Genomic DNA, 57,671 nt, shown 5'->3' on the forward strand with positions numbered 1-57,671 from the left:
AAATCAACCCCGATCATCATATCCTTTGTCACGGTTGCCGTCCTTTCCGCTCAGTGGCCTTTCAACACCACTATCTTGGCACATTGCGATGCCGTCTGGGGAGGGCGGCAACCACCCCATCTGTTTGGAAAAGCCGGTTCCGGCCCGCTCCCTCGGCCAACCACCCGATCCAGTATCATCTTGTCGGGTGGTTGGCCGAGGGAGCGGGCCGGAACCGGACTTGAAAAGCGCCCGTTCGCGCTTTTCCAAACAGGCTCTAAGACATATTTGTAAAACAGCCAAATCCAAGGGTCGCTCGTCCATGTTCAACCGCCGCCAGTTCCTGACCGCCGCCACCATAGTGCCTGCCATCGGGACGCCCGCCATCCTGAAGGCGCAGAGTTGGTTCGCCGGCTATCCCTTTTCCCTCGGTGTGACGTCGGGCGATCCGGCGTCGGACGGCTTTGTCATCTGGACCAAATTGGCGCCCAAGCCTTTCGACCCCCATGGCGGGATGCCGATGGTCCCGCTGCCGGTAAAATGGGAGGTCGCCAGCGACGATCGGTTCAAGACCATCGTCGCCAGCGGCGAAGCGCAAGCGCGGCCGGAATTGGGTCACAGCGTCCATGTCGAGGTCGCCGGACTGCAACCCGACCGGCCTTATTGGTATCGCTTTTTCCTGGGGAGCGACCGGTCGTCGCAAGGCCGCGCGCGCACGCTGCCGCTGGCCTCGTCTAGCCCGACCGCACTGAAATTCGGTGTTGCGGGCTGCCAGAATTACGAGGACGGCCTGTTCACCGCTTTCCGCCATCTGGCGCGCGAAGACGATTTGGCCTTCGTCTATCATTATGGCGACTTCATCTACGAATATCAGCAGCGCGCACCGGACTATGACAAGGATGGTCTGCCTGTCGATCAGGTCCGTCACCATATCGGCCAGGACTGTTTCGATCTGGCCGACTATCGCCTGCGCTACGCCCAATATCTGAGCGACTACGACCTGCAGGCGGCGCGCGCGAAGCATACATGGTTTCCGACCTTCGACGACCATGAAATTGAGAATAATTGGGTAGGCGATATCTCCGGCAAGGGGCTGGCCCCGAACGAGATATTCCGCCTGCGCCGCCAGGCGGGATTGCAGGCCTGGTATGAATATATGCCGGTCCGCGCAGCGATGCTGCCCCGCGACGGGATCATCACCAACGCCTATCGCGAAGCGCGCTTCGGCGATCTTCTGTCGATCGACTTCCTGGACACCCGGTCCTTCCGCACCGACCAGCCCTGCGACGACGGGTTTAAGCCCTATTGCACCGACATCGACAGCAACAAGGCGCAGGTCATTTCGGCGGAAGAGGAAAGCTGGCTCGTGCGCAACCTGACGCGCGGGCACACCCGTTGGAACTGCGTGGCGCAGCAGGTGATGATGATGTCGCTCGACCGGCGGCGTTATGCCGACGAAAAGCAGAAAATCTACAATATCGATAGCTGGGCTGCCTATGCCAAGCCGCGCGAGCGACTGCTGGCCAAGATGCGCGGGCTGGACAATGTGGTCGTACTGACCGGGGACGAGCATCAGAATTTCGCAGGCCTGCTGAACGATGGCGACAAGACGGTGGCGGTCGAGTTCGTCTCCACGTCCATCTCGTCGGGTGGCGATGGATCGGACCTGCGCACCGGCAGCGATGTGATGTTGCGCAACAACCCGGAACTGAAGTTCATTAACGACCAGCGCGGCTATCTCGTGTGCGAAGTGACCCCTGAAGCTTGGACCACAAGGATGCGGGTGATGGACCAGGTATCGACGCCCGGCGGCGCGATCAGCACCCGCGCAACGCTGACCGTGCCACATGGCAGGCCGTCGATCAACATCGCCTGACATTGACGTAAACGGAAACGCGCTCTACATCGCCATCGGTTGCAGTAGGAGACCGATGGCGATGGAAGAAATTGTCTATTTCGAGGATATCGCGATCGGCGACGGCTTCGACTTCGGCCCGCTGACCGTCTCGCGCGAAGAGACGGTCGCCTTCGCCGCCGAGTTCGACCCCCAGCCCTTCCATCTGTCCGACGAAGCAGCGGCGCAGACGCATTTCGGCACGCTGTCCGCCAGCGGATGGCACACCACCGCCCTGTTCATGAAGATGTTCGTCGCGGAAATGCAGCGCCAGCCCGGTCGCCAGGCCGCCAGCCTGGGCGCGATGGGCGTGGACGAACTGCGCTGGCTACGTCCTCTCCGCCCCGGCGACACGCTGCATGGGCGCAGCGAAGTGATCGACAAGAAAGCGTCGCAAAGCCGCCCGGAAATGGGCATCGTCCGCAGCAAAGTGGCGATCTTAAACCAGGACGACAAGCCCGTCCTGACCATGATCCCGATCGCCATGTGGCGCACGCGGCCCGTTTGATTATGATATTCCCACCATCCGTTCGCCCTGAGCCTGTCGAAGGGCCGTCCTTTCTCAACGAAAGAAGTGCAGGGCTTCGACAGGCTCAGCCCGAACGGGTTTAGGGTTCAATGCGCGGGCTGGTTCGCCTGCGCATCCGCCGCCATCACGCGGACAGAAGCCGCCTTCGATCCCGCAATCTGGACCAGATGCCGCCCGGCAGGCAGGTCGAACCAGACGATCTTGCGGATATCCGAACAATCCGGCCCATGGCCATGCTCGACCGAGCCGAGCGATACGTCGCCCGTCACCACATCCACCCAGGCTGGCCCAGACAGCGCGATACCGACTCGCGCCGCCTGCTTGAGCGACAGGCTAAACAGCCCGCCATAGCCATCCTTCGCCCCTTTGCCCGGCGCAACGGGAAACTGGACCTGCGCAGCCGGGGTCAGCGTGGCGGTCAGCGGCTTGCCCAGGATCAACGCAGGCGCGCCCTGCGCCAACACGCCGGCCTTCGCCTGCCCGCTCTGGGTCCAACTAGTCCAGGGTTCGTTCAGCACCGCCGGCACAGCGCAGACGGGATCGGCGGCAGCCAGCAACAAGGTGGCTAGGATCATCATCGGCTCATTTCCTCCCAAATAGCTTCTCTATGTCGCCATGGCCCAGCTTCACCCAAGTTGGCCGCCCATGGTTGCACTGGCCCGACCGCGGCGTGACTTCCATCTCGCGCAGCAGGGCGTTCATTTCCGCCACGCTGAGCACCCGCCCCGCGCGCACCGATCCGTGGCAGGCCATGGTCGCGGCTACCAGATCGAGCCGTTCCTTAAGCGACAACGCGCTGTCATAGGCTGCCAGATCGTCGGCCAGGTCCGTCACCAAACCCTGTACATCCGATTGCCCCAGCATCGCCGGGACCGATCGGACCAGCATGGCAGACGGGCCGAACCGCTCCAGGTCCAGACCAAAATCCTTGAGCTCAGCGATCCGCGCCTCCAGCCGGTCGCAGGCCGGTTCGTCCAGTTCGACAACTTCTGGCAGCAGCAGCGCCTGGGAGGCGACGCCCTGCCCCTCCATCGCGTGGCGCATCCGCTCCAGCGTCAGCCGCTCATGCGCGGCATGTTGGTCGACGATGACCAGGCCGTCCTCCGCTTCCGCCACGATGTAGGTGCGCGCTACCTGACCGCGCGCCACGCCCAGCGGAAAGCTGTTGCCTTCCGGCGCCGGTGCGGCCGCCGGTTCGGCGCGCGCCTGGGGTGGCGGCGTGATGAAGGACGTGCGACGATCGGCGAAGGAGGATGGCGCGAACTGGTTGTAGCTCCCCGGTGAGAGCGCCGCCGCCTCGAAGATCGGCATCGCCCCGATGGAGGTGGGCGACACCGGTTCGGGCTTCCAGGCCGACAAGGCGGAAGAGTCTGCATGTTGCACCGCACGAAACCCCTCCGCATCCAGGGCGCGGCGCAGGCCGGACACGATCATGCCGCGGATCAGCGCGGGATCGCGAAAGCGCACCTCAGTCTTGGCGGGATGGACATTTACATCGACTTCCAGCGGCGGCACGTCGAGGAACAGCGCGACGACCGGATGCCGGTCGCGCGCCAGCATGTCGGCATAGGCACCGCGCAATGCCCCGATCAGCAGCCGGTCCTTCACCGGCCGCCCATTGACGAACAAATATTGATGATCACCCACGCCGCGATTGTAGGTCGGGATGGATGCGACGCCTGACAGGCGGATGCCTTCGCGTTCCAGGGACACGATGACATGGTTTTCCGCCAACGCCCGGTCAGTCAGCGCAGCGACCCGCTCCTCCCGCGCCTCGTCGGCCTGCACGCCCAACACTCGACGACCGTCATGTTCCACCGAAAAAGCGACGGCCGGATGTGCCATTGCGAGACGACGGACAATGTCGAGGCAAGCGGCATATTCGGCCTTGGGCGAGCGCAGGAACTTGCGCCGCGCCGGCACCTTGCCGAACAGCTGCTCCACGATGACCCGCGTGCCCGGCGGCAGGGCGGCTGGCCCTTCCACCACCAGTTGTCCGTTATCGACCGTGCGGTTCCACCCATCGGCCCCGCGCGGCCGACTGTCGATCGACAGGCGCGCAACGCTGGCGATCGAGGGCAGCGCCTCCCCCCGGAAACCCAATGTGGCTACATTTTCAATGGCATCGTCGGGCAGCTTTGACGTGGCATGGCGTTCCAGCGCCAGCGCCATATCGGCCGAATCCATGCCGCAACCATCGTCGCTGACCTCGATCCGGTCTAGCCCGCCATTGGACAGGCGAATGGCGATGCGAGTCGCCCCCGCGTCCAAAGCGTTTTCGACAATTTCCTTGAGCGCGCTGGCGGGTCTTTCGACCACTTCACCGGCAGCGATACGATTGACCAGATGTTCGGGCAGACGGCGTATTGACATTGATTAGGGACTAGCCCAATCGAGCGCTTTCCGCGAGCCGCGAACCTCATATTTTTTGCACTGCAAGGCGCAAGAAAGACAAGGTGGACGGCAACAGCAGAACAGCTTTCCGACCGGCACCCCAATCGCGTCGCGGGGACGGCGGGCGATACAGGATAAGGCATGTCGATCTTTTCGCGTCTCTTCAAATTCACCTCGCAGGATATGGCCATTGACCTGGGCACCGCCAACACGGTGGTCTATGTGCGCGGTCGCGGCATCGTGCTCAATGAGCCTTCGGTGGTGGCCGTCGAGACGATCAACGGCGTCAAGCGGGTGAAGGCGGTCGGCGTGGACGCCAAGCTGATGATGGGCAAGACTCCGGATTCGATCGAAGCCATCCGCCCGCTGCGCGACGGGGTGATCGCCGACATCGACGTCGCCGAACAGATGATCAAACATTTCATCACCAAGGTTCATGGCGGCAAGCACAGCCCCTGGCGCGCGCCTGAAATCGTGATCTGCGTGCCGTCCGGTTCGACCAGTGTCGAGCGCCGCGCGATCCGCGACGCCGCCAGCAATGCCGGCGCCAGCCAGGTGTTCCTGATCGAAGAGCCGATGGCCGCCGCGATCGGTGCCGACATGCCGGTTACCGAACCGATCGGATCGATGGTGGTGGACATTGGCGGCGGTACGACCGAAGTCGCCGTGCTTTCGCTCCGTGGCCTGGCCTACACCACCTCGGTCCGCGTCGGCGGCGACAAGATGGACGAAGCGATCGTGTCGTTCGTTCGTCGCCATCACAATCTGCTGATTGGCGAAGCCACGGCAGAGCGGATCAAGAAGCAATATGGTGTCGCCCAGCCGCCCGAAGACGGCGTGGGCGAGACGATCCACATCAAGGGCCGCGATCTGGTAAACGGGGTTCCCAAGGAAATCTCGATCAACCAGGGCCAGATCGCCGATGCGCTGGCGGAACCGATCAGCACCATCGTCGAAGGTGTCCGCATCGCGCTGGAAAACACCGCGCCCGAACTGGCCGCCGATATCGTTGACCAGGGCATCGTCCTGACCGGCGGCGGGGCGTTGCTCAAGGGGCTGGATGACGAACTGCGCGACGAAACCGGCCTGCCGGTAACCATCGCCGAAGACCCGTTGACCTGTGTCGCCATCGGCACGGGCCGCGCGATGGAAGATCCGATCTTCCGGGGCGTGCTGCAAACCGCCTGATCGAGAAGGACGATTAAATGGCGCGGCCACCCAGCCGACGCCCCGGTATCAACCGGAAGGCGCAATATAGCCTGTTCGCCAGCTATGTCGTGGCGGTTACCGGTGCAGCCATAGGCCTGTTGCTGGTCGTAGTCGCGATCTTCGATCCCACCGGTTTCTCTGCGATCCGCATTGGGACGGCAGAGATCGGTCGCCCCGTCTCCATGGCGCTCAAGGGCATGGTGAGCGGAGTGAGTTCGGTAGACGAGATTCTGGCCGCCTATTGGCGCGCCGGGACGCAGAATGTCGCGCTGCGCCGACAGGTAGAGGCAGACCGTAACCGCATCATAGAAGCCAAGGGTGTCGCCCAGGAAAATCTGCGCCTGAAAAAGCTGCTCAAGCTGGTCGATGCTGACGCCAGTCAGGTTTTGACGGCGCGCCTGATAGCCTCCTCCGCAAGCAGCGCGCGACGCTTCGCGCGTCTCAATGCCGGACGCTGGCAAGGCGTGCGCCCCGGCATGCCAGTGCGGGCGCCCGAAGGCTTGATCGGCCGTATCCACATCGTCACGCCCAACAGTTCGGACGTGCTGCTGCTGACCGATACCGCCAACATCGTGCCGGTGCGCCGCGCGAACGACAATATCCCGGCCATCTCCACGGGCCTTGGCGATGGATCGGTGGAAATCCGCGCGCTGACGGCTGGACGCAACCCGTTCAGGCCCGGCGACCTGCTGGTGACGTCGGGGATCGGCGGCGTCTATCAGCCCAATATACCTGTCGCAGTCGTTGTCCGCGCGCAGGGCGAGATCGCCTATGCCGTACCGCTCGCGAACCCCGCCAGGGTCGATGCCGTCGTGGTCGAACGCGCTTTCGAACAAGCCGTCACCCGCCCCGGCCCCGCTGCGCCACCGGTGTCCGAAGAGGGCGCGGCCGACAACGCCGTCACGCCATGATCGACCGGCATCTAAACCATGTGCCACGGCTGGGACGGCATCCGTCGCGCTTTCGCCTGGCCGGTACGCCGGTCTTTACCGTCATGCTGGGCTCGTGCCTGACGGCGCTGCCGGTCATCGCGCAATCCCCTGTCATGCCGCCCTTCGGCCTGCTCGTGCTGCTGTCATGGCGGCTGCTGCGGCCGGACCTTTGGCGCACATGGATCGGCCTGCCGCTCGGCCTGTTCGACGACATGATGAGCGGTCAGCCCATCGGGTCGGGGATGTTCCTGTGGACCGTGGCGTTGATCGGCATCGACATGATCGAGCATCGCATGGTTTGGCGCAGCTATCGTCAGGACTGGCTAATCGCGGCGCTCGCCATTATCTTCTGCATCGCCGGTGGCTTGTTCTTCGCAAGGATCACCGGTGGAGGTAATGTGCGCTTCTTGCTGGTCGCCCCACAGATAGTCTGGACGATATTGCTGTTTCCCTTCGTCGTCCGGCAATGTGCGCGGATCGACCGCTGGCGTGTGATGGCATGAAATTCCTCACCCCCAAGCGCAAGATCATCACAGAAGCGGCCCAATCCTTCACCTTCACCCGGCGCGCAATGGTGGTCGGCGGCATTCAGGGTGCGATCGGCGCCTTGCTGGTCGGGCGGATGGCCTGGATCAGCGTGGCGGAAAATGAGAAATACAGCCTCCTGTCCGAAAGCAATCGCGTCAACCTGACGCTGATTCCGCCGCGACGGGGCTGGATCGTGGATCGCAACGGCCGGCCGCTGGCCAATAACCGCACCGATTTCCGCGTCGACTTGATCCCGCAGCGTATCGTGGATGCCGACGCGACCATCCGGCATCTGGCGCAGTTGCTTAATCTGCAACCGGACGATGTCGATCGCATCCGCGACGACCTGGAAAAATCCGCCGGTTTTCAGCCGGTGCAGGTTGCCGACAAGCTGACCTACGACCAATATGCCGCCATCAGCGTACGCCTGCCCGACCTGCCGGGTGTGGCGCCCAGCCAGGGCTTTTCGCGCCATTATCCGGCCGGTGCCACGGTGGGCCATCTGCTTGGCTATGTCGGCGCGGCGACGGCAGAAGATTATAAGGCGAACAAAGATCCACTGCTGATCACGCCCGGTTTCAAGCTGGGCAAGGACGGGCTGGAAAAGGCGTTCGACCGGCATCTAACAGGCAAGGCCGGCGCCAAGCGGGTCGAGGTGACGGCGCGCGGCAAGATCGTGCGGGAACTGACGACGCGCCAGGATACACCGGGCAACTCGATCAAGCTGACCATCGACGCAGGGCTTCAGGAATATGCCGGCCGCCGCCTTGCCACGCAAAGCGGGTCGGTGGTGGTGATTGACTGCCAAAATGGCGATGTTCTGGCCCTCGCGTCGATGCCCAGCTTCGACCCCAATAGTTTTTCCGACGGCATCAGCCATCTGGAATATGAAATGCTGTCGAAGGACGATCATGTCCCGCTGCGCAACAAGACGCTTCAGGGCCTTTATCCGCCCGGCTCGACGGTCAAGCCGATGGTCGCATTGGCGCTGCTGGAGGCCGGCATTGGCCCGCAGGAGACGGTCAGTTGCGGCGGCGCGATCCGGGTCGGCAACACGCTGTTCCATTGCCACAAGCGCCGCGGCCATGGCTCGCTCAACATGCGCGGCGCGATCGCCCAAAGTTGCGACATCTATTTCTACCAGATGGCGCAGCGCATCGGCATGGACCGGATCGCCAGCATGGCGCGCCGTGTCGGCATGGGCCAGAAATTCGACCTGCCCTTCCCCAGCCAAAGCTATGGCACGGTGCCGGACCCGGCGTGGAAGGAAAAGAAATATGACCAGAAATGGCAGGTTTACGACACGGTGAACGCCACCATCGGCCAGGGCTATATGCTGATCAACCCGCTGCAAATGGCGGTGATGGCAGCGCGCCTGGCGACCGGCAAGCAATTGATGCCCAATTTCATCCATAACGCCAGGCGGCCCGAACCCGCGACGGTCGGCGCGACCGAAGAGCATCTGGTCGTCATCCGCGACGCCATGAACGCCGTGGTCAATGGCGGCGGCACCGGCGGCGCGGCACGCAGTTCCATCCCCGGCGTCATGATCGCGGGCAAGACCGGCACCGCACAGGTCCGGCGCATTACCATGGCGGAACGCGCCGGGGGCGTGCGCGGCAATAGTTCGCTGGCTTTCAAATTGCGCGACCATGCGTTGTTTCAGGGCTTCGCTCCATTCGACAATCCGCGTTACGCGATCGCCTGCATCATCGAACATGGCGGTCATATGATCCGCAACGAAGATGCGCCAATGATCGCCAGCGATACCTTGTCCTATCTGTTCGACCCGGCCAAGGCGATGGAGAAGCTGGAAACGCTGGAAAAGGGTTGGGGCGGCACGCCCTCGGAACGACAGGCGCGTGAAATGGCCGCGTTCCGCCTCGCCAAGGCGATAGAAAAGGGCGAGGTTGCACCGCCTTCGGATAATGCAGCTGACAATGCCAGCAATGCAGCGACGCCCTCCCCGGCCCCGCCGCCGCCCGCGCGTGATGAGAGCGACAATGATGTTCCGCCCCCGCCCGGCGCCAATATGACCGACGCGCCATGAGCATCATTCCGCAACCGCTGACCGAATTTCCCTGGCGCATCCTTGCGCTGTTGCTGGCGATCGCCGGCTTCGGAACGATCGTGCTCTACAGCGCGGCGAGCGGAAACATATTTCCCTGGGCGGCCATGCAAGCGGTGCGCTTCTGCATATTTTCGGCGATGGCGCTGACGCTCAGCCGCATTCCGGTGGAGGTCTTCGCTCGCTTCGCCTTCCCCGCCTATGGCGCGGTTCTGGCCGCGCTGTTCCTGGTGGAACTGATCGGCGGCGTTGCGGGGGGTAGCCAGCGCTGGATCAATCTGGGCTTCATGCAGCTCCAGCCGTCCGAATTTATGAAGCCGATCATCGTCCTCACGGTAGCCCGCTTCTATGCGATGCTGCCGGTAGGCGAAATCCGGCGCTGGAATGCGATCTGGCCGGCGCTGGTGCTGATCGGGGTGCCTTGGGCACTGGTGTTGATCCAGCCGGACCTTGGCACGGCGACGATGATTGCGGCCGGCGGCGTGACCGTCATGTTTCTCGCTGGCCTGCCGTTGCGACTGTTCATCGGCACCGGAATCGTCGGTGCCTGCGCCATCCCGATCGCCTTCAGTTTCCTGCACGAATATCAGCAGAACCGCGTGCTTATCTTCATGGACCCGGAAAGCGATCCGCTGGGCGCGGGCTATCATATCAGCCAGTCGAAGATCGCGATCGGATCGGGCGGCTTCTGGGGCAAGGGGTTTCTGCAAGGCACGCAGAGCCATCTCGACTATCTGCCCGAAGGCCATACCGACTTCGTCTTCGCTACCATGGCGGAGGAATGGGGATTGCTGGGCGGCGCGCTGCTGATCCTCGCTTTCATGCTGCTGTTCCGCTGGGGCATCCGGGTGGCGATGCGCACGCAGGACAAGTTCGCGCGGCTCGCCGCGGCTGGGCTCACCACCACCATCTTTTTCTACGTCGCGATCAACCTGATGATGGTGATGGGGCTGGCCCCGGTGGTCGGCATACCCCTGCCCTTCATGTCCTATGGCGGTTCTTCGATGCTGACGGTAATGCTGTGCGTTGGCATCATCATGGCCATCGACCGCGCGGGCAAGCGTCGCACTGGGACGGGAAACTGGGCTTAGGGCGCTTCAACCGTAAAATTTCCGGCATATGGGCGATTTATGGTTTGCAAACAGCCAGGCGGCTGCTAACAGCCCGCCCACACCGGAGCGCGTCCCGCACCGGAATGGACGCATAGCTCAGTTGGTAGAGCAGCTGACTCTTAATCAGCGGGTCCTTGGTTCGAGCCCAAGTGCGTCCACCATATTTTTCAACAACTTATCATTCATTTGAGACAAGATAGAGCCGCGGACGGCTCTGACTGTGTCCATTTTTGTGTCCAGTGTCGGTCACGCTTTCTCTAGGCTTTTCGATCTTCCCGGATGTGTCCGGAAAAATCAGCTGGTCAGCATAGGGTGCCAGATGCTTCACCGACATGTGGGCGTAGCGCCGTACCATCGATTCTGACTTCCAGCCACCGAGCTCCTGAAGCACCCAGGTGGGCACGTCATTCTGCCGAAGCCAGCTGGCCCAGGTGTGCCGCAGATCGTGCCAGCGGAAATTCTCGATCCCGCAGGCCTTCAAGGCGGCGCGCCAGGCCCTGTTGTTCGCGCACCGCAGCGGATTGCCGCGATAGGTAAACACATAGGTATCATGCTTGCCTTGCTGCCGTCCCAGAACGCCAAGAGCGATCGCGTTGAGCGGCACACCGAGCGCTGCACCATTCTTCGTATCTCCATGCTCAATCGTCGCTATGGCCCGGTTCATATCGACCCGGTCCCAGGTCAGGTTGAGTATGTTTCCCTGGCGAAGGCCCGTCGACAAAGCGAACCGGACAACCTCGCGCTGATGAGCAGGTAGCTTATCCATGAGTGCCCTGGCCTGATCGTGGGTAAGGCATCTCACCCTGACCTTGCCGCTCTTCTCATAGGTCTTGAACGCCGGTATCTGATCGACCCATTCCCACTCGCGCTGCGCCTTCCGGAAGATGGCGCGGATAAGCGCCACATAGAGATCCTTCGTGCGATTGCTCGATCGGGCATGGTGTCGGGTGATGATCGCGTCGATCATGTCCCTGCTCACCTGTTCCATTGTCTTGCCACGCAGGTGCTTGGTAAACCATCGGATCCGGCTCACATCGTCCCTATAGGACTTCTTGTGCGTCATTTCCTTCAGCCACCGCAAAGCCGCCTCGTCCCATGTGCGCTTCGGCTTCTGCTTCAACCTGGCAAGATCCCACAGCTGGGCCTTCAGCTTGTCGTGATATTCCTCGGCCTTTTTCCTATCGGAGGTTCCAGTAGAGCGTCTAACTGTCGTTCCGTCAGGTGCTGTGCATTTGACATAATAGGTGCTTGCACGCTTGTAGAGTGCCATGTTGCCTGCCTTTCGTCGGCACTCGACTGCATCCGCGCATGCCCAGAATATCGAGCGCGCAGGGAGGCGACAAGGTCCGCTTCCAGAAAGCGCCAGTCACGACCGAATTTCGCGCCAGGAACGACCCCGGCTTTCGCGTAACTGCGCAGCGTATTTGCGTGAATTCCCAGAAAAACGGCGGCTTCCTGAAGGCTCAGGATGCGAGCCGGAGCGGCATCTGGGGCACCGCCGGCCGCGCCAGGGCTGTCGTGAGAATATTGCATGCACCGATGTTCCCGAATCGAACCCGGCGCGTGATGAAGCTCTTTCAAGATACCCTAATTTGCGTCGGAGAAAAGAGCTTCCTCCACTCGACACCCCGCAGATGCCCCGTTGCGTCACGGCACTTGCTGGATCTTTGAGGCCTGCCGTGCAAAACTATGCTCGCCGAAACGTCGACGCAGATGCTCTGACACACTAAGCGCATAACGGCGCTGCCGCCAGTCGATCGGGCTATGATAGATGCCGACGGCCTTCCAGTAATTGCCGGTGACCGTCAGCCCCGACAAGAATATCCAGCGCGCCGCCTCGACATTGAAACAGGCATCGAATTGCAACCAGATACGAACCTGCGCATCATCGCGCCCGATCGCTTTGGCAATCCTGGGCACCCACCAGCTATTGATCTGTAGTGGTCCCAGATCATGCGTTCCATTGGTGTTTGACACCGCGGCTCCGATCCAGCCGCCCTCCTGATCGCGCAGGGCCCACAAAGTGCGTTCAAGCCACAGAGCGCCTCGCGATGCTGATTTGATGCAAGCGCCAATCCGGACGGCTTCGTCGGGAAAGTGGGATCGTGAATGGGCGGGCGCGACGGTAGCTAAAATCGTAAACAGCAGGCCCGCAGAGTTGAGCCAGTTTCTAGCGATCGATCCCATGACGACCTCCCTGAGGCAGCTTGGCCTCGCTGCGATCCGCTTGCCGTTCGGCAGGCCCCGTGCGATCCAGCAAGCTGTTAAGGTGCCGGTCCAGCGCCTCCGCCAGGCTTCTGGCGTTTGTGGCGAGCCGAACCCCAAGCCCTCTCCTGCCGCTCGCTCGCCTGTGCAGCCTCGCGCTCAGCAAGCGATCGCTATTCTGCCGTCGCTCTTGCTGTTGCGCCCGTCGCATCTCCTCGATCCGCGCCGGTTCCCGTTCAGTGAACCGGTCCGCCCTGTCGCGATCGATCCGGCCCAGTCCTTCCAGCGCAGAGGTCTTCTCGCCAGACGACCGCTCGAGTTTTTCAACGAGCCTGTCCTTGTCCTGGGTCCACAATTTGACGCCCAGCCGCGCACGGGTGATTGCCGTATAATAGTTCTGGCCGGTAACCAGTGGTGACCCGAGCGGGGCCAGAACATAGACCCGCGCATAGGTTCTGGACTGCGCCGCATAGATTGTTTCGGCGTAACCATGGTCCCAACTCTTGTGCCGCGAGAGATCGATCGTTTGGGCGCGATCACCTTTGTCCCACCGGATGGTGGCCAAACTTCCATCGAGTGCTTCGACCGTACCGCGTTGGGCGTTCTTGATGCCCAGTTCATGGGAGACAAGCCGCCATTGAATGCGATCGCCTTGGGCAAGGCTTCGCGTTTCGGAGACGAAGATGTTGACCTGTCCTCCCTTGGTGAGCCGCGGATCCCAGCGAACGATGCGACCCTGTTCATCGACGAGACGGACCTGCGGTCGGCCGCGCTCATCGCGCACGATGACCAGCACCCGATATTCGGTGTCGCGGGCGAGCCCGGCCTCGGCCTGATCGCGACTGAATGTGACAACCTGACCGGATGTGTAGAAGCGGGCGAGATGCTTCTCCTGCTCGGTGAGGCCGGCAGGCGAAAGGATATTGAGCCGGGCATCCTGCGCAGCCACCACCCCCTCACGCTGCAACGTCTCGCGTACCTGCGTATTGACGATCAGCCTGGTCGCATTGTCCAGAACGAGGATGTTGGTGCTGGCTCGGGTCTCTGGCCGCAGGCGCGTCCACTCGGCCACCAAGCCCTTAGCGAGCGATTCCGCGTCTCCGCCAGACACTACTTTGTCGAGCTGTTCGAGCGAGCCAGCATAGTCGCCCGCCCGTGCTCTTGTGACGGCATCTTTCATCCGCGCCGTTTCCTGACGCCGCGATTCGGTGAGCTGCGCCGTTGGCATGCCGAGCTGCTGCATCAACCAGAAGGCTTTGCCCTGCTCGATGGCGCCGGTCTGTTTGTTGTCACCCAGGAGGATGAGCCGGGCGCCAGTTCTGCGGCTGATCTCCAGAACCCGCAGCGCCTGTCGGTTACCGAGCTGCCCCGCTTCGTCCAGCACCAGGACGTCGCGCCCAGACAGGCCATAGCCGCCCTCGGCAAGAAGGCTCGCAACGGTCCGGGATTTGATGCCGGCCGTGTCGCCAAGGTTCGCCGCAGCTGATGAGGTGGGCGCCAGGGCATGGAGCGTTGCCCCCGGCTCGGCACCCCGATGCAGTGTGGCGATCAGCATCGATTTACCCGCACCCGCTACGCCGTGAAGGCCTGTGACCCGGTCGCGGCTCAACGCCAGGTTCACGAGCGCTCGCTCCTGCAGGGGCGACAATCCGGCCGATTCGAGCACGCCGAGCAGGCGATCGGAAGATGCGATTGGTTGGCCATCTTCGATCGAGAGAGCGAGATGCTGCGCCAGGGCCTGCTCGAAGCGGACCGAGCGGCGCGTCGTCCGTCCGCGGTTCAGGATCTGATCGCCGGTCTGCTCCCGGGTCGCGAGCAATTTGCGGCCCGCCTCATGCCCTTCGAGGAGCGGGCGAACGTCGCCAAAGCGGACCTCGCCGACATGAGGCGCAAGAGCCCTTGTGATCAACCGGCCAAGCGGATTGACCGCCTCTCGGCCTTCGGTCTGTCGAAGGCCGAACAGGGCTGCGCGTGCCGCTTCTGCAGGTGCGAGAGGGAAGATGCGTTCGCCACCCTTTTCCGCTTCCGCCCGCAGGCTGTCGAGCGCGGGCGCATGTTCGCCCAGCCGCGTTCGCCACTGGAGATGCAGCGTCTCAAGGCCGATCTTCTCCTTTGGGCCACGTGTCGCATAGAAAGACTTTCGCCGCGCGGCCTGTCCTTCCAGGCCGTGCTCACGCGCATGGGCATCGATCTGTTCGGCACGCTGCGACATGTCCGCGATCAACTGCGGGCGTACGCCCCGGATCTCGAACAGGCCCCGGCGGGGGTCGGCGGCGATTTCGTAGCCGAGCGCTCGCAGGCCCTGCGCCAGCTCGTTGCGGTAGATCTGCCCCGCGCTCATCTGCTCGCTATACATGGCCCGCGTTTCCAGGCTCGCCATGGGAGCATCGCGCGCCCGGTTGGTCATGTTGAGGACCACCACATGGGTATGGAGATGCGGATCGAGCTCCCGGCTCGCATTTTCGGTAAACCGCGCCCACAGGAGCCGACCGGTCGTTTCGTGCAGCACGCGGCCATCCTCTCGCCGACGAAGTTGCGCCTGCTCCTCAAGCCAGGAGAGGGCGACGCTGACCGCCTGTTCGTGGGCATCGGCGATCCGCGCATCCCCTACCGCAAGGGCCATCACCGATACAGATTTTGGCGCGCTCAGAGCGAAGTCCCAACCCGGGTGATGCTCAATCCCACCCTCGCGGTGTCGGCCCAGTTGCTGGCCCGCAACCGCACCGCGAAGGAGACTCTCGAAGGTCTTCGGATCGACCTCGCCGGAAAGCCCAAGCTCCTCTGCAAGGCCGCCGCCCCATTGGGAACCTTCCGTCCCTCCCTTGGTGTAATAATCGCCGATCGCATAATAGCGCGCTATGTTGCCGGCCGTGCCGGTCAGACGTCTGGGATGCATCATGCCGGCCTCGACGCGCTACGCATGCCGCCCCTTCGGCCATGCTGGGTGAGGCCAAAGCCGGAGGAACGCCCCAACAGCTCCGGTCCCGATGTGGATGGCAGATGTTCCTGCGGTGCGGCCCCTGGTTCAGATGCAGGCGGAACATCTGCGCGCAGCGGTATCTCGGCATCGAGAGGAAGTTCGGGCGACGCGACGGCTTTGCTGGAAGGTCGCAGCTTCCGCTTCGGGTCTTTGGGGACGTCCCGCTCTTGGGCCGCCAAGACTGGGGACAATCGCACGGCGGGTGCGGTCCGCTCCTCGAACGCCGGAAAGCAGGTAAGAGATCGGTTGTAACTGTCCTTGAAGCGGGCAACCGGAAGGTCGCGACCAAAGCGAAGGAAGCCGGTCAGGTTGGGAAGATTGGTCACCTCCGTGTGCATAACGAGCGGGCGGGTCACCTGCATACGCGAGAGGTTTACCCCGTCGCGCATATCGTTCACGCCGTAGGACATGCCTTCATTGGCTTCGACCTGTTCGACCTGTCCCAGATTTTCCGAGACATGCTTGGCGGTTGGCGTGTCGTTCGCCCGCAGTGCGACCCATGTCGAGCAATATCCGGTGATCGCGGCTGCATCCTGAATGCCGTAGGTCGCCTCGAGCTGCGGGTAGCTCTGAAACCCCAATATGCCGCAGCCACCATATTTGCGGGCGCGGGCGAGAAAGTCCGAGAGCGAAGGCAGCTTCTGAAGGGTCGGCAGTTCGTCGATCACGCAATAAAGACGCCGGGCGCGATCGGGCGTGAGGCTCATGATCGCGCTGATGGCGATGTCGAGCCAGACCGTGATCAGCGGTCGAAGCGAGGGCAACTGATCGGCCTTCACAGTGATGAAGAGCCAGCTGTCGTCCTCCTCGTTGGCGACCCAGTCGCGGATCGAGAAGCCGTCGAGCGTGTCGTCGAGATAGGAGAAACTGCGCATGACCGACGCCAGCTCGGCGCGGATGCCGGCCGACGTCCGATCGCCCTCCGTCGATATGAAAGCGGCAGCATCGGTCCCCTCTGCAAAGGTCGCGAGGTCCTTCAAGGGGGAACGCAGGATCGTATCGAGCAACACCGAAACGAGCATGCGATTGTCGCGCGCGAGTTTCCGGAAGACAGCGACGAGCGTGCCTCTGGCGGCCTTCGCCCAAAAGGGATCGCCGGACTTGTCGGGAATGGTCGACTCGGCGATTTGGTCATAATGATAGTCGCGCGGCACATCGACCCAGGGCGACCAGCTGTCGGCCCTGGCATCAAGCGGGTTCAGCAGAATGTCGTGCCCGGGCTTGTAGAATTTCTCAACGAACGTTCCGGCGGCGTCATAGACGATCGCCCTGCGGCCCTGCTTGCGGATACCGGCCAGCATCTTGACGATGATGTTGGTCTTGCCCGTCCCGGGCGCGCCGCAAATCAGAATATGTTCGGGCTCGAACGCGTCAGGAACCTGCACGCCGCCGATTGCAAAGCTACCCTTTCGGCTTCGCCAAAGCAGGCGCCGTAGCTGTCGAGGGGTCCCGAAACGGGCACCGCGAAGGAACTGGTTGGATCCAAGCCCACGCCCAGTCCTGGTAAAATAGAACCATGCCCAAAATAGCATGAGAAGCGAGAAGCAGCCGACCAGCGCCGCCCCGACAAGGAGATGATGCTCCATCGCCCGAAGCGCCTGCTTGGCGACGCCAGACTCCAGCAGCGTATCGGAGTTGGTCCAATATTCCGGCCCCTCCGGTCCCCTGAACAGGAGCGGCGCTCCACCAGGCACGTCACTTTTAAGGGTCGCCTCAACGATCTTGAACGCGACATAGCGCTGATAGTCGTTCGCTTTCTCCAGAACATACCAGAGCGTGCCGCCGACCCACAGGACGATCCCTGCCGCCACGGTCTGAATAAACACCTGGGTCGTCATGCGCACATTATGGACGATGGCCTGTCCGCCTCTTGTCCAGGAACCGAGCGTGTCGTTGCGGAAGATGCTCATGAGCGTACCTCCACGGGATCGATCAGGCCCCGCTCCAGGAGGAGTTTGCGGGCGTCGGCCGTACCGCGGGCCAGGAGGTCGGGATGACGGGCGCTCACATAGGCAGCAAGGATCGCGAACACCTGGATGTTCGTCGCATGCAGTTCGTCGAAACGGCCATGATAGCCGCCCGCGTCCATGCCTTCATAGCGATCGAGAATGCCGCGAACATAGTCGGCAACGCTGGTATCGGCGGCACGTGCGCCGATGACGAGACGCTCATAGAGCGCGTCTTTGAATCTGATGGTAACCCTTGCCACACGCCGAACTCCTGTTCGACGCCTGATCGGGGTGATGAAGCACGTCCGTAAATAAAGCTATTTCGCCCTGATCTCAAGACAATATGCGTCATCTCTACGGCAGCCAAAGGTTGCCAAGGAAGATCAGGCGCTTGGCTGGACGCGGACCCGTGGGGTCAGCCAGAGCGTGCCGGTGGCACCCAGCTGTGCCACCATTCGTTATACTGGAAATTTATGAAAAACCTCAGAAAGGCTGGCGATTCGCGCCCGCAGCACCCGTGCGTACGGTGCATTACAAACGGCCACGAGCCGTGCGTCTTTTCTTCGCAGCGCCTTGCGCGCTGCGCAGCCGCGTCCAGGGAAGGGCGGGCTGCCCCCGGCAGGGGGCTCTTTTTCTTCGCCGGCGCCAGCCGGCCCCAAAATCGCATTGCAGATGTCCTCCCGATGTGAATAGTGGAGCGCGGCGGGCAGACCTTCAGCTGAAGGATAAACATCATGCCCAAAATGACCGATCGCGAACGGCTCGCGAAGATCGAAGCCGATCGCCGCAAACTCGACGAGGAAGCCGACACCGTGCGGCAATCCCTTCGCGCCCAATATGCCGCGCACATATCTCAGATTGCCGTCGAACAGTTGAGCGAGCGCGAGTTCAGGGACCTGCTCACGCATGCAATCCGGGTCGGCGGCGCGGCCGCTATCACTGCCCTCAAGGCGTTGCCTATCACCGCCGCCACAACCCAGACGTCGCCGGAACGGCGTCCCAGCGACGAGCACGGCGGAGCCGCGCGCAGGAGGCCGGCGCTTCCTCCAAGCGCCGCATCGCCGGGCGACGGGGCCGACAGCAGGCCGGCTCCCTGAGCCCGGCGATACTCTCCCCAGGCACAAAAAAAGGGCGCTGGCGGAGGGCCGAACCCTTCCACCAGCGCCACTGCCCCGTTCGTCAACCCGCCCGGCGTTGCTGGCCTGCCAACGTGAAGAAATGCGCCGGCACCCCAGCCTCCCGCACCATCCGCGCGAGGTTCGACTGTATTCCCGATCCCTCGCAGACGATCGCTTCGACCGGCTTCAACCGTAGCAGCGCCTCGTTGCGCGCGAACCCGGCCCGCTGTCCCAGCCGGTGATTGAGCGTGAAGGCGATGAGCTTCACCTTCCGGCTCGCGGCCCACGCAGCGGCGATCGCGTCGCAGCCCTTGGCCTGGGCCGTCGTCGCAAGAAGCATCGAGGGGACCCGTGCCTTGATCTGGTCGAGCCGCTCCCAGAGCTGGGCGTGATCCTCCCATTGCTGTCCCCCGGAGAATATGACAACCGGACCTTGCGGCGCCAGCGCTTCGTTGCGCCTGTTGCGGCGTGCGGCCAGGAAGTCGGTGGCGGCGATCACCGAAGCGGTGCGTTTGCTCGAGACCAGCGTGCCGCGTGGTGCCGACCAGGGCCGTCCGGTCTCGACCCGGAAGAGATCGGCGCCATGGTCGCGCATGCAGGCGATAGCCTCGCGCGCCTCGTCGAGTCCGTGGCAGAGCGCCTGCGCCTCCTCCAGATTGGCCGTGGCAATCTCGCCGCCGTCGCTTTCGCGGATGAGCTGGCCCACCTGTCGCGCGGCCCTGTCGGCCTCGCCATCCAGCTGATCGGCGAGCCTGTGGAAGCTGTGCACCAAACCCCAGGCGAGCCGTTCGGACAGGGCTTCGAGCCGCGTGTCCCGCAGCAGATCGAACAGCGTCGTCACCATCAACTCGACCCCAAGTTGCATCGCCAGCGGGTCAGGCATGTCGGCTGTGATAGCCTCGTCGCTGCTCCCCAGCCGCACCGCGTCGGCGGTTTGGGCAAAGGCGGCGGCGAAGCGGTCTGATGCTTGCCTCGTCTCCTCGGCGAAGAACCCGGCGATATCGGCAAAGCGGGCGGCGGTGGTGGTATCGGTCGTCATGAAAACCTCCTTTTTCTGAAGAGGTTTGTCCCCCTGCACGGGCTCCGAGCGGCGGGGTCAAGGACCGCGAAGCGGCCGCTCCGCGGCGGTGGGGGCAACGATTTTCTCTGGCGGCCGCGGAGCAAGGAAGGAAACGCCGACGTCCGCTCCGCCAGGGAAAATGGTGGGGCCCCGCCGTCCTTGAGGCCGACGCGGTCCCGTGCCACAATCGGACGTCTTGAGAGAGAGGAAGAGCTACCCTGCGGGGGGCTCGATGCCCCCCGCAGGGTAATGTGGAGGGCACCGCGCTCGCCCCCGGGCACCTCTGGTCTTCTCCTGTCGTCCCAGAGAATGGCCGAGCTTACCAGTTGAAGCTCTGCAACCCGTCCACCTCGTCAGCATCGCAGTCGAACAGGATGTAGGCACAGTCCAGCGACCGGGCGAACCGCTGAACCTCGGCAAGCTCTGGCGGTATGCGCGCAGCATCATCGCCCTCGACCACAAAGGTCGAGACGAACCATCCATACCAGGTGGCGGCCACCGTGAGGGGCTGGAGTTCGACCGGCAGACTGGCCCAGTTCGCCAGAAGCTGCGAGGTTGCAAGGCTCACATGAGCGGTGCTGACGACAAGATGCTTTCCAAATTCAAGCGGCGCTTTGCGCGGGTCTGGAGGCCTGCTTGGGGGCGGCTCAGGCGGGCGGTACATAGGCATTGTAGGGATTGCCGTCGTGAAGATGCCCGAAGGGCGTCATCACATAATCCCTCTCCTCTCGTCCGACCGCACAGATCACATAGCGCGGGACACCTGTTGCAGCGTCCCTGCATTCGAGCAGCGCCAGATCGCCATGCTCCGCCGCGCGGAGCAGGGTCTCGAAATTGCGCCTATATCCTTCGGGAATAGCCATATCCGCCTCCTTATGCCGCGTTGCGCCGGCGCAGCTTTATGTCGGGTGCCTGGCCCTCGCGCCTGAAGGCGTGGATCGGGACGCCCGCCTCGCGCAGGAGCTGGTAGAGATTGGCCTGAAGCCCCGATCCCTCGCACAGGAGCGCCTCGACGGGCGCGAGATCGACCAGCTTGCGGTTGCGCGCAAAGGCGACCTTGGAACCAGTGCCGTAGAGCCCGTAGGTCACTAGCGGAACCCGCTTTTCGGGCCGCGCTGCCCAGGCCGCGGCGATCGCGTCAGCTCCCTTGCGCTGCCCTGTCGTGACGAGCGTCATGTTCGGCACGCGCGCGTGGATTGCATCGAGCCTGTCCCAGATCTGCTGGAAATCATGCCAGAGCGCGGGTCCTGAAAAGACCACGATGGGGCCCTGGGGCATGTGCCGTTCACGGGCCGCAAGCTGCCGGGCGCGCAGGAAATCGAGCGCGTCGATCTGGCTTGCGCCGCGCGCCGTGGGCTTGCTGCCACGGGACGGTGACCAGGGCCAGCCCGAGAGCGCGCGATAGGTTTCCGCAGCGAAATCGCGCATCGTCTCGACTGCGGCGCGCTGCTCGGCCACGGTCTGGCACAGCAGCTGCTTTTCCTCGAGCTCGCGCGCATAGACCTCGCTTGGATCATAGGAACGGGCAAGGTCGCCCAGTTCCCGCGCAAGGCCGTCTTCGCGCCGCTCGAGCTTGCTGGCAACAAAGTGGAAGGAGTTGACGAACCCCCAGGCGATCTCGGGCGCGAGCGCTTCGAGCCGGGTGTCGCCAAGAAGATCAAACAGACAGGCAATGACGCCCCCGCAATCGGCCTGGACCGCGAGCGGTTCGGGCATGTCGAGTTCGGCGGGCGCTTCGCCCGGCCCGGAGACGGTGAGGCCAAGCGGCTCTCCGAACACGGCCTGGAACTCGGGGCTGGCGGTCATCTCTGAATATAGCTGGCTCAAGTCAGCGAAGCGGTGCACGCTCTGCGCTGCGATACTGGTCATGACGATGCTCCATGGGCATGAGAAGAAAGGCCCCGGGGAGGGCTGGGCCTCCCCGGGGACACGCCATCAGGCGAACGGGATTTCCTGATCGAGGGAGGTGCCCGCCTCCATCAGGCCGCCGTCATCGCCCGCGGTGCTGCCGCCAAAGCCGCCCTCGCCCCGCGGCGCATAGTCACGGCCGCTGTCCGCGCTCCGGCTCGGACCGAAGGCATCGCGCGGCTGCTTGCGCCGCCAGGCGACGCGATAGCCTTCCTCCTCATTGCCAAAGAGCGCGATCGGGAGCGGCTCACCCAGGCTCGGATCGTCGATCGATCCCTGGAGGAACAGTTCGCCGGTCGTGTTCTTGGCGACCGCCTCCCAGAGCGCGCCGATCTGCACCCAGCGGTTGCCGACATTGAGCGCTAGTATCTCGAAGACGGGCGCCATGGCGTGGGCGCTGTCGACCTTGCGGAGACCAAGCTTGGGGAGGTCGATCGTACGCGTGGCGATCCAGCCGATGATGCGGCCGTTGACGATCTTGAATTCACCGATGTTCATAAGACTTTCCTTCGACACTATGTCGCTCGGCCAATCCGAAACGACACCCGCCAAAGGCCCCCTCCACTCTCCTGCGCTCAGCCCGTTCCAGACACGCTGCCGCATCGACAGGACGGTCTTGGCCTCCAGTAAATACCGCCGGTCACAAGCTATTTTGCAGGCAGTTCGAGCGGCCATGAACGCGATACAGTCAGGACGATCGCCGCCCACGCGCGCCAGCGCCGGCGCGCAGCGCACGGGAGGCCGACCTCGATGCAAGCGCCGACGCACCCAAAGCCGTTCGCACGCCCGCGCTGACTCATCTCTCCTTTCTCGCCCGCGCCCTGCCTTTCCGGCAGCGGATCGCAACCCGGCAGGGCCGAGATCCGGCGAAGCCGGAGCTCGGTCGGAGCGCAGCGGAGATAAGAGCCGCGGTGCCCGCGCAGCGGGCAGCCGCCACCCATTGCCCTTCTCCCACGCCAGCACATGGCCTGTTCGCCACGCCCTTTCCGCATTGCTGAGGCATGCGACGGCAATCCGCGCTTCCAGATCAAAGCGCGAACATATAGGCTCGGCCGATGTCCGTCATATCGCGAGAATTGCCAGGGCCTAAAAACTGGCAGGATTTTGAGAATCTGGCCTTCGACGTCTATCGAAGATTGTGGAAGACCAACGATGCCGAGTTGCATGGGCGCCAGGGGCAGCCGCAGGCAGGCGTCGATGTCTATGGCACCGACAGGGTCGAGCAGAAATATACCGGTGTCCAGTGCAAGGGGAAGGATGGCGACCTGCGCGCGGCGGTCACGGCAACCGAGCTGCGGGACGAGGTTGCAAAGGCGCGGACGTTCCAGCCGCCGCTCGACGTCTTCATCCTGGCGACCACCGCGCCCAATGACCAGGCGATCCAGGGAATCGCGCGTGAGATTAGCCAAGCTCATGCCAGACTTGGCCTGTTCGAGGTCAGGGTCACGGGCTGGACGACGCTGCGCAGCTTTGTCGCCGACGATCAGGAAGTGCTGCTCAAATATTATCGGGATCTCGCGCCCGTCGACGTGATCGGCCAGATCGCCGCTGGTGCCGAGCAGAATGCCGCGGGCTTCGCACAAATGGACATGCTGATACGCAGGGCTACGCGGATGCTCACGCAATCCCGGGAAGCGACCAGCCCTGACGATCCCCTCGCCGCGCAGGTCATGGAGATCGGCAAGCTCATCAGCGACGGATCGCCGCGTGCCGCCATCCGGGCGCTTGAGCGGATACAGGCAGACCATGACGCAACCGCCAGTCCGCTCGCGCGCTATCGCCTCCTCGCAAGCCTCGGAAACGCCCATTATGCGCTGGGCGAGGAAGACCATGCGATCGCACTGTTCCATGCAGCCTTCGAGGCGCATCCGGATTTCTCCAACGCCAGGGCAACCAGGGCGATGGCGCTTCTCCTGGAGGGCAAGCGCGAGGAGGCCGAGCCGATCGCCAGCGCCGTTTTCGAGGACGACCGGACGTCGGTCCGCAATGCAGGCATCTGGATCGACACGATGCCGCTCGATCGGCCCATAGCGCAGATCGAAACCGCGCTCCCACCCGCGCTTGTCGACACGCTCGACATCCAGCTTCGTCTGGCGCTGCGGTCGGGTGAAATTGGCGATGCCGATCGCCACCTTGCCCATGCGCGGGCGGCTCTTGCAATCGCGCCGGAGGACTGGCGCGCCCTGGCGACGCTGGGAGAAGCGCTGGTCCAGCCGCTCTCCGCGCTCGACGGGCTGGGGATCACCCATGATGTGCCTGCCCATCTCCACGCAGACGTGGAACGCGCGATCGGGCTCCTCAAGACAGCATGGAGGAAGCTTCTAGACCAGGATTCCAGCTTTCAGGGGCGGCATATTTCGGCGAACCTTATCAGCCTGCTCGGCATCGTCGGGCGCGAGGCGGAGGCCGATCAGATTCTCGATGAAGCGCTTGGCGCTTTTCCCCATTATGAGCCGCTCGCTATATTCGCGGCTCGCCGATCTGCAGCCAATGACGACTGGCGCGCAGTCGCGGCCACGCTCGATGCGCTGCCGCAGGACGCGCTGACCTTCGACGCTTTCTTGTTGAGGACCCACGCCGCGCTTCAGTTGAAGGATGGCGCCGGCGCGGTCCTCTGGGCCGGGCGGATGCAGTCGGCCGATGTCGGGCAGCCCGCGATGGCCGAACGGGCCGAGCTCGTCGAGGCGATGCAGGTCCATGCCGCTATGCTGGGCAGCGCCGATGCCGCGGCGCTCATTACCGACGCCATTGCGAAACGACCAGGATCGATCGTCGTGCGATCCGTGCTGTACGATGCCCTTGAGGCGGAGGATCCCCTGCGCGCAAAGCTGGCAAGCGAAATCAGCAGTCTTGCGCAGGGTGACCTGAGCCTGCGCGAGCGCATGCACGCGGCCGAGACCCTTTATGCGCAGGGCCATTATGGCATGGCCGCGGATCTTTATGCGGCCGTGCACGGAGGGCAGGATAATTACGCGCTGCGACGCCGGCTCCAGGCGCTCAACCTTGCGGACCGGCGGGCAAGAGGCACGCAGGCTGTTCGAAACGCTCCCACCTGCGCAACGCGCCTCGGATGGCTATCTTCCTGTCGGCGTCGCCATTTACGAAAGCGCCGGGCTGTTGAAACCGGCGCTCAAGCTGTTGGAGAGCGCGCTCCAGCAGCATGACGTGCTGCGCAACAGGCTCATCTGGATCCAGCTTCTCGTTCGCCTCGGCCGCTCCGACGAGATGCGCGATTGGCTGGACCGGGTATCTGAAGATATCGAGGGTACGCCGATCGAGCTCATCGCCCTCGCGCAGCTGGTCGACCGCTATCTGAGTAATGCAACCAAGGCGCTGTCGCTGGGCTATCGTGCCTTGCGAACCGGCTATGGGCATCCAAGGATCCACCTTGCTTACGCCCTGGGCCTGATCGTGGGCGGCCGCGCCAGCAGTGTGACGATGGCGGCGCCCCAGCTGATCCAAGCCGGCGCGGGCGTCGTCCTGATCAATGACGCGACGGGTGAGGAACTGCACAGAATCATCGAGACGGGGCCGGCCCCGGCTGTGGAACGGGACGAGCTCTCCCCCGACGAGCCATTTGCAAAAAGGCTGCTGGGACTGCGAGTGGGCGACAGCATCGCGTTTACAAAGCTGGGAGTCGGACCGCAAAGCTATCGGGTGGCCGAGATCCAGACCCCCTCCCTGTTCGCCTTTCGCCGGACCATGCGGCAGTTTCCCACCCTCTTCCCCGACAATCCTGCGTTCGGCTCGTTCACGATCGACGAGAGCAAGGGCGATGACCGGTTCGAGGAGATGTTCGCCATGGCCCGAAACCGGGCCGATAAGGGGCAGCAGCTCGAGACCCTTTATCGCGACGGCTTGATCCCGATCCCCATGTTCGCGCGGCTGAGCGGGGCGGATATTTTCGAAATTTGGGAGAATTTCAGGCAGAAGAACGGCCTTGGTCTCAAAGTCGCGATGGGCGTGGAAGACGAGTTCGCGACCGGACGGGCGGGAGCACAGGCTGGCATCGCGGTGGTAGACCCACTGTGCGTCTATGCCTGGGCGCGCATGGGTCTTAGCGCGGTGATCGCCAAGCTCTCCAATCGCCTCGCCATCGTTCAGTCCACCATCGATTCGCTGCGGCAGCTGGTCGAGGAACGCGAAGGCCGTCGCGGCCGCAAAACGGGCACGTTCGGCTATGATGGCGAGCGATATTTCTTTATCGAGATGACGCCAGAGGCTGCTGCGCAGCAGCTCGCCGACGCCAGGTCCGCGCTCGATCTCGCCCAAAGCCTTCCGCTCGTGGCCGCCGAATCCGATCAGGCCCTGCCTGAGGGTGTCGCCGAACTGATTGCCGACCTCGACCCAGCCTATCATGACAGCCTGATCGCGGCCCTGGCGCCCAGACGCGCGCTCCTGACCGATGATCTGGGCTTGCGGGTCATCGCGCAGGCGGCCGGCGCACAGGTCTGCTGGACGCAGCCGCTGGCCCAGGTGGCGCTGAGTTTGCAGGCGATCACCCATCCAGAATATCGGCAGATCATAGGTGCCCTCTTCGATGCCAATCATGCCTTCGTCCAGTTCAACGCCGCCGATGTCATAGGTGAACTGCAGGACAGCGCGTGGACGGCCAATGACCGCCTGCGCGACTATGCCCGCCTGCTGACGAGCGAGACGCTCGACCAGACCCATGCCGCGATGGTCATGGCCGAGCTGTTGCTCAATTCCAGCCAGATCGCCGGCATCGCCCGGGCTCTCATCTTCCCCAACCTGGTGTTCGAGGTCGCCGGCGAGCTTGGTCGCGCGGAACAGCTGCGCGCATTCATGGGCGCTGCCAGGGCCGCCGCCCAACATATTCAGACCCGTGCATTCAACCGCAGGCTGTTGCCGCCGCGGCTCATGCAAACGACCCACCTCACGCCCATAGACGCTCTGGCGGTGATGTCGGCGCGAAGGGCAGAGAAATTTGTCACGCGATTTTGGGACGCGCTCGAGGCTGCAGGGCTGAAAACCGGCGATTAAGCCAACCCCATTGCTCAGACCACAAGCGCCATCAGCACTTCATGCATAGCTGGCGGCGAGACGCTCACCCGCACCGGCTGGAGGGGACAGGCGGTGCGGATCACATATTGCCTGTCGCCGCTGCTCTCGCGCAAACGGACCGCAACCGCATAGGCGTGAGGGAAGGAGGCGAGCCGGGCCCGGGCCGCATGCGCGAAGGGCGCACTATGCGCAGCGTTGCACAAGAGGTCCGGCGCGCCCTCGTCATTGGCAGCTTCCCGCCTCATGTGCGGATCGCCCCGGCGATGATCGCCTGCGCGCAATAGTCGCTGAGCGGCTTGCGCGCGCAAAAACTGGGGTCGCGCTCGACGCCCAGTCCAATATGTCCGCGCACTGCCAGCAGCTCGGAGAGGAGGACAGGCCCGAGTTCGGGATAGCCAAGGCCCAGATCGCAAAGCCCCCAAAGCATGAGATCTTGCCCGTCAGCCTCGGCCCAGGCGATGAGCCAGGTACATGCCGCGTCCGGCGTAAAGAACTTCACGACAGGACAGGGATCGAAATCCGGCTCGCGCACGAGCCGCGCGCCATTCTCCAGCAGCATTTGCGTAATTTCAGGGGTGACAAGTTCCATGGACAAGCTCCCAGGCAACCGAAAGGCGCCATAGCCTGCGGCGCCCCACTATCGCCCCCTCCCCTTTACCAAGGTCGCGCCACCTCAGTCCGTGCAGAACCCGGCGCCGGACTGGCGTTCGGCAGCCGCCAGACGCCATTCGGCAAGCGCCGCATCGCCCCTTCTCCTGAAGGTCGGGCGCAGTTTGAACGGACGCGGGTCACAGACGATGCGCCAGCGTCGATCGGCATAGTTGCGCGACACGCAGCCGATAGCGCCGCCAGGATAGAGGATGCCGTGGACATATCAGCCGCCATGGCGCCAGCGCGAATAGGTAAATCTGGGCATCCCGCTCATCCTGCACAAGGCCCGCGAAGATCGCCGTCTTCCGCTACGCCCCGGGGCACCTGAAGCCGGCGCCGCAGGCGTCCCGCCTGGATCATGATCGGGATCGTCATCCGGCTCGTGCGGCCCCCTTCCTCAACCTGCGCGACAAGGCGAAGGCCAGGAATGCGCTCATCATGATAGACGCTGTCGCGCGCCCGGGCCCGGCCTAGGCGCGCGGCCTCACAAGGGTCGGATGCCTCGATCCGGTAACGCTCCTGCGCGAAATTAATGCCGTCGGTCTCAAACCGGATCGATACGATATAGGCGCACGGATGCTGGTGCAGCTGATGGGTCATCGCCATTCTCCTGATGTTAGGGTTGTCTGAGATGCGCTGGCGCCCGGACACCGGGCTCGGGTACCGCTGTTTCAGTTGACCTTCTGGAGGAGCCGCTTCGCCTTGCCTTCCAGTTCGAGACGGGAATCCTGGTTGGCGCGCGTGCGGGCGAGCGCGGTGATCCCCTGCACGAAATCATAGACGCTGGCGGGCGGGTGGCCTTCTTCGTCCAGGACCTGGGCGATGATCCTTGCCGTGTCGCCCTTCGAAAACCCCTGGGTCCGCAGGAAGCTCTCGCGGTCCTCGTCCTTGCGCGCGACGATTCGGTCCCGAGCGGCGCGGATGCCCTGGATGAAATCGCCGGGCGAAGAGTCTGCGAACTGCGTGAGAGCGGGCGCTGCCTGGGCGGCGAACCGGTTCGCGGCGAATTTCGAATGGCGGATGCTGATCTCCTCGAAATTCTCGACACCCCACAGATTGCGGTTCATGCAGACAGCCCGGAGATAGAAGGTTGCGATCCCCAGCGACTTGGCACCGACCTCGCTGTTCCAGCAGTAAAAGCCCCGAAAATAGAGATCGGGATCGCCATTGGGCAGCTTGCCCGCCTCGATCGGGTGGGTGTCGTCGACGAGGAAGAGGAAGACGTCGCGGTCCGAAGCATAAAGGGTCGTCGTCTCGGCGCTGATATCGACATGGGGGTTGTAGACCATGCTGCCCCAGTCGAGGATGCCGGGCACCTTCCAGCGCGTGTCGCCCGTGCCGTTTCCGGCAAAGCGCATGACGGCCTCGACCAGCTCATGATCCCAGATGCGGCCATAGTCGGGACCGGTGACGGCGCGCAGTTCCGTCCTGCCATCGCTGGTCTCGAGCAGCTTCACATGCTCACCCCTATGGGCGATGAGGCCATGCTGGAGATTGATGCCGGCAAGGGCGGCGGGAAGGTCGCGCAGATAGCCTGCCGGCGCGCCGACCAGGCTGCAGAGCTGGCCGAAGGACCAGTGGGTGGGCGCAACCGGGGCCGGCGAGCCTGGCGAGACAAGCGCCAGACGCTCGGGGTTGTCGCTGTGCGCCTGGACGCGAATGGCGCGGCTCTCGACGATGCGGGTCGAGGCGATGTCCGCGCGGGCACGGACGCGATCGTAGAGCGTCTCAAGCGAGAGGAAACGCTCGTCGTCGGGACGGTTGAACCATTCGGACGAGACGCGGCCGATATTGTGGCCGCGGCTGATATCAACCTTGAAGCCCCCGGTGGCGGGCCGGTCGAGCGAGACAAATGCGGTCATGGAGGTCTCCTGCTGACAGATTGGACCCGCTTCCTTGCGAGCCCAACGTCAGCACTCCCCCTTCCTCCCCACCCCGATACCGCCTCTTAGCTCTCGATCAGGCGATAGCCGCGCGGCCGCAGGATCGCGCGCACCCAGTCTTTCTCAAGCCTGCACCCTTCCGTCTCGAGCCTGATCGCATCATCGGCGCGGTCGAACAGCGCGACGCAAAGCGCGTCGGAATCCAGGCGCGAGCGATATTGAATGCCGTCGAGCCCGCCAAAGGCATGGGCCATCGCCGAGATACGCTGGGTCGCCTCATAGGGCGTTCCCGGCAAGGCCGGATCAAAGTCTGCGGAGACGGTGGCAGATGTGGTCCGGAACCAGGCGAGACCTGGACCATGGACGCGTGCTAGCCGAAGCGCGCGCGTGGTCATGAACGTGGAAAAGCGCTTGCTCGCTATGACCTCCCAGAGAATGTCGCGCTCGGCTGGCGTACGCAGGATCATCTCGGCAAAGGGTCCGACAAGGCTTTTGCCGAGATAGAGCACACCATAGCGCCGGTCCGGATCGTCCCAGCGCCATTGCGCATCCTTGCGCCCATACCAGTGCGCGCCGCGGGAAAGAGCATGGACGCGGAAGAGACGCTGGCCTGCCGCGATGCGCGAAACCGGCGGCATGGTCGAGCCGGCCATGGTCAGTCCGCGCGCGCCTGCGCCGCGCGCACAAGCCGCGCGATATCGGCCTCGCTTCCGGCCAGGAGGTCGAGCGGCCGCGCATCGCCCAGGGCCTCGTCACCACAGACCAGGAACTGGAGCACCGCCCAGCCGCCATGATCGGCGGACGCGGCGAGAATGCGCCCTATGGCTGGGCGAACCGCATTGCCGTCGAACTGGCAGGCCGGAAAGAGCTTGGATCCATTGTCATCGACCATCAGGAGCCGATGCTCGCGCGCAGCCTTGTAGACCGCCTGCACGGTCTTGTGGCCAAGGAGCCGGCGGACAGCCTCGGCATCGAACGCGCCGCCGGCCCCCTCGATCATCCGCCGCTTGAAGGCGATGGCATTGGTGATATCCTCAGCCTCACCCGGATCACCGGCTTCGACCGCCGGGATGCTCCTTGCAATATTGAAGACGAGCGAGGCGATATCGACGCTGCTTGCCGCAGCCGTCTTGGCTGCGAGCGGCATCATCTTGATGATTCGGTCGGTGCTTGCCAAAATCCGATCGCGCAGGATCTGATCGATATCGACACCCGATTTGGCAACAGCGCGGGTCATCCCGATCCTCCTCGTTGAACTTGTTTTCTATAACAGGCTTGATGAACAAATTCAACAATGCCCAGGCAGACGGCGGCATTGCGTTGCACAGGCGGCGCAGCTTTTCAGGACTTGCACTTCAGTCGCCCGGCAGCGTCGTCATTCGCCGGATCCGCGGAAGGCATGTCCCACCCCAAGACCGATCCGGCTTCCATCGCGGCAATCTGGCCGGGTGTAGGCAAGAAGGCGGCGTTGAATTGCTCCACTGTCATATCGCCCGGCATCCGCCAGTGACCGCTCTCGCCGCGTTTGAGGATGATGGGATCGCCCGTCTCTCCATGATAGGTCGCGCACATCACCGGCAACCGGTCGAGCAAGGCGATACGCTGCTCGGCCTCTGCAAACGCCTTGGGCCGCAGCGCGTGGAGCCAGCTCGGCCCGAACTGGTTGCGCACCATGCGCAACGCAGCGCCCAAGGGATCATTTTCGTCGGTCCCGTTCATCCAGTGCAGGCTAAGCGCCGATTTCCAGGTCCGGCCATGGCGCTGGCGAAAGAGGAGCAGCGCGCGCCACTGCTCGATGCTGGGGTCGTTCATACAGCTCTCCTGCGATTGGCGATGAGGCCTTTGCCTGCACGGTCGTGCGACGATCAGTGCGGGCAGCCCGCAACGATTGGGCGGTCAGGCTGCCGCGCTGGCTGGCCCTTCGTCCAGCGCTGCCTGCATGCTGCCCAGCACCTCTGCAGCGCGGTTCGCTGGCACGAACAGACGGGTGCGATATTGAATGATCTCGGTAAAGCAGCCGAGCGCCTTGAGCGCGGAGAGTTGCGCCGCGGGATAGTCCTTGATCTCGAGGCGGATCGCATCATTCACATGCACCCGTGCCAGACGCGCGCCCGAGAGCCAGGGGATGGGAACACCATGCGCCCCTCGCGCACCCGCGATCAGTTCGCCAGGCGACAAAGCGAGCGCCATGTCGATGCCAAAGGCCGAGGCCAGCTTGGCAAGGCCTGCTGGCGAGATGATGCGGCCCAGAACCGACTTGCCTTCAGCATCCGCGATCCGCCAGACGCGTAGATCATCGTCGGGCAGCCGGTTCCAGACCGGGAGAAGAAGACCGGTAGCGATATTGATTGATTCGACGTCGATGCGGCTGCCCAGTTCTGCGACTTCAACGGCCCAGGCGGCTGCAAACTCACTCCGCCCGACCGGTTCCCATGCGGTCTCGGCAAGCCGGTCGTCGCGCACGCGTTCGGCATTCCCGGGTCGCACCAGCTCCCAGACGCATATCTCCTCGCCCTCATTGTCGAGGATCGACCAGGATGGGACCCGCAGCGCCACCCGCCCGGACCGCGCATTGCGAAGATACGCCACACGCTGCGACGTCTCCCAGCGTGCCTGGACATCGGCCAGCAAGGTCAGTCGGCGCCGGCGATGGAGTTCGAGGCGGGAAAGCCAGGTCTCAGCCCCGGTACCAGGATCGCGGCGCAGAAGCAGCTTTTCGACCGACACGATCTTCTCGACGATGATGGTCTCGACGCCGACATCAAGGGTGCCGCGCTCGCGCGCCGCATCGATGCGCGCCTGGATGAGCGCCATATATTCCTCGAAGATGGCGTTCTGGGTCCCGATCCGCAACGCCAGCAGGCGGTTGAGCCAGCGCTGGATTGGCGGCAGGTCGTCAAGCAGGCCGCCACCCTCGTCGGACAGCAGCTTCAATCCCGTCATTTCGACGAAGCGCTCGAGGGTCGTGCTCTTGAGCTTGCCGCGATACAGCAGCGAATACCATTGCAGGAGCGCGTCGCGCGCATAGTCGCTTTCAAGATTATCCATCGGATCGAAAAGATTCTGGCCCCCGGTCTGTCGCTGTCCGCGCGTGAGCGCCCCCAGACTGTCGAGCCGCCGGGCGATCGTACTGATAAAGCGCCGCTCGCCCCTGCAGTCGGTCGTCACTGGCCGGAAGATGGGCGCCGTCACCTGGTTGGTCCGGTTCGTGCGTCCAAGTCCCTGGATCGCAGCAGCGGCGCGCCAGCCCGGCTCAAGGAGGTAATGGACCCGCCGCTTGTGCGCCGAGCCGCAGCTTCGGTCGGCATGATAGCTTCGTCCCGTCCCGCCTGCATCGGAGAAGATGAGGCCGGGCTTTAGGCCTGCCATGAAGGCGTTGGTTTCAGCGATATTGCTGGCTGGCGTGCGGCGCTCGAGCCTTTGTCGGCCCTTACCATCGCGCAGGATCCGGCGGGACCGACCGGTGACCTCGGCGATCTGGTCGGGACCAAAATGCGCGATAAGGGCATCGAGCGCGCCGGGAATGGCGGGCATGGCGCACAGCTGCTCGACAAGATCGTCGCGGGCCCGCTGCGCAGTGGGGGAATGAACCGCATTGCCGGCCGCATCCGTCATCGGCTCGGAGCGGGCCTCCCCGGACGGATCCTGGAATATCTTCATCTGCCGGGTCGGAAAGGCGGCCTGCACATAGTGAACCATGAGCTCGCGCGGGCTGAGCTCGATATCGAGATGGGCGCGCTCCTGTGCCGACAGGCTGGCCAGATGCCGGTCGAGCATGGCCTGGGCGGTGGTCACCAGCTGCATCACCGCCTGTCGGCCGCTTGCCATATCGGACTCGACCGCTTCGATTAGCGTCGGCAGCTTCATCGCGATGAGGAGCTGGGCGAAGAAACGCTGTTTCGCGCTTTCAAAGCGTGACAGCGCAGCGCCCTTGGCCTGCGCGTTCAGAGACTTGCCGGTCATGCGGTCGGTGATCGCGGTGGCCTTGAGCGCCTCATCGAGATTGCGGTGGATGAGCGCCCAGGCGTCCGCATAGGCGTCATAGATCTCGATCTGCTCGCTCGTCAGGCGATGCTCGAGCGGATCATATTCGACGCCCTCGAAGGTCAGCGCACGCGCTGTATAGAAGCCCATGGCTTTGAGATCGCGCGCGACAATCTCCATCGCCGCGATCCCGCCGTCGCTGATCGCAGCCATGAACGCCTCGCGCGTTGGGAACGCAGCATTGCCCCAGAGACCAAGCCGTGCGGCGTAGCAGAGATTGGCCGGATCGGTGGCGCCGGTCGCGCTGTTGTAGAGGATCCGCGCGCGCGGCTGGAGGTTCTGGAGGCGCACGCCCGCGAGCCCCTGTTCGGAGCCCTTCTGCCCCCCGAATATCGTCTGCGTCCCCGCCGCGTTCGCCATCTCATGGGCCTCGTCGAAGGCGATGACGCCTTCGAAATCGGTTCCCAGCCAAGCGAGGATCTGCTGGAGCCGCGACTGACGATCGTCGCGCTGCGATCGCAGCGTCGCATAGGTGAGAAAGAGGATGCCGCTCTCCATTTTAAGACGGCGGCTGATCGGCGTGGCATCAAGCGGCTGGATGTCGATCGCGAGGCCGCCAAGCGCGGTCCAGTCGCGCCGCGCATCTTCAAGGAGGCTCGCACTCTTCGATATCCAGACCGCGCGCCGCCGACCCCTGCACCACTGGTCCATGATACAGGCTGCAATCTGCCGTCCCTTGCCGACGCCGGTCCCGTCGCCGACCATGAAGCCCGCGCGGTAGGTCGCGCCCTCGGCATGGGCGTGCAGCAGCGTGCCAGCTTCATTGGGCGCAAAGCGCCCGGGCAAATCGCGCTCGAAGGCCTGGCCTGCATAGATGACGGTCTCGAGCTGCGCGTCCGACAGGGTCCCGACCGCGCGCGGCGGAAGCATCGGCCGGTAGCTTGGAACGGGCGGCAGTATCGACGACATCGCCATCGACTCGACAAGGCGATCGGGATGCGGCGCAGCGCCAGGAATGCGCATGCGCTTCATTTGCCAGGGGACATAGATGCCGATCGGTTCCTGCGCCGCGGGCGCCTCTTCGATGATGTCGTAGGATAGAAGCACAGGCTCGCCGCCGTCATCAACCGCTGCGGTAGGTGCGATCGGCCGCGTGGCGCTAAGCCCTGCAAAAACGCCGCCCGAGCCGCGTGGCAGGGCCGGCACGCCGGGCCTCGGCAACAGCGGCGATACCGTCGCTCCAGGACCACTCAGTCGCGAAGGGATTGTCGCGAGCAGCGCCTCGGCCTCGCCAAGGCTGTCTACATGGTGCCGCAGGGCACTGCCGTGCCAACCCTTGTCGAACAGAATGATCCGTACCGAAATCGAGGTTCCGTGGGCCGCAAAGGTCTGGCCGTCGATCGTGCATTCCCATCTGGGTGGCACGCGCTCTGCAACGGTTCCATAGCCTTTGGCGCCCGACCCGTTCCTTGCAAAGCCGGGCGGCATGATCGCGACGCAGCGCCCACCGGGCGCTAGGCACTCGAGGGCCGCGTGAAGATGACGCGCGCCGGCATGGGGGTCTTGGCCCCGGCTTTGCGACCGCGCGAAGGGCGGGTTGATGAGGATGAGGTTCGGACGCCCGCCTTGGCCAAGCAGCGCATCGATATGCTCGCCGTCATGCTGCGTGACGGGCTGCCCAAAGGCGAGCGAAAGCAGGGCTGCGCGGCGTGGGTCCCGCTCGTTGACGAGCATCCGTGCGCCGCAAGCCTTGGCATGGACCGCGAGCATGCCCGTTCCGGCCGAGGGTTCAAGGACAAGATCGGTGGGCTCGATCCCTGCGGCGCAGGCGACGAGCCAGGCGAGGCCAAGCGGGGTCGAGAATTGCTGGAGGTCGATCTGTCGCTCGGACCGATAGCGCTGGGTCGGAAGCTGATGGCCAAGCGCCGCACGAGCGGCGAACGCGCTTGCCGGGTCGTCCCATGCGACAAGGCTGCTCCCCACGTCGAGCACGCGCAGGACCTGGGCGATCTCGAGCGCATCATAGGCGTCGCGCATCGACCAGTCGCCGCAGGCGTCCGAACCGCCGACATGCGCACGCATCAGGCTGGATAGGGCCTTGCGGCTGATCGCGCCGCCCTGGCCGAGCCGCTCGGCGAGGATTCGGGCGGCCGCAAAAAGCGCCGGGGCCATGGGATCGGAACAAGGCACGTCAATGGGCGCAGCGGATAGAGGCAGGGTCATGATCTTCTCCGAAATGGGGACAGAGGACGCAGGCGCCCTCGCCTGACGCTCTCCCCCCCTTCCTCCCGGCGATGGTTTGAGCGGACGTCACCGCTGCTGAGGGCTAAGAAAAGCCGGGGACCGCGACGGCGCGCGGTCCCTGGTTCGTCTCGATGCTCAGGCCGCCTGCGGTATTGCTGGCGAAGCGGCGTCATCGCCCGATTGCGCCGCCGCTTCAGGCTCCCGGGCACCCTCGTCATCGAACCCACCTGTCAGTGCATCGTCGCTGGGCGGCCCCGCGTCCGGTCCGAACCGCATCTCGTCCGGAAGCCAGGACAAGGCACGCGCCTTGACGTCGGCGTCCGCGATGACGTCTCCTGCGAAGAGCTTCTCGGCCGAGACGGCGAGATCGAACTTGCGCGAGCTGGCATAGCGGCTCTTGAGGGCAAGGCCGCCGATCAACTCGAATAGGCCAAGGATCATCGGCTTGGTCAGCCGATCGAAGAAGTTGCGCGCGGTCGGCCGCCACCAGCGCACCGCGTCGATACCAAGCTTGGCACCCAGATGGGTGAGGAAGCTGCTGCCGCTGTGGCCGTCGGGAACCGCATTGATCGTGCGGGCGACCGCCCAGCCGAGCCAGGCGGCGCGCGCCGCATCATCGAGCGCGCAGAAGGCGTCGTAGCGCGCCTCAATCGTGTCATGATCATGCCATGCCCGTTCGAGCCCCTGCTCGAATTGCGTCCAACCCCTGGCGGCCGCGGTGTCGCTTTCATAGCCATGGACCCGCGCTGTCGCGGCCCGGGCGGAAAGTTCGCTTGGCATGCCCGTCCAGCCGGTACCGAGCGCCTTGTCGACCATGATGAAGATGGCGAGATCGAGCGCGAATTGGGGATCGTTGGCGACGTGCAGCGCAAGCAGTTCGGTCTTCATCATCGCAAGCTCATCGCGGAGCCGCCCGCTATAGGCTATGGCCCCATCGGCCTCGCCTTCCTCGTACCACGCACCGGGATCGCGCCCGCCAGCGTCATCCTCACCGCCCTCGTCCGTCATATCGTCATCATCGAGACCGTCGTCTTCGGCGGACAGGTCCTCGAGCGCATAGAAACTGTCGTGTAGCCGGGGCTTACCGTCCGCATCGATCATCACAAAGGCGATGGCACCGGCCTTTTGGGCAGGCGTCAGGGCGGCCTCCTTGGGCATCATGGCGACGAGCTCGGCATGGAGCGCCTCGATGCGCTCGACCTGCTCTGGCGAATAGTCATCAGCACCTTGCGCTGCTTCCTCGATCGTCGCGAGTTCGGCCTCGATCTCGACCTGTCGCTCGGCGGCATCGGGGCTGAGCGGACCGGGCTCGGGTTCAATCGCACGCGGCAATTGATAGGTCATGCTGTAGGGGATCATCGTTGCTGGAACGACGCGCACCTCGGCAAAGCCTTCGCGCGCCCGGATCGCCTGCGCGGCTGTCTCGAGCGCCTCTTGCGCTAGTCTCTCGACGATCTCGCCGTCGCGCCAGATCTCGCTGCCGGCATCGGTGAACAGATCCTCCTCGATCCGTCCGCCGGCCGCAATATAGGCGTCGCGCCCGACCAGCATCGCCTTGGGATCGGCGCCGCAGAATGAACCTGTGGCGAGTAGCCGACGAATCTCGTTTGGATTGTTGCGATGATAGCTCGCCTGCACCTGCTCGAAGACCCGGGCCTGCCGTTCCTTGTCCGCCGTGCTCCCATAGGCCTTGGCGACGTCGATCGTGATCTCGAGCGCGCGCAGGGCGGCAAAGACGGGATCGGCCAGATTGGCGAGCCGCAGGCGCCCAAGCACGAAGGTTTCGGTCTTACCAAAGCGCTTTGCGACCTCGGCGGTCGACTTCTTCTCGCGCTCGATGATCATCCGGAAGGCGCAGCACTCGTCCGCCGGATTCATCGGCAGCTGGTAGAAATTTTCAGCAAGGCTCATCTCGATCGCGTCCCTCGCATTTTTCGCGATAAGGGCGGGGACCATGAAGTCGGGATGGAGCGCGCCCTCGTCGATATTGGCGCGGGTGGCCTCGAGTCGGCGGCCGCCGCCATAGATCTCGACCTGCCCCTTGCGCGCGCCGCGGCTCACACGCACGCCGATCAGATTTTCCAGCAGGAAGCCGCTGGCGGCGATATTGGCTTTGAGCTCGGCATCGGCCGAGGGGTCGCTGTGCGTGCGCACATTGTCGGGCGATTTGAAGCAGTCGCGCGCGAGCACATAAGCGATGGAGGGTGTCGTCATCCTGTTTCTCCGTGAACGCGCAGCCGCCTGCCTGTCAGACCGCTATCCGCGCCCGGCTCACTTTCTCCCTCCCCCCTTCCCGCAGCACGTCGTTCCAGTCGTTATGGCCGCGCCAGGGCCATAGGGTCTCGACTGCGAAGCCCTGGGAAAGATAGGTTGCACGGGCCAGGCGTTCGGCTCTCTGGCCTGCAGCATCATAGTCGGGGAGAAGCAGTATCTCCTCCACCGCCGGGGGCACGCGAATCTGATGAAGCCGCTCTGCGCCAAGGACGGCCCAAACGGGGAGCCCAAGAAGGATCGACGCGGACTGGGCGCTCTCTATACCCTCGGCAAGTCCGAGGCGCGGCCCTGCTTCGCACAGGCGGACAGCGCCGCAGAGGGGACGGCCCAGGGTCCGTTTTGGTCGGCTGAGATCATGTGCGAGCGCGCGGCCATCGCGCTCCAGGAAGAGCCGTTGTACCGCAACGATCCTCTCTTGCGCCTCGATCCCCGCCAGGAGCGCTGGCCGAAACTGCACATCCCTGCCGCGGCCCAATGGCGTTCGTGGATGCCAGCGCAGCGCCTGCGAGCAGGCATCGATGCCCCGCGCGCGCAGATAGATGTCGCCGGGCGTGTCGGCGAGTCCGTGGCCGCAGTTCCAGAGCGACCGGGCAAGCTCGCCCGTCCTTGGCGCGATCGCGCGCGCCATGTCAAAGGCCGCGGACCTTCCCACGGGCACGCGCAAGTCAAGGCGCCTGATCGCCCGCAGGACATCGAGCGTGTCGCATCCTGCAAAGCATTTGAACAGGAGGCTGCTGTGGCCGACACGGACCGAGAGGCTTGGGATCCTGTCGTCATGCGCGGGGCAGTGACACATCGCGCCGTGCGTCTGCCACTTGCCGCCAAGCCGATGGACGAGCCTCGCCGCGGCGAGGCCAAGAGAACTGATAGTCATGGGAAAGCGCCTGCAAAAATCTATATGCAAGCCGCTCACCCTTCCCCTCAAACGGCTTCCATCAAATATCAGCTATGTTCCAAAAACTACTGATACCACATGATATTTGCGAAATATTCGCGGAACATTGTCCGACTTTCGGATCATCTCCATTTTATCAAAATCGCTTCTGGCGCGATGCTCTGGAAACCGCGATTCGGCGGTACAACCAAGGAGCATGACATGACGAAGAAGGATCAGGACAGCCACCAGCTCATCGACCTCGGCGCGGCGACGATCGTGACCAAGGGCCTCAACAATAATGGACCGCAGGACGATCCCTCGTCCCAGCGCATTTTCCAGATGGGCCTCAACGCCGAGTGATCGGCACCGGACGCGCGTCCGCGCGCGTCCGGCTAGGGGGAGGCTCTCCATGTCCATGCAATTACGGCCCGGCCTGGTTCACGCCATCTGCCAGGATGATATCATCCTTCTCGACCTCGAACAGGACCGCTATTTTGCTGTCCCACGAGTCTTGCATGGAAGCTTCCTGCGTGTCGTGGCGGCTGGGGAGCAGAATGCCGCTGATCTGGCAGCACTTGCCGACCTGCTCGGCCCTGCTGGCCTGCAGCCGGGTTCGCCTCAAGCCGATTCCAGGACCGACAGGCCCCAGGCGGTGGAGGGCAAACTCCCATGCCAACAACAGTCAGCCGGGGGGGCGCTTTTTGCGCGCGCCCTTCTTTTGCGCGCCTATGCCATTGCCTGGCTCCGCATCGCGCCTCTCGATCGGGTGATCGGCCGCCTGGAAGCAAGAAAACGGAACCTCAAAAAATCGCGCACTGATCAGGTCAAAGCGGGACTGGTGGCGCAGGCATTCGCACGCACTGGCCCCTTTTTCCCGACTGACGATCGCTGCCTCTCGATTTCGACAGCCCTCATGATGGCCATGCTCGACCGGGACATTCCTGCAACGTTGGTCATTGGCGTGCGAACGGCCCCTTTTTCGGCCCATTGCTGGGTCCAGCTCGACGGGCTGCTGGTCAATGACGATCTCGAGACTGCGCGCAGCTTCTCGCCGATACTGGCGGTTTGATATGGGCGGCCGCTATATCTGCTTCATCGATATGGCGATGGACAGAGAATCTGTCGGAACGATCCCCCAAAAGGCGCCTTCGGGCTTCCGCCCTGTCCTGGAAGCACAAGGACTTTCCCTGCATGTGAGCGGACCGATCGAGGTCTCAAAGCCAGCGGAAGGAGACTATGTCGTCCTGGGCCTTGCCTTCCCAAGAGAAATGACGACGGCGGATGAGTCCGACACGAATGACCCGGCCAAAGCTCTTCTGGCCCGACACTGGGGTGCTTTTGTCGCCATCCACGCCACAGAGCCTGGACAGGTCAGCCTTGTTCGCGATCCATCCGGACAACTGCCCTGCTATTATCGACGACATGAGGGTGGCTGGATAGTCGCCTCCGATGTCGATCTGCTGCGCCTCTATGATCGACGTCTCCTGGACATCGACTGGACGGAAGTTGCCGAAGAGCTTCTGTTCATCAACCATTTCACGGCCCGAACGGGGCTGACCGGGGTCTACGAACTGCTCGCTGGTGAAGAAATGACCGTCACAGCGCAGGGGATCGAGACGAAAGCCGCATGGACTCCTTGGGATCCTGCAATGTCACCGGTGGAGACGGTGGAGGAAGCGATCGACCGTCTCGAAAGCGCATTCACCCTTGTGCATCAGGCGCTTGCGGCCAGATATTCACACCCTCTCATCACGGTCTCGGGCGGCCTCGATTCCTCCATCGTTGCCACACAGATAGCGCAGTTCACGAAGGACGCGCGGCTTCTTACATTCTACACCGACGGCGATCCATATGGAGATGAACGCGCCTTCGCCGCGATCGTCGCCAGGACATGCGAAGCACCGTTGACAGCGGTCCCTTATCGAGCGCCAGATTTTCCGACCAGTTGCCGGTCTGACATGTTTCTGCCGCGGCCGACCTATCGAACGATCGCTGGGCTGATCAACGCAAGGCTGCTCGATCAGAGCTATCTAGGCGGGCATGGCGCCGTCTTGGGCGGATTTGGGGGAGACAATAGTTTTTGCGGCATGGCACCGCCCTATGCGCTTGGCGATCTGCTCCAGGCTCGTCCCTCTCTGGCTGGCGTCTGGCAGATGCTTGCCGACCTCAGACGGATCACATCGGCCTCCTATATGGATCTTGCACGCCATGTCGCAAGAACGCTGCGCACGCGGTTTCAACCAGTGAACGCCTATGCCTGGCCGCGCGAGCCGGTCTTTCTCACCGCCGCGGTCGCGGAGCGGACCGCTCCCCAAAAGCTCCATCCCTGGCTGGATGCGCCTTGCGATGCGCTTCGCGGATCGACAGCCCATATCGCCGTGATCATCAGGGCGCATAATTATCTCGAGCGCTTTCCGCGATCAGCATCGACGGTCGGCCTGTCTCCCCTTCTCCTGGCACCGATCGTTGAGGCGTGTCTGAGCATCCCCAGCTGGATGTGGTGTGACGGCGGCATCGACAGGTCCATCGCCCGCCAGGCCGCGTCCACCCTCCCGCCCGAAATCGCAGAACGACGGAGCAAGGGGTCGCCGCTCCAGATGCATGCCCGCTATTTCGAGACCTACCGCCACGACCTGAAGGCGTTCCTCATCGAGGGTATGCTCGTCGAAAAACAGATTCTCGATGCAGACGCCGTTAGACGCTATTGCGAGCGCGAACCTCCCGTTCGAGACCTGGACTATCTGCGCCTGTTAGAGCTTGTCGATGCGGAAATCTGGTGCCGCTATCAGCGCGGATAGCTCGCCTGTTACGGCTGCACCAGCGGAGCAAGCGAGCGCGGCAGCGGACCTTTGCCGTCTGCAAGCAGATGATATTCGAACCAATCGATATTGCGGGCATAGGCAGCCCTGCGATGCGCGGGTTGCCAGAATATATGATATTCGTCTGGAAACACATATAGGCTGAGCGGCTTGCCCTCCTGCCGAAATGCGGCCTCGACCTCGAGTGAATGCATATATTCGCGGTCGGCCGACTGGATCAGGATCGGCGTGTCGACATGGGCAGCATTGGCCGCAAGGGAATATTCGCGAACGCGCTCGCTGTTGCGGTCCTTATAGGCGGGAAAGCCTGCCGCCGTGGCGACTTTCGCGAGATAGGGGCCAATTGAGGCGTTTACCATTAAAGGATCGCTGCAGCAGCCGGCCATGGCGACTGCGCGAAAGACATTATGATGGATGAGCAGATAGGTCGCCTTGTCGACGCCGTCGCTAAAGCCGGTAAGACCGATGCGGTTCGGATCAACGACACCCTCCTTCTCCAGCATCGCAATTGCGGCCAGGATCGAGGAGGCGCCGCTCTTCTTGTCCGCCCATCCTTCAAAGCCCCGGCGATCGGCCTCGGCTTGAGTCTCCACTGGCTTCAAATAGCCAAAAAACGCAGGGCGCGTGTAGACGAGCACGGCAAACCCTCTGGCGGCCAAAGGGAATATGGGGAATAGGTCGCCCGTGCCTCCGCGCAGAAAGCCGCGCGACTGATAGCCCACGACGACGAGCGGCAAGCCAGCCGCCTTGGTCACGCCCGGTGGAAGGACAAGATCGCCAAAGCTTTCGAGGCCGATATCGTTTTTCCAGTGGAGACGACGAACCTCGCCCAGCGCGATCGCCCGCCACTCGGGATTTGGGTCGAGCAGCTCTCGCTCGGCGCCCGTGTCATAGTCGATAGCCATCAACCGACGCGGAACCGTCGAGCTTTCTACAGCGCAAACCAGACCTTCCGCGGAGGGCCGACAGCCATCCACGCGATCAGATGTCAGGAGCAGGCGGCGCCTCTTGTTCGTGGTGAGGTCCCAACTTACAATCTCGGTCAGGCTGTCGGCAGGTCCGGTTTCGCTGGAAAACAACAGTCTGCGCTCATCGCGCCACCAGAGCTGGCGCGCCTTGGCGCAAGCGGCGTCACGGCATTCGAGTCGTTCGCCACCCTTCCTAGACGCCGTGATAAATTTCGGCCCGTTGATAAGACCCGTGGTCCGAAAAGCGATGCGCGCCTCGAAGCCTGACGCATTGATCGCGCTTCCTGGTCCGACGCTTCCCGCAGTGGCAGCATCGGCCGCCCTTATGGCCCCTGAAGATAGCGCTACGGCAAAGCGCCTGGTCGCCGTTGGCCTGGGGAAAGGCGAGAAGCGCCATTCGGGCATCCAACGCCCGTCAAAGCGATAGCCGTCCTTTCCTTCTTCAATCACAGCCTGAGCGGCGGATGGGTCATCCGGCCGCGTGGCATATTCGATCTCCTTGCCGTCCTTGCTCCAGGAAAAATCCCGAACGTCCACCGGCGAGTGCGTCACCTGCAGAGGCTCTCCACCGGCCACTGCCACCCGCATGATCTGAACGATGCCATCGCGCCGCTCGGTATAGGCCAGCCATGTTCCATCAGGTGACCAGCGCGGTATGACGGCAGCTAGGACCCCGCCTGAAAAATCGGGAATTTTGGGAAGATCGTAACGATTAAGCGCAACGCCGCCTCCTATGAGGATGGGCGCACTAACCTCCCCGGACCGGATATCGAGGATCACAATGCCCTGGCAAAAGTCATTCCGTCCTGCGTCTGCGCGTCGTAGAGTCAGAGCGATCTTCCTTCCATCGGGCGAGACGGTGAAGGGCGCTTCGACATCCGCCTGTCCGCCGATATCGCGCAGTTCCACTAGGACATCGATATCGGAAGGTCGCGTCGAGCCTGCAGCCGAACGCCAGTGCAGACGTTCTGTGCATCGATCTGCCTGCGGCGGCGGTGCCGCTTGGGACAGGGCGAGCGCGGCGACAGCCATAAGAGCCAGCACCGTCAGAAGCTCTTGGTGAGCGAGAGGCTCATGTAGCGGCCGATGGTAGGGTAGTTGGTGCTGTCGACTGGCATATAGTTGCCCGAGTTCCGGATGATATCAGGCTTGGCATTGAGGATGTTGAGAGCGCTCACCTGCACATCGACGCCACCTGCGACATCAACATGATATTTGACCGACAGATCGACGCTGGCCATGCCCTTGAGTTCGACGGTGTCAACGCGCCGATTATCGTTCACGCCTCCGATATAGTTGATCACGGCATTCACGAGCAGGCTGTCGCGCGACCAGCCCACACCGCCGCGCAGCTTGAAATGGGGAGGATTGAAAATGGTGCCTGCAAGGTCGATCTTCGGCATCCCCGCGATGAGGATGCGGCTGGAGCGCAGATAAGTTGCGTTGCTAAAGAGGGAGAGCGTTCCCAGGCTTCCGGCATCGAAGCGATAGCTCAAGCTAAGATCGACGCCTGAAATCTGGTCCTTCGCTACATTCTGCGAACGACCATCGATAGTGGCGTAGACGCTTGCAGGGTCGAACGGAGCACCGGATCCGGTCTGATTTTCAAGGCCCAGCGGTGCCATGGCGATCGTCGCGGCTATCTCTTGGGGCGTGGGTGAGAATTGGACAAGGTTTCCAAACACCGGATCGATCAGCACGCGGTTCAGCGACGAGATCGGGTCGACGATTCTATTCCGGTAGTTGACCCTGAAATAGCTGAGCGAGAGATCGAGACCAGGTATCCGACTTGGATGGAAGACGAGGCTCGCGGAAAGGTTGTCCGCCTTTTCGGGTTTCAGTTCGCTATTGCCGCCATAGACGGCCAATATCGTCTGACCCGCTGGAGCGCCCGGCCGCTCGCCGTAGAGGTTTCCGGGAAACAGATAGACGGTAACGGGATTGAGCCGCTGATAGAGGGTCGGCGACTTGAAAGAGCGGCCCCAGCTCAGTTTGAAGTCGACATCCGCATTGGGTGACCAGACGAAACCCAGCTTTGGCGTCGCGAGCCTTCCGATGCCGGGATAGTCCTCATAACGAACGGCCGCTGAAAGCGAGGTGCGATAGAAGCCAGGGATCTCCTGGTCTGGCGAAGACAGTGGGATGCTGAGTTCGGCATAGCCGAATATATTCTCCTGATGTGCATCAATCGGATTGCTCGCCGCACGCGAGATGAAGGCGTCCCGCCGATAGCCGCCTCCAAAAGCGAGGCGGATGTCGCCGCCAGGAATGGCGACCAGTGGCCCATCGCCCGCGATTTCGCTTCCGATCGTCTCATTTTCCAGTACCGCGCTGCTGAAATAGCTGGGGAAAATGTGCGAGCGGCTCCTGAGATGACTACGCCCATAGATGCCGACTAACGAGAATTGCCAATCGCTCATGCGAAGCGTCGCTGAGGGCGCGACACTCAAATTCCAGCTGGACGTCGAAAAGACGATCCCCGACACCTCGACCGGCGCGTTATTGGTGTAGGGGCTGGCGCGCACGGCGTCCCGGTGTGCATAGAGGGCATCGAGCGCGAGGACCAGATTTTCGCCAACATCCTGATGGCCACTGCCGACGACGGCGTAGCTTTCGATCTTGGGATACAGGGTGAGATGTTCGTTCACGCCGGAAGCGAAGCTGCGGTCCCCCGCCACAATCTCCGTGTTGCGGTCATAATTGCCCGTCAGCAGCACGCCGCCGGATCGCCAGCGCGTGCCGGCGGCGATATTGTAATTCTGGGTGGAATAGCCTCCGTCCGTCGCCGCGCCCAGCACGGCGTTGGCCGTTACGCCGCGAAGATCCTTTTTGAGCACGATGTTCGCAACGCCGCCGATCGCATCGGAACCATAGAGCGCGGACGCACCATCAGGCATGATTTCGACCCGTTCTACCGCCGCGAAAGGGATGCTGGAGAAATCCACCGACTGATTGCTGAGATTATAGGCGAGCCGGTGACCGTTGAGCAGCGTCAATGTGGAGCCGGGTCCAAGCCCGCGCAGGTTGAGCGCGGTTGAGGAATCCGTGTTTCTGCTTCCCGATGCCTCGGCACCGTTGCCGACCCCTGGGCTTTGACCACCGGTGAAATTCTGCGGGATTGCGGCTGCGAGACCGCGCATGTCTGTGATCCCCTGGTCTCGCGCCTGTGCGGTCTCATAGCTGTAGACCTGCGACGCTGATGCCACGCCCCTTATGCGCGATCCTGTCACGACAATGGCTTCGCCCCTTTGCTCGGCTCCCTGTCCCCCGGCAGCCCCGGAGGGAAGGCGAATGTAAATGGCGTCCGAACCCATTTCGACCTTAAAACCCGTCCCCATCAAGGCACGAGCCAGTGCCTGCGGTGCGGTGAGACGCCCCTCAATCCCAGGCGCGGACAGGCCAGCCATCGCTTCTCCTGGGAAAATGATCTGCCTTCCTGTCAGTGTCCCGATCGCCAGCAATGTCTTGGTAAGCGGCTGCGCTGGCAAATCGATCATGACAGGGGCGCTGACCTCGTCGCGCGCGGATGCCTTTGGAAGGGTATGAGCGACCGCGATGGCAAGCAGGCTGCTTGCCACCCAATGACGGGCGTTATGCATGGAATGTCCCCCAGTTGTGGCAGGCCCGGTGTTGGCGGGCTCTGACGGGGACATTGTGAAAGTCCGGCCCTACCCTAAACCGGACGAAAGATTTTTATGTCGGGGACAAACGGATCGTCCCGCCCTCTTCGAGCAGCTGCAGGGATAAGGCGTGCGCAATGACGGCCGCGAGCCGACGGGTGTCGTTGAGGCGCACCGTGCCGTAGAAACGCCGCTGGCCAAGCGCGGGATCGGCGAGGATGATCTTCACCACGCCATAGCGGTTGGCATGGCCCAACACCTGCGCCAGCGGCACGCCGTCAAAAGACATGAGCCCGCTTGGCCAGTCGGTGGCCGCAAGCTCGTCCCTCGCCATCTTCGCAATAGCCGTTCGCCCATCCGGGCCGTAGCTAGCGCGATAGCCTTTGGCGACCCGGGTAGCATTAGAGGGTCTCAAAGCCGACCATTTGCCTGCGGTCCGAAGCTCAGCCGTGCCCCGCAAAAATGACATGTCAACCTCCTGATAGCGCGACAAGCCAATGTCGAACAGGGAGCCAAGCGTGGTGATCGTCCCCGCGCCAGCTGCGACCACGAACGGTCTGGAAGCTGTTGCAACGGCCAGGCGGATACGGCCGCGCTCGAGGCGCAGCCGCCTGTTCGAGCGCCCCGGCTCGACGGTGACCAGGCTGTCCGTGTCAAGCGTCACCATCGACCCGTCATCGAGCCGGATCGTTCGAATCTCGCCCAGCGCCGTCTGCAGTTGCCCTGGCGCGCCGAGCGCACGTCTTGCCAGTCGGTCTGGAGCTGCCTCCCGCTTTCCCTCAAAGTAGAAAACACCAATGCCCATGAAGATGGCGAGTGCCGCCGTCAGAGCAGGCCCCTTCCATCGGGGCCCGTGAAATGCATGCCTTGGTTCCTGCGTTTGGTCAGCGGTGCGGTCAAGATCGACCCCGCGCAGCTTCTCGCCAAAACCATAGAGTTCGCTCACCTCGCTATAGACCTGACGGTGGACGCCCCCGAGGGAGAGCCAGGCTTCGAAGGCGGCCCTGTGCTGGTCCGCATCCTCGCCGTGCATGCGCAGGCACCAGCTGATCGCCTCGTCAAGCAACGGGTTGGGTGCCGGCTCTCCCGGCTGCGCTGTGGATTTTTTGCTCATGACCCGTAAAATGCCTGATGGAGCCGCGCCAGGGCGCGACCCATATGATATTCGACCGACTTGATCGAGAGGTTCACCCGATCGGCAATTTCGCCGTAGGTCAGTCCGTCCACCCTGTGGAGGAGGAATATCTCGCGGGTTTGGGGGCCAAGCGTATCAAGCACGGTTACATAGCGACTGGTCGCGTCATCGGCCTCCAGAGCCCATTCCTGTTCGGGGGGAACGGCCACGCCTAGCGCCTCGTCCAGATCTGCTTGCACCAGTTGTCCTGGCCGCGCGCCGCGGCGGAAGCGCTCGAACACGAGATTACGTGTGACCCGTTGCAGATAGGCTTCCGGCCGCTCGAGCAGGATCTGCGGGCGCGCGGCAGCCAGACTGACGAAGGCCTCCTGTACAAGGTCGTGGACATCTTCAGTCCGCCCGATCCGACTTCGAACGAAACGCGCAAGACCAGGTGCCTCGGACCGGAAAAGCCGCTCGAGAATGCGTCTGCGTGTTTGCTGCGCTCCCTCGGCGCTGGCCTTCCCGCCATCACTGCGTGGCATATGGTGAACTGCCAGGCGCGCGGCAGACTGCGCGGCGATGCTGTGAAAACGACATACGAAAATAGGCCCGGACACAAATATGGAATCCGGGACGTGCCGGTTCCATTGCATTGATCGGTGCCGTGCCTGGAGACGAAGCCGTCTCGCGGAGCAAGCGGGCCGTCCGATGGACAGCCATGGTGCATGGCCTAATTCTTTGCCTTTTCGCATTCCCCTGTCAATCATCCCCGAAGAGAGTTCAGGCACCTTTGGCTCGATGCCAGAAATTCCGATAATCGGCTCGCTGCGCCAAGGCCTCATCTGTCCCTGCACAACGTAGCGCGCCATCAACGAGGAAGAGAACGTGGTCGGCCATACGGGCAATATGCCGACGATGGGTCACAAGAATGATCGTGCTCTGGGCACGCTCGCGCCGCAATGTCTTGATCGCAGCAGTCTCGCTCTGCGGATCGAGCGCTGAGGTCGCCTCGTCGAGGATGAGGACCGGCACCGCCGCGCTCGCTAGCCGCGCGAGTTCGAGCTTTTGAACCTGGCCGCCAGACAGTCCGTGACCGCCCTCTCCGACCGGCATGTCGAGTTCGGGCATACGGTCATCTGGGTAAAAGTGCAGCGCCTGGAGCCGTCGCTGCAGGCGCTGCGCTTCTGATGCTGCCGGGGGATAGAGGCCATTTTCGCCAAGCGAACGCGCAAACAGCCCAATATGCTGCGGGATATAGAGGATATGCCGGTGCCGGTGTTCGCGCGGCACGTCTGCAAGGATGATGCCGTTGACATCCACGCTGCCTGCCAAAGGATCCAGCAATCCCGCGATGAGGCGAGCAAGAGTCGATTTGCCCGAGCCGTTAGCGCCAACCAGGACAGTAAGGCTTCCAGCTTCGATAGTGGCGCTGACATCACGAACAACGTACCTGATACCGTCAAAAGCAAAGCTGATGCCGCCAAGCTGGACCCGCGCGGGACCATCGGGCAGTGGGTCTGGGCATGAAGGCGATCGCGCATGACCATCGATCAAGGCCATTGTTTCGCGGATCTGCGCGACGGCACGTCCCGCCTGCCTCAGCAGGAAGCCAAAGCCGCCAAGCGGCAGAACAAGGCGTAATATGTAAGCCTGCAACAAAATGAGGTCCCCTACTGTCAGCCGGAAAGCCAGCACGTCACGGACTGCGAGACCAAGAAGGAGGACGAGGCCCAGCGTCACGGCGCTGCATTGCACGGCCGCCATCGAGACAAGGGACCGGGTGCCGCGGCCGGCCTCCTTTGCTCGCTCGCCGGCGACCAGGGCTGCGCGCGCAAGCTCGGCGTCCATATTGCCATTGAATATGACGCGCGGAGCATTGCGCAGAAGATCGGCGATACATGCCGTCAGGCTTTCAGACCGCTCATTCGCTGTCACAGCCTGATGCTGGTAGCGCTCGGCCCCTACCATGGTGATGAAGCAATAGCCTGCGAGTAGGAGGCCGATCAGTACCGCATAAATCCAGGGAACGACCGCCAGGATCACGCAGAAGGCCACCGCCATCTGAACCATGAGGGGAACGGCCTGCCATAACAGGCCGTCGATCAAGAGATGGAGGCTGAACGGCAGTCGTTCGATCTGCCCGAGCATCCTCCCCCCCATGGCGTCAGAGTGCCTCGCCATGATGGGAAGGCGAGCGGCAAGAAGCTGCAGCGCCAGGTCGCCGGCAATCGCCTCGACGATGCGGGTCGTGCTGTGATGACGCAAAGCAGCGACCAAGCCGGCGGCAGCGGCCGTAAGTGCAAAGAGGATCACGGCGACAACCAGCGGCGCTGACAGTGGCAATGGCTGGGAGAGGCGATCGACGAGATGCTTGAGCAGCAGAGGGCCCGCAACAAGGAGGAGGATACCGATCCCCTCCCCTGCCATTCCGATAAAGACTGCGTCACGGACGCCCAAGCGCTTGTCGACCATCATTCGCGTGAGGCGAAACATGAGGGCCAGCGCGGACATTGCTTCCTCCGTGAGATGTACAGCCTCCCGGCAACGGGTCGCTTGGCCTGCCTCACGGATCGCAGCCTCTGCCACGCGAAGCTATCGGAACAAGTCCGAAAATCGGACAAAGCCTCGCATTCGTTCCGCACGATCATCTTGCGACCCGGAATTGCGGACGGATCATGCTCGGTAAAACATATTTTCATCGGCGCTCGGCAGGGCGACAGGTTGTTTGTCGTAAATTCTCCCTTGGCTCCCCCTCTCGACAGACGCCGACGGATTGGGCATTCAAGCCCCTCCTTATCACAGCGGGACTATGACCTATGACCGTGACCGATATCATCGCTTCGATCGCTACCGATGAAGGGCTTGCCAAGTCCGATGTGAAGAAGGTCATCGACGGGCTGTTCGCAAAAATTGCGGATGCGGCCGGTAAGGATGAGGAGGTCTCGGTTCCAGGCTTTGGCAAGTTCAAGGTCAAGCACAGTGCTGCGCGCGATGGCCGCAACCCAGCAACCGGCGAAACGATCAGCATTGCTGCGTCGAAGAAGCTCGGCTTCACGCCAGCCAAGGCACTCAAAGACAAGCTGAACGGCTGATCCGCTATGGGCCCTTCTCTTCTGGAGAGAAGGGCCTAACTTTACAGTGAAGTAAAGTTTGCCGTCAGGACGATATTGCCTGTCCTATTCATCGAGCCGCTGATGGGGGCTGCGACAGCTTCATTCGACGTTGTGCGCGTTCGCGAAGCACCGTCTTCCGTGGTAACGGGAGCGATGCAATTTTGCAGAGTTTGACGTGGCTGGGTAAGCGTTTGAATGGCGGCGTGGCCGCGTCTGCTACGGACTGGCGGTGCGCCACGATAGGATGGCATGGCTGAAGAGGGCGGCGTCCGGGCCCCGCTGGCAAGCGTGATGCGGACGCGACCAGCGCTTTCGATGATCGGGGCCGCTGCCCTGATGAGCGCCAAGCGGATGATGGCGAACTCGGTAACCCGCAGAGCAGCGGCCGACGCTGCCTGGCGCACGCGCCACATCCTCGAGTTGGCGGCGATTTGGAGTATCAGCCAGACCCGATTTGGCATTGGCGGGACGGCAGTATCGCGCTGGTGCTGATTGTCGCGGTCGCAACCACGGGCATGGCGCAGCGCAGCCTCGACGATCATGTCCGTGCCGTCTCGAGGCCCCTGATGCAGGGAGACGTCGGGGCGGCGCGCATCGCGGTCGCCCGGATAGTGGGCCGCTATACCGACGCGCTGGAGGAAAGTGGCATCGCGGTCGCCGCCACCGAGAGTCAGGCGGAAAGCTTTTGCGATGGCGTGGTCGCGCCCGCATTCTGGTTTCTTGTCGCCGGGCTGCCGGACCTGATGATCTGCAAGGCCGTGAACACCGCTGATTCGATGATCGGGCACCGCGATACGCATTATCTCCATTTCGGCTGGGCAGCGGCGCGCACCGATGACGTCGTGAACTTCATTCCAGCGCGGATATCCGGGCTGCTCATTTGCCCTGCAGGATGGGGCGGTTGGCGCATCATGCTGCGCGATGCCCCATTTCATGCTTCACCTAATGGCGGCTGGCCGGAGGCTGCGATGGCGGGCGTTTTACGGCGCAAACTGGGTGGGCCAGTGTGCTATGACGGCGAACCGGCTCACCGCGCCTGGCTGGGCGATGGTTCTGCGCCTCATGCTGCCGATCTGCAGCGCGCGTTGTGGGTCTATCGCCGGGCGTGCCTTTTGATGTGGGCCAGTTTAGGAGCGCTTGCATGGCTGCTGTGATGTTGCAGGGAACAGGCTCGGACGTCGGCAAATCGGTGCTGGTCGCGGGCTTGTGCCGGTTGCTCGCCAATCGTGGGCTGAAGGTCGTTCCGTTCAAGCCGCAGAATATGTCGAACAACGCGGCGGTGGCGCAAGGCGGCGAGATCGGCCGGGCGCAGGCCTTGCAAGCCATGGCGTCCCGCGCCGTACCCAGCATCGACATGAACCCGGTGCTGATCAAGCCGCAGTCAGACACCGGCGCGCAGGTGGTGGTGCACGGTAAGGTCATCGGCACACTGGGCGCAGCGGATTATCAGCACCACAAGGGCGAGCTGCTGTCGGCGGTGATGCAATCCTGGGACCGGCTGCGAGCCGGAGCGGATATGGTCATCGTCGAAGGTGCAGGCAGCCCGGCGGAGATCAACCTGCGCGCCGGCGACATCGCCAATATGGGCTTTGCCCGCGCGGCAGGGGTTCCGGTGGTGCTGGTCGGCGATATCGACCGGGGCGGCGTGATCGCATCAATCGTCGGCACCAAGGCGGTGATCGACGAGGCCGACGCCGCGATGATCCACGGGTTCGTGATCAACAAGTTTCGCGGTGATGTGCGGCTGTTCGACGATGGTTATGCGCAGATCGAACAGCGCACCGGCTGGTCGGGACTTGGCGTCATCCCATGGCTCGCGGCCGCCCGGCAGCTGCCGGCCGAAGACGCGGTGGTACTGGATGCGGCAGCCGCCACCGATGGCGCGATCACCATTGCAGTACCAATGCTGTCACGGATAGCCAATGTCGATGATTTCGATCCGCTAGCGCACGAACCGGGCGTGCGGCTGACGATGGTGCCGCCGGGCCAGCCCCTGCCCGGCGATGCGGCGCTGATCATTTTGCCGGGGACCAAGGCGACGATCACCGACCTTGCATTCCTGCGCGCGCAGGGCTGGGATATCGATATCGCCGCACATGTCCGGCGCGGAGGTGCGCTGCTGGGCATCTGCGGCGGATACCAGATGCTGGGGCAGGCGATCGAAGACCCCGATGGCGTGGAAGGCGCGCCGGAAACCGTGGCGGGATTGGGATATCTGCCCGTCACCACCCGGCTGACCGCGGACAAGCGCATGGTCGATGTGACCGGCACCAGCCTGCGCGATGATCAGCCGTTTACAGGCTATGAAATCCATGTCGGCCAGACCCGCGCGCTCCCTCAGGTTCAGCCGTTGCTGCGGTTGGACAGCGGAGAACATGATGGCGCGATCAGCCCCGACGGCCGGATCGCTGGATGCTATATCCACCGGCTGTTCGATCACCCTGCCCAGCGCGGTGCGTGGCTCGCGCGGCTAGGCGCGCAGGGCGATGGCGTCGCGCAGCAACATCGCGTCGATCAGGCGCTCGATTCGCTGGCTGCCTCGCTCGAAGACTATGTCGATATTGATCGCTTGCTTGCCATTGCGCGGCATAGCCATGACTGAGCCGACTTTCGGGCCCGGCCTTCCGCGACGAACTTGACAACCTGCTGGCATGGCGGCGGGATGTGCGGCACTTTCAGACACGCGCCTTGCCTGAAGGATTGCTCGACACGCTGATCGAAGCCGCATGCCGCGGCCCGTCGGTGGGCAATGCCCAGCCCTGGCGATTCGTGCGCATCCTCTCGCCCGAACGGCGCGAGGCGCTGGCGGTTCAGGTCGATGCGCACAAACGCGCTGCTGGCGAGCAGTATTCAGGGGAGCGCAAGGCGCTGTACGACGGCCTGAAATTCCACGGCCTGCGCGAAGCGCCCGAGATCGTCGCGGTGTTCTGCGATGAGCAGGGCGAAGCTGGCCAGGGGCTTGGCCGCGTTACGATGCCCGAGACTTTGTGCTGGTCGGTGGTGACGGCGGTGCACACCGTATGGCTGGCTGCCCGCGCGAACGGAATTGGCCTGGGCTGGGTGTCGATCATCGATCCGCACGGCATCAACGCACTGCTGGATGTGCCTGTACACTGGCGCTTTATCGCGCTGCTGTGCCTGGGCTATCCAGAACGCGAGACCGACATGCCGGAACTGGTTCGGCATGGCTGGCAGAACCGGTTACCTTCGGCAACAACACGGCTGGAACGCTGATGATCACTCGCTGTGACGTTCAGGCTAAGCTTGATGCCTTGGCCAAGCCGATGGGAAGCCTTGGGCAATTGGAAGCGCTGGCGGTGGAACTGGAGGTGGCAGGCCAGTCGCTTACCCCGGCCACCCGGCCACGCCGCGTTATCCTGTTTGCTACCGACCACGGAACATTGCTCAAGGGGTGACGCCCCGGCCCTCGTCGGTAACAACGGCGATGGTCGAGCTGATCCTGAGTGGCAAGGCGAGCAGTACCGCGCTGGCCAACGCGCACGACGTCGATGTGCGGGTGGTCGATGCGGGGATGATCCAGTCCCCGCGCAAGCCCTGGCCCGGTCATTTCATTCCGCAAGCCGTTGCCCCCGGGACGGCGGACCTCAGCCAGGCTCCGGCGATGACCGTAGAGCAGTTCGACATGGTCCGGGCGCTAGGCGCGGCAGAAGCCCAGGTCGCCATTGATGCTGGTCATCGGCTGCTGATCGCAGGCGAGACGGGCATTGGCAACACCGCCGCCGCCGCCTGCCTGACGCACCTTGTGGCGGGCGTCGAAGCGGACACCGCGACAGGCAGCGGCGCCGACGCGGATGCGGCGATGCGCGGCATCAAGCGCGACATCGTTACCGTTGCCGTTGACCGGCTCGGCGGTCGAAACGACAAGGCCAAGCTGACTGCAATCGCCGGGTGCGGGATTGTCTGTGCAACGACAAATTCGATAGCCGGTTGACGACAAATGAGATGCCCGTAAATTCAGGGTTCGAAGCGGAAGCGATAGCTACCTTTTGAGCGTCGGATTGCCTTGGTGATGGCCTTGTTGTTGGCGTCGAGGTCGAAGCGTTCAGGGTGGAAAGACCGTCCGGCCCATCGGCGCACATCTTTATGTTCGTCATGGCGCGTATCGTGCCAAGCTTCGAGGAAGTCGAAATAGCCCGAAGGCCCTCCAACGTCTTCGGGCGGAGCGCGGCGGGATCCAGCGATACATCGCGGGTATTTGACGCCTGGTTCCTTGGTTTTGCGGGTTAGTTCGATGGCGTGCACCCAGCTGTCTCCGAAATCATATTCGTAGAAGATCATTATCGGCGCGGGGCCATAAGCGGCGAAATCGCACAGACGTACATCGCTCGCTTCAAAGGTCCGCCGATCGGACCAATCACCTTCATCGAACTCGGGTGCACCGTAGGTCAGGCCACCAATATCAAACTGATGAAGGTGGCTGTCGGTCCATTCGAATGAGGCCTGTATTACCTCATGGAGTTGAGCCAGGTTGAGGGTGCCAGGGAGCTCGAACCGGCGGCTGATGACAGGCTGGATATCGACAATATGGATATCGGCTTGGATGATGATGTCGTTGGGTTCGAACATGAGAATAGCATGACGCGATGCTGGCGCGACGGCAACTGTCGACGACAATTACCCTGCGACATAATCAGCGACAATTACGGCATGAGCTCGGCGTTTTTGGCGGCGGTCCGGCGGCGATAGCTCCCGGCGTTGAACTCGAGAATGGTGGCATGATGGACGAGGCGGTCGACGGCGGCGATCGTCATGGCGGCGTTTGGAAAAATCTGCCCCATTCAGTTAACGTTTCAGCGCCCGTTTGAGCCCACAGCGACCCTAATGATCACTCAGCGACCAATTTTCGCCGTCGAGGTGTGTACCTCTTGGCATTCCGTCGGCAGCCGACCCAGCCTGTGTGAAAAGGCGATAATTATGGTATGATGCTCTGACGGTTTGGAGGGTCATATGGGTCGCTCCATTGCTGGTGCTGGTCGCAGCCAGACGACATTATTCCCACCGTGTGTAGATGACTGGATCGGGGAAGATAATCCGGTTCGCGTGGTCGATGCGTTTGTTGATGCGCTGGATCTTGGAGAGCCTGGCTTTGACGGCGTGGAGCCTGCGGCGACGGGGCGTCCATCCTATCATCCCTCGATGCTGCTCAAGCTCTACATTTACGGATATCTGAACCGGGTGCAGTCGAGCCGTCGCCTGGAACCTGAGGCCGATCGCAACGTCGAACTTATGTGGTTGGTTGGTCGGCTGGTGCCAGATCACAAGACGATCGCGGACTTCCGTCGTGACAATGGCGCTGCGATCCAAGGGGTTTGCAGCCGCTTCGTCCTTCTGTGCCGCCAGATGAGCCTTCTGGCCGGCGGGAGCGTCGCCATCGACGGCAGCAAGTTTAAGGCGGTGAACAACCGCGATCGCAGCTTCACCAAGGCCAAGCTGGAGCGCCGACTGCAGCAGATCGAGGAGAGCGTTACACGGTATCTCTCGCAGCTCGATACCGCCGACCGTCAGGAACCGACCGAGATACTGGCCGCCAAAACGGAACGGCTCAAGGAGAAGGTCGCCAGGCTTGAGCAAGAGACGCGGTGGACTTGTAACGGTTGTATAATCGCATCCCTCCAGTCAAGCGTGGCTAGCATGGGAAGGCTGATCGCGTCGGGCAGTGCGTCGACACGTTAATCAACCTTGTGCTTGTTTTTCTCAATGCGGCGTGTCGCGCGAGGGTGTTCGTATGCCGGGAGCAGGGTTGTCTTCGCGGTCGGCATAAAGCCGCCGCATGATGGGTCTCCGCAGGCAAGGTCTTCCTATGTTTTGTGCGCAGTCTTTAAAAAGCTGCAGCCGTTAAAGCGGAATGACCTGACCCACGTCCACGGCAGGGACGCCTCAATACGTCAGATGCTGACGCGCTGAGAAGTTAAGCTGGTGAATTGGTTATGCGGTGACGCCAGCCGATGTGTTGAATGCCTCTCCTGTTTTGAGCATCGTGTGCATGATGACTGCCAGTTTGCGGGCCACAGCGACCGCGGCACGCTTGAAGCCCAGCCGCTCGCGTAGCCTGAGGCCCCAGTCTTTGAGGCCGCTCTGGTTGCTAGCGCTGGTGCGCGTGAGAATGACCGTTGCCGCCTCGTATAAGAGGCCGCGCAGATGGTTGTCGCCTCGCCGCGAGATGTGACCGTCATAATCCACTTCGCCTGATTGGTAACGCCGCGTGGTAAGCCCGAGCCAGGCGCCGACCGCGCGTGAAGTTTTGAAGTTTGCTGGGTCTTCGATCGCCGCAGCATAGGAGACGGCCGTGACCGCCCCGACTCCCGGGATCGTCATCAGCAGCTTGATTGCCTTGCTTTGCCGGGCTGCGGCGAGCAACTGACGATCAAGTTGAGCGGCGCGCTTGCGGATGTCGCGCCAGGCCTCCAGCAAAGGCAATATGATCTGTGCTAGGCCATCCCTGCTGTCCAGAAGCTCGCGGACATTCCCGTCGAATACACGGCCTGTACCCTTGGGAACGACGATGCCAAACGTCTTCATGACCCCGCGGATCTGATTGCTCAGCTGCGTTGAGATGGTAAGCAACAGGTTGCGGGCGCCCACCAGTGTGCGGGTCAACATGGCGTCGAACGACTTCACCCGGACCGCCTTGTAAAAGCCGGCTTCTGCCAGTTGGGCCAGACCGTCAGCATCATTGGCATCAGTCTTGTTGAGCGTCTCGTTCAATATTTTCTGCGCATGACGCGCTTCGATGCAGATCGCGGGAACTCCCGCCGCCGTTAATGCATGATAGAACCAGGTCGACAATGGACCTGTCTCAAATACCACCCGCTCCGCGTGCGGGGCGTGTTTGCGGACTATCTGCGCCAGGATCTGGGGATCCGATGCGCACTTGCCGCGCCATATCCGATTTCCATCCTGACGAATGGAGATCGCGGTATCTTTTAGCGAAACGTCAAAGCCTATATACTGTTTCATGGTTGCTCTCCGTGCGATGCTTGGGCCCGGTGCCAATCGTGAGCCCGTTTTTCCATCATATCGGGGGGCAACCACCCCTGTCAGCTATATCAAAAAGCTGATGCCTGGGACGAATCGCGCCGCGATTATCCCATGTTTTGTGCCGGTCACCTATCTCATTAAGCCACCTTGGCTTCGAAGGCGAGCGGGCTGATGCCGCCCAGATATGAATGTCGGCGGCGGGTGTTGTAGAACCCGTTGATGTACTGGAAGA

48 protein-coding genes, 1 tRNA gene and 4 pseudogenes (1 of these 53 running past the window's edge) are annotated in these 57,671 nt (G+C 63.0%); 20 read left to right on the forward strand and 33 right to left on the reverse strand.

The annotated features are described in order from the left end of the window. Window positions 1-301 precede the first annotated feature (301 nt). Both HHL08_RS18745 and HHL08_RS18750 read left to right on the forward strand, forming a co-directional pair. Window positions 302-1,855, forward strand: a complete 1,554-nt coding sequence (locus tag HHL08_RS18745) for an alkaline phosphatase D family protein (RefSeq protein WP_169574559.1) — start codon at window positions 302-304, stop codon at window positions 1,853-1,855. A gap of 61 nt (window positions 1,856-1,916) precedes the next feature. Then, complete coding sequence (locus HHL08_RS18750; RefSeq protein ID WP_169574612.1) at window positions 1,917-2,381, forward strand: MaoC family dehydratase; 465 nt, start codon at window positions 1,917-1,919, stop codon at window positions 2,379-2,381. Window positions 2,382-2,488: 107 nt separating this feature from the next. On the opposite strand, the gene HHL08_RS18755 is transcribed toward HHL08_RS18750, so the two are convergent. Further along, window positions 2,489-2,980 (reverse strand): hypothetical protein, encoded by a 492-nt coding sequence (locus HHL08_RS18755; RefSeq protein WP_169574560.1) that lies wholly within the window; start codon window positions 2,978-2,980, stop codon window positions 2,489-2,491. 4 nt (window positions 2,981-2,984) lie between these two features. After that, complete coding sequence (gene mutL / locus HHL08_RS18760; RefSeq protein ID WP_169574561.1) at window positions 2,985-4,775, reverse strand: DNA mismatch repair endonuclease MutL; 1,791 nt, start codon at window positions 4,773-4,775, stop codon at window positions 2,985-2,987. 162 nt (window positions 4,776-4,937) lie between these two features. Between mutL and HHL08_RS18765 the strand changes: the two genes are divergently transcribed. The 6 genes from HHL08_RS18765 to HHL08_RS18790 all read left to right on the forward strand — a co-directional run bounded on the left by HHL08_RS18765 (window position 4,938) and on the right by HHL08_RS18790 (window position 10,806). Continuing rightward, window positions 4,938-5,984: a rod shape-determining protein gene (locus HHL08_RS18765; RefSeq protein ID WP_088182215.1), complete on the forward strand. Its 1,047-nt coding sequence runs from the start codon at window positions 4,938-4,940 to the stop codon at window positions 5,982-5,984. 17 nt (window positions 5,985-6,001) lie between these two features. After that, window positions 6,002-6,916, forward strand: a complete 915-nt coding sequence (gene mreC / locus HHL08_RS18770; RefSeq protein WP_169574562.1) for a rod shape-determining protein MreC — start codon at window positions 6,002-6,004, stop codon at window positions 6,914-6,916. Next, window positions 6,913-7,440 carry a rod shape-determining protein MreD gene (mreD, locus tag HHL08_RS18775; RefSeq protein WP_169574563.1) on the forward strand — a complete coding sequence of 176 codons (528 nt, stop codon included), beginning with the start codon at window positions 6,913-6,915 and terminating at the stop codon, window positions 7,438-7,440. The genes mreC and mreD overlap by 4 nt, the downstream gene beginning before the upstream one ends. Further along, window positions 7,437-9,515: a penicillin-binding protein 2 gene (gene mrdA, locus HHL08_RS18780; RefSeq protein ID WP_169574564.1), complete on the forward strand. Its 2,079-nt coding sequence runs from the start codon at window positions 7,437-7,439 to the stop codon at window positions 9,513-9,515. The genes mreD and mrdA overlap by 4 nt, the downstream gene beginning before the upstream one ends. Beyond that, the gene (gene rodA, locus HHL08_RS18785; RefSeq protein ID WP_169574565.1) at window positions 9,512-10,624 is read left to right on the forward strand and encodes a rod shape-determining protein RodA; all 1,113 of its coding nucleotides are present in this window, start codon (window positions 9,512-9,514) and stop codon (window positions 10,622-10,624) included. The genes mrdA and rodA overlap by 4 nt, the downstream gene beginning before the upstream one ends. Window positions 10,625-10,730: 106 nt before the next feature. Next, a tRNA-Lys gene (locus HHL08_RS18790) sits at window positions 10,731-10,806 on the forward strand. A 17-nt stretch (window positions 10,807-10,823) separates the two neighbouring features. Here HHL08_RS18790 and HHL08_RS18795 read toward each other — a convergent pair. The 12 genes and pseudogenes from HHL08_RS18795 to HHL08_RS18850 all read right to left on the reverse strand — a co-directional run bounded on the left by HHL08_RS18795 (window position 10,824) and on the right by HHL08_RS18850 (window position 22,363). Then, the gene (locus HHL08_RS18795; RefSeq protein WP_235955140.1) at window positions 10,824-11,915 is read right to left on the reverse strand and encodes a tyrosine-type recombinase/integrase; all 1,092 of its coding nucleotides are present in this window, start codon (window positions 11,913-11,915) and stop codon (window positions 10,824-10,826) included. A gap of 62 nt (window positions 11,916-11,977) precedes the next feature. Beyond that, a pseudogene (locus HHL08_RS26290) lies at window positions 11,978-12,178 on the reverse strand (helix-turn-helix domain-containing protein); the annotation flags it as partial. Window positions 12,179-12,292: 114 nt separating this feature from the next. Then, window positions 12,293-12,832, reverse strand: a complete 540-nt coding sequence (locus tag HHL08_RS18805) for a lytic transglycosylase domain-containing protein (RefSeq protein WP_235955141.1) — start codon at window positions 12,830-12,832, stop codon at window positions 12,293-12,295. Next, a complete protein-coding gene (mobF, locus tag HHL08_RS18810) occupies window positions 12,816-15,749 on the reverse strand; it encodes a MobF family relaxase (RefSeq protein ID WP_169574568.1) in 2,934 nt (977 codons plus the stop codon). The genes HHL08_RS18805 and mobF overlap by 17 nt, the downstream gene beginning before the upstream one ends. Then, window positions 15,746-17,740 (reverse strand): type IV secretion system DNA-binding domain-containing protein, encoded by a 1,995-nt coding sequence (locus HHL08_RS18815; RefSeq protein WP_169574569.1) that lies wholly within the window; start codon window positions 17,738-17,740, stop codon window positions 15,746-15,748. Before HHL08_RS18815 ends, mobF begins: the two co-directional genes overlap by 4 nt. Continuing rightward, on the reverse strand, window positions 17,737-18,039 hold the full coding sequence (locus tag HHL08_RS18820; protein WP_169574570.1) for a hypothetical protein: 303 nt from the start codon (window positions 18,037-18,039) through the stop codon (window positions 17,737-17,739). The genes HHL08_RS18815 and HHL08_RS18820 overlap by 4 nt, the downstream gene beginning before the upstream one ends. Before the next feature lie 198 nt (window positions 18,040-18,237). After that, window positions 18,238-18,687, reverse strand: coding sequence for a hypothetical protein (locus HHL08_RS18825; protein WP_169574571.1), 450 nt, complete (start codon window positions 18,685-18,687; stop codon window positions 18,238-18,240). A gap of 271 nt (window positions 18,688-18,958) precedes the next feature. Beyond that, a complete protein-coding gene (locus HHL08_RS18830) occupies window positions 18,959-19,936 on the reverse strand; it encodes a DUF2493 domain-containing protein (protein WP_169574572.1) in 978 nt (325 codons plus the stop codon). Between the two features lie 340 nt (window positions 19,937-20,276). Beyond that, window positions 20,277-20,621, reverse strand: a complete 345-nt coding sequence (locus tag HHL08_RS18835; RefSeq protein ID WP_169574573.1) for a DUF5983 family protein — start codon at window positions 20,619-20,621, stop codon at window positions 20,277-20,279. Next, complete coding sequence (locus HHL08_RS18840) at window positions 20,605-20,820, reverse strand: DUF6117 family protein (protein ID WP_169574574.1); 216 nt, start codon at window positions 20,818-20,820, stop codon at window positions 20,605-20,607. Before HHL08_RS18840 ends, HHL08_RS18835 begins: the two co-directional genes overlap by 17 nt. A gap of 10 nt (window positions 20,821-20,830) precedes the next feature. Then, a complete protein-coding gene (locus HHL08_RS18845) occupies window positions 20,831-21,826 on the reverse strand; it encodes an SLOG family protein (protein WP_169574575.1) in 996 nt (331 codons plus the stop codon). A 66-nt stretch (window positions 21,827-21,892) separates the two neighbouring features. Then, window positions 21,893-22,363 (reverse strand): DUF736 domain-containing protein, encoded by a 471-nt coding sequence (locus HHL08_RS18850; RefSeq protein WP_169574576.1) that lies wholly within the window; start codon window positions 22,361-22,363, stop codon window positions 21,893-21,895. A gap of 557 nt (window positions 22,364-22,920) precedes the next feature. Here HHL08_RS18850 and HHL08_RS18855 point away from each other — a divergent pair. Further along, window positions 22,921-25,029: an ATP-binding protein gene (locus HHL08_RS18855; RefSeq protein WP_169574577.1), complete on the forward strand. Its 2,109-nt coding sequence runs from the start codon at window positions 22,921-22,923 to the stop codon at window positions 25,027-25,029. Then, the gene (locus tag HHL08_RS18860) at window positions 24,983-26,869 is read left to right on the forward strand and encodes a PIN domain-containing protein (RefSeq protein ID WP_169574578.1); all 1,887 of its coding nucleotides are present in this window, start codon (window positions 24,983-24,985) and stop codon (window positions 26,867-26,869) included. Before HHL08_RS18855 ends, HHL08_RS18860 begins: the two co-directional genes overlap by 47 nt. Before the next feature lie 14 nt (window positions 26,870-26,883). On the opposite strand, the gene HHL08_RS18865 is transcribed toward HHL08_RS18860, so the two are convergent. From HHL08_RS18865 to HHL08_RS18910, 10 genes are all read right to left on the reverse strand, one after another. Next, window positions 26,884-27,135, reverse strand: a complete 252-nt coding sequence (locus tag HHL08_RS18865) for a hypothetical protein (RefSeq protein WP_235955142.1) — start codon at window positions 27,133-27,135, stop codon at window positions 26,884-26,886. Beyond that, entirely contained in the window at window positions 27,132-27,479 is a 348-nt protein-coding gene (locus tag HHL08_RS18870; protein ID WP_408021794.1) for a DUF2958 domain-containing protein, read from the reverse strand. Before HHL08_RS18870 ends, HHL08_RS18865 begins: the two co-directional genes overlap by 4 nt. A 332-nt stretch (window positions 27,480-27,811) precedes the next feature. Next, on the reverse strand, window positions 27,812-28,141 hold the full coding sequence (locus tag HHL08_RS18875) for a hypothetical protein (RefSeq protein ID WP_169574580.1): 330 nt from the start codon (window positions 28,139-28,141) through the stop codon (window positions 27,812-27,814). 71 nt (window positions 28,142-28,212) lie between these two features. Next, window positions 28,213-29,403, reverse strand: a complete 1,191-nt coding sequence (locus tag HHL08_RS18880; RefSeq protein ID WP_169574581.1) for a DUF932 domain-containing protein — start codon at window positions 29,401-29,403, stop codon at window positions 28,213-28,215. Between the two features lie 86 nt (window positions 29,404-29,489). Further along, complete coding sequence (locus HHL08_RS18885; RefSeq protein WP_169574582.1) at window positions 29,490-30,077, reverse strand: RES family NAD+ phosphorylase; 588 nt, start codon at window positions 30,075-30,077, stop codon at window positions 29,490-29,492. Between the two features lie 2 nt (window positions 30,078-30,079). Continuing rightward, window positions 30,080-30,661, reverse strand: coding sequence for a hypothetical protein (locus tag HHL08_RS18890; protein ID WP_169574583.1), 582 nt, complete (start codon window positions 30,659-30,661; stop codon window positions 30,080-30,082). Between the two features lie 104 nt (window positions 30,662-30,765). Beyond that, window positions 30,766-31,236, reverse strand: a complete 471-nt coding sequence (locus HHL08_RS18895; protein ID WP_169574584.1) for a hypothetical protein — start codon at window positions 31,234-31,236, stop codon at window positions 30,766-30,768. Window positions 31,237-31,320: 84 nt separating this feature from the next. Beyond that, window positions 31,321-35,580 (reverse strand): strawberry notch-like NTP hydrolase domain-containing protein, encoded by a 4,260-nt coding sequence (locus tag HHL08_RS18900; RefSeq protein WP_235955143.1) that lies wholly within the window; start codon window positions 35,578-35,580, stop codon window positions 31,321-31,323. A gap of 207 nt (window positions 35,581-35,787) precedes the next feature. Continuing rightward, window positions 35,788-37,866 (reverse strand): ParB/RepB/Spo0J family partition protein, encoded by a 2,079-nt coding sequence (locus HHL08_RS18905; RefSeq protein ID WP_169574586.1) that lies wholly within the window; start codon window positions 37,864-37,866, stop codon window positions 35,788-35,790. A 34-nt stretch (window positions 37,867-37,900) separates the two neighbouring features. Further along, window positions 37,901-38,800, reverse strand: coding sequence for a DUF7146 domain-containing protein (locus HHL08_RS18910; RefSeq protein WP_096063459.1), 900 nt, complete (start codon window positions 38,798-38,800; stop codon window positions 37,901-37,903). A gap of 222 nt (window positions 38,801-39,022) precedes the next feature. Here HHL08_RS18910 and HHL08_RS18915 point away from each other — a divergent pair, with 222 nt between their 5' ends. The 3 genes from HHL08_RS18915 to HHL08_RS18925 are packed head-to-tail and all read left to right on the forward strand — an operon-like array spanning window position 39,023 to window position 41,601. After that, a complete protein-coding gene (locus tag HHL08_RS18915; protein WP_169574587.1) occupies window positions 39,023-39,163 on the forward strand; it encodes a hypothetical protein in 141 nt (46 codons plus the stop codon). Window positions 39,164-39,212: 49 nt separating this feature from the next. Further along, window positions 39,213-39,872 carry a lasso peptide biosynthesis B2 protein gene (locus HHL08_RS18920; RefSeq protein ID WP_169574588.1) on the forward strand — a complete coding sequence of 220 codons (660 nt, stop codon included), beginning with the start codon at window positions 39,213-39,215 and terminating at the stop codon, window positions 39,870-39,872. Beyond that, complete coding sequence (locus HHL08_RS18925; protein WP_169574589.1) at window positions 39,760-41,601, forward strand: asparagine synthase-related protein; 1,842 nt, start codon at window positions 39,760-39,762, stop codon at window positions 41,599-41,601. The genes HHL08_RS18920 and HHL08_RS18925 overlap by 113 nt, the downstream gene beginning before the upstream one ends. An 8-nt stretch (window positions 41,602-41,609) precedes the next feature. Here HHL08_RS18925 and HHL08_RS18930 read toward each other — a convergent pair whose 3' ends face one another. The 5 genes from HHL08_RS18930 to HHL08_RS18950 are packed head-to-tail and all read right to left on the reverse strand — an operon-like array spanning window position 41,610 to window position 49,838. Beyond that, on the reverse strand, window positions 41,610-43,622 hold the full coding sequence (locus HHL08_RS18930; RefSeq protein ID WP_235955144.1) for an Atxe2 family lasso peptide isopeptidase: 2,013 nt from the start codon (window positions 43,620-43,622) through the stop codon (window positions 41,610-41,612). Between the two features lie 14 nt (window positions 43,623-43,636). Continuing rightward, window positions 43,637-46,243 carry a TonB-dependent receptor gene (locus tag HHL08_RS18935; RefSeq protein ID WP_328804692.1) on the reverse strand — a complete coding sequence of 869 codons (2,607 nt, stop codon included), beginning with the start codon at window positions 46,241-46,243 and terminating at the stop codon, window positions 43,637-43,639. 40 nt (window positions 46,244-46,283) lie between these two features. Continuing rightward, a complete protein-coding gene (locus HHL08_RS18940; protein ID WP_169574592.1) occupies window positions 46,284-47,324 on the reverse strand; it encodes a FecR family protein in 1,041 nt (346 codons plus the stop codon). Then, complete coding sequence (locus HHL08_RS26155; protein WP_328804693.1) at window positions 47,321-48,196, reverse strand: RNA polymerase sigma factor; 876 nt, start codon at window positions 48,194-48,196, stop codon at window positions 47,321-47,323. Before HHL08_RS26155 ends, HHL08_RS18940 begins: the two co-directional genes overlap by 4 nt. Then, window positions 48,108-49,838 carry an ATP-binding cassette domain-containing protein gene (locus HHL08_RS18950; RefSeq protein ID WP_169574594.1) on the reverse strand — a complete coding sequence of 577 codons (1,731 nt, stop codon included), beginning with the start codon at window positions 49,836-49,838 and terminating at the stop codon, window positions 48,108-48,110. Before HHL08_RS18950 ends, HHL08_RS26155 begins: the two co-directional genes overlap by 89 nt. A gap of 305 nt (window positions 49,839-50,143) precedes the next feature. Between HHL08_RS18950 and HHL08_RS18955 the strand changes: the two genes are divergently transcribed. The 6 genes from HHL08_RS18955 (at window position 50,144) to HHL08_RS18985 (ending at window position 54,392) form a co-directional block, all read left to right on the forward strand. Continuing rightward, complete coding sequence (locus HHL08_RS18955; protein WP_169574595.1) at window positions 50,144-50,419, forward strand: HU family DNA-binding protein; 276 nt, start codon at window positions 50,144-50,146, stop codon at window positions 50,417-50,419. A gap of 452 nt (window positions 50,420-50,871) precedes the next feature. Further along, window positions 50,872-51,594, forward strand: coding sequence for a cobalamin biosynthesis protein CobD/CbiB (locus HHL08_RS18965; RefSeq protein WP_235955146.1), 723 nt, complete (start codon window positions 50,872-50,874; stop codon window positions 51,592-51,594). After that, window positions 51,582-53,042, forward strand: a complete 1,461-nt coding sequence (locus HHL08_RS18970; RefSeq protein ID WP_169574598.1) for a cobyric acid synthase — start codon at window positions 51,582-51,584, stop codon at window positions 53,040-53,042. Before HHL08_RS18965 ends, HHL08_RS18970 begins: the two co-directional genes overlap by 13 nt. 62 nt (window positions 53,043-53,104) lie before the next feature. Continuing rightward, entirely contained in the window at window positions 53,105-53,674 is a 570-nt protein-coding gene (gene bluB, locus HHL08_RS18975) for a 5,6-dimethylbenzimidazole synthase (RefSeq protein ID WP_328804694.1), read from the forward strand. After that, window positions 53,674-53,856, forward strand: a complete 183-nt coding sequence (locus tag HHL08_RS25990; RefSeq protein ID WP_169574599.1) for a nicotinate-nucleotide--dimethylbenzimidazole phosphoribosyltransferase — start codon at window positions 53,674-53,676, stop codon at window positions 53,854-53,856. The genes bluB and HHL08_RS25990 overlap by 1 nt, the downstream gene beginning before the upstream one ends. Before the next feature lie 29 nt (window positions 53,857-53,885). After that, window positions 53,886-54,392, forward strand: a complete 507-nt coding sequence (locus HHL08_RS18985; protein ID WP_268932733.1) for a nicotinate-nucleotide--dimethylbenzimidazole phosphoribosyltransferase — start codon at window positions 53,886-53,888, stop codon at window positions 54,390-54,392. A gap of 23 nt (window positions 54,393-54,415) precedes the next feature. Here the strand turns inward: HHL08_RS18985 and HHL08_RS18990 are convergent, their stop codons facing one another. Then, window positions 54,416-55,027: a plasmid pRiA4b ORF-3 family protein gene (locus HHL08_RS18990; protein WP_169574601.1), complete on the reverse strand. Its 612-nt coding sequence runs from the start codon at window positions 55,025-55,027 to the stop codon at window positions 54,416-54,418. A 74-nt stretch (window positions 55,028-55,101) separates the two neighbouring features. Next, a pseudogene (locus HHL08_RS25375) lies at window positions 55,102-55,233 on the reverse strand (ATP-binding protein); the annotation flags it as partial. 175 nt (window positions 55,234-55,408) lie between these two features. Between HHL08_RS25375 and HHL08_RS18995 the strand changes: the two are divergent. Beyond that, window positions 55,409-56,041 (forward strand): annotated as a pseudogene (locus HHL08_RS18995) (transposase); the annotation flags it as partial. 345 nt (window positions 56,042-56,386) lie between these two features. Here the strand turns inward: HHL08_RS18995 and HHL08_RS19000 are convergent. Together HHL08_RS19000 and HHL08_RS19005 are read right to left on the reverse strand one after the other, a co-directional pair. Then, complete coding sequence (locus HHL08_RS19000; protein ID WP_169574602.1) at window positions 56,387-57,418, reverse strand: IS110 family RNA-guided transposase; 1,032 nt, start codon at window positions 57,416-57,418, stop codon at window positions 56,387-56,389. A 158-nt stretch (window positions 57,419-57,576) separates the two neighbouring features. Beyond that, window positions 57,577-57,671, reverse strand: a pseudogene (locus HHL08_RS19005) (IS3 family transposase) (its annotated part continues 796 nt past the right edge of the window); the annotation flags it as partial.

Source organism: Sphingobium psychrophilum, assembly GCF_012927105.1.
Classification (GTDB): domain Bacteria; phylum Pseudomonadota; class Alphaproteobacteria; order Sphingomonadales; family Sphingomonadaceae; genus Sphingobium; species Sphingobium psychrophilum.

Bases quoted from the DNA above. Each gene is read 5' to 3' on its own strand.
- HHL08_RS18940 (WP_169574592.1), bottom strand. From the start codon at position 47,324: ATGAGCAAAAAATCCACAGCGCAGCCGGGAGAGCCGGCACCCAACCCG.
- HHL08_RS18750 (WP_169574612.1), top strand. From the start codon at position 1,917: ATGGAAGAAATTGTCTATTTCGAGGATATCGCGATCGGCGACGGCTTC.
- HHL08_RS18905 (WP_169574586.1), bottom strand. From the start codon at position 37,866: ATGACGACACCCTCCATCGCTTATGTGCTCGCGCGCGACTGCTTCAAA.
- HHL08_RS18910 (WP_096063459.1), bottom strand. From the start codon at position 38,800: ATGACTATCAGTTCTCTTGGCCTCGCCGCGGCGAGGCTCGTCCATCGG.
- HHL08_RS18935 (WP_328804692.1), bottom strand. From the start codon at position 46,243: ATGTCCCCGTCAGAGCCCGCCAACACCGGGCCTGCCACAACTGGGGGA.
- HHL08_RS18970 (WP_169574598.1), top strand. From the start codon at position 51,582: ATGGCTGCTGTGATGTTGCAGGGAACAGGCTCGGACGTCGGCAAATCG.
- HHL08_RS18830 (WP_169574572.1), bottom strand. From the start codon at position 19,936: ATGACGACCGATACCACCACCGCCGCCCGCTTTGCCGATATCGCCGGG.
- HHL08_RS18985 (WP_268932733.1), top strand. From the start codon at position 53,886: ATGGTCGAGCTGATCCTGAGTGGCAAGGCGAGCAGTACCGCGCTGGCC.
- HHL08_RS18745 (WP_169574559.1), top strand. From the start codon at position 302: ATGTTCAACCGCCGCCAGTTCCTGACCGCCGCCACCATAGTGCCTGCC.
- rodA (WP_169574565.1), top strand. From the start codon at position 9,512: ATGAGCATCATTCCGCAACCGCTGACCGAATTTCCCTGGCGCATCCTT.
- HHL08_RS18840 (WP_169574574.1), bottom strand. From the start codon at position 20,820: ATGGCTATTCCCGAAGGATATAGGCGCAATTTCGAGACCCTGCTCCGC.
- HHL08_RS18845 (WP_169574575.1), bottom strand. From the start codon at position 21,826: ATGACCAGTATCGCAGCGCAGAGCGTGCACCGCTTCGCTGACTTGAGC.
- mrdA (WP_169574564.1), top strand. From the start codon at position 7,437: ATGAAATTCCTCACCCCCAAGCGCAAGATCATCACAGAAGCGGCCCAA.
- mutL (WP_169574561.1), bottom strand. From the start codon at position 4,775: ATGTCAATACGCCGTCTGCCCGAACATCTGGTCAATCGTATCGCTGCC.
- mreC (WP_169574562.1), top strand. From the start codon at position 6,002: ATGGCGCGGCCACCCAGCCGACGCCCCGGTATCAACCGGAAGGCGCAA.
- HHL08_RS18825 (WP_169574571.1), bottom strand. From the start codon at position 18,687: ATGCGTGAGCAGGTCCCTGAACTCGCGCTCGCTCAACTGTTCGACGGC.
- HHL08_RS18880 (WP_169574581.1), bottom strand. From the start codon at position 29,403: ATGACCGCATTTGTCTCGCTCGACCGGCCCGCCACCGGGGGCTTCAAG.
- HHL08_RS18950 (WP_169574594.1), bottom strand. From the start codon at position 49,838: ATGTCCGCGCTGGCCCTCATGTTTCGCCTCACGCGAATGATGGTCGAC.
- HHL08_RS18930 (WP_235955144.1), bottom strand. From the start codon at position 43,622: ATGGCTGTCGCCGCGCTCGCCCTGTCCCAAGCGGCACCGCCGCCGCAG.
- HHL08_RS18865 (WP_235955142.1), bottom strand. From the start codon at position 27,135: ATGAGGCGGGAAGCTGCCAATGACGAGGGCGCGCCGGACCTCTTGTGC.
- HHL08_RS18755 (WP_169574560.1), bottom strand. From the start codon at position 2,980: ATGATGATCCTAGCCACCTTGTTGCTGGCTGCCGCCGATCCCGTCTGC.
- mobF (WP_169574568.1), bottom strand. From the start codon at position 15,749: ATGATGCATCCCAGACGTCTGACCGGCACGGCCGGCAACATAGCGCGC.
- HHL08_RS18885 (WP_169574582.1), bottom strand. From the start codon at position 30,077: ATGGCCGGCTCGACCATGCCGCCGGTTTCGCGCATCGCGGCAGGCCAG.
- HHL08_RS26155 (WP_328804693.1), bottom strand. From the start codon at position 48,196: ATGGCGCGCTACGTTGTGCAGGGACAGATGAGGCCTTGGCGCAGCGAG.
- HHL08_RS18920 (WP_169574588.1), top strand. From the start codon at position 39,213: ATGTCCATGCAATTACGGCCCGGCCTGGTTCACGCCATCTGCCAGGAT.
- HHL08_RS18795 (WP_235955140.1), bottom strand. From the start codon at position 11,915: ATGGCACTCTACAAGCGTGCAAGCACCTATTATGTCAAATGCACAGCA.
- HHL08_RS18890 (WP_169574583.1), bottom strand. From the start codon at position 30,661: ATGACCCGCGCTGTTGCCAAATCGGGTGTCGATATCGATCAGATCCTG.
- HHL08_RS18915 (WP_169574587.1), top strand. From the start codon at position 39,023: ATGACGAAGAAGGATCAGGACAGCCACCAGCTCATCGACCTCGGCGCG.
- HHL08_RS18955 (WP_169574595.1), top strand. From the start codon at position 50,144: ATGACCGTGACCGATATCATCGCTTCGATCGCTACCGATGAAGGGCTT.
- HHL08_RS19000 (WP_169574602.1), bottom strand. From the start codon at position 57,418: ATGAAACAGTATATAGGCTTTGACGTTTCGCTAAAAGATACCGCGATC.
- HHL08_RS18765 (WP_088182215.1), top strand. From the start codon at position 4,938: ATGTCGATCTTTTCGCGTCTCTTCAAATTCACCTCGCAGGATATGGCC.
- mreD (WP_169574563.1), top strand. From the start codon at position 6,913: ATGATCGACCGGCATCTAAACCATGTGCCACGGCTGGGACGGCATCCG.
- HHL08_RS18870 (WP_408021794.1), bottom strand. From the start codon at position 27,479: ATGGAACTTGTCACCCCTGAAATTACGCAAATGCTGCTGGAGAATGGC.
- HHL08_RS18855 (WP_169574577.1), top strand. From the start codon at position 22,921: ATGTCCGTCATATCGCGAGAATTGCCAGGGCCTAAAAACTGGCAGGAT.
- HHL08_RS18835 (WP_169574573.1), bottom strand. From the start codon at position 20,621: ATGTACCGCCCGCCTGAGCCGCCCCCAAGCAGGCCTCCAGACCCGCGC.
- HHL08_RS18900 (WP_235955143.1), bottom strand. From the start codon at position 35,580: ATGGCCCCGGCGCTTTTTGCGGCCGCCCGAATCCTCGCCGAGCGGCTC.
- HHL08_RS18805 (WP_235955141.1), bottom strand. From the start codon at position 12,832: ATGGGATCGATCGCTAGAAACTGGCTCAACTCTGCGGGCCTGCTGTTT.
- HHL08_RS18990 (WP_169574601.1), bottom strand. From the start codon at position 55,027: ATGTTCGAACCCAACGACATCATCATCCAAGCCGATATCCATATTGTC.
- HHL08_RS25990 (WP_169574599.1), top strand. From the start codon at position 53,674: ATGATCACTCGCTGTGACGTTCAGGCTAAGCTTGATGCCTTGGCCAAG.
- HHL08_RS18895 (WP_169574584.1), bottom strand. From the start codon at position 31,236: ATGAACGACCCCAGCATCGAGCAGTGGCGCGCGCTGCTCCTCTTTCGC.
- HHL08_RS18875 (WP_169574580.1), bottom strand. From the start codon at position 28,141: ATGACCCATCAGCTGCACCAGCATCCGTGCGCCTATATCGTATCGATC.
- HHL08_RS18850 (WP_169574576.1), bottom strand. From the start codon at position 22,363: ATGAACATCGGTGAATTCAAGATCGTCAACGGCCGCATCATCGGCTGG.
- HHL08_RS18815 (WP_169574569.1), bottom strand. From the start codon at position 17,740: ATGAGCATCTTCCGCAACGACACGCTCGGTTCCTGGACAAGAGGCGGA.